50 protein-coding genes and 1 other annotated feature (1 of these 51 only partly in view) are annotated in these 57,171 nt (G+C 64.2%); of the genes, 24 read left to right on the forward strand and 26 right to left on the reverse strand.

Annotated features, from left to right (window positions below):
• Positions 1–3,290 (forward strand): calcium-binding protein (locus BN1121_RS20135; RefSeq protein ID WP_043597249.1); only part of this gene is annotated, 3,290 nt, incomplete at its 5' end.
• Positions 3,291–3,341: 51 nt separating this feature from the next.
• On the opposite strand, the gene hisIE is transcribed toward BN1121_RS20135, so the two are convergent.
• Genes hisIE through hisG form a run of 8 tightly spaced genes read right to left on the reverse strand, consistent with a single transcriptional unit; the run spans position 3,342 to position 10,478 of the window.
• Complete coding sequence (gene hisIE / locus BN1121_RS03445; RefSeq protein WP_005354653.1) at positions 3,342–3,959, reverse strand: bifunctional phosphoribosyl-AMP cyclohydrolase/phosphoribosyl-ATP diphosphatase HisIE; 618 nt, start codon at positions 3,957–3,959, stop codon at positions 3,342–3,344.
• Between the two features lie 12 nt (positions 3,960–3,971).
• The gene (hisF, locus tag BN1121_RS03450) at positions 3,972–4,769 is read right to left on the reverse strand and encodes an imidazole glycerol phosphate synthase subunit HisF (RefSeq protein WP_231552998.1); all 798 of its coding nucleotides are present in this window, start codon (positions 4,767–4,769) and stop codon (positions 3,972–3,974) included.
• Positions 4,745–5,491, reverse strand: coding sequence for a 1-(5-phosphoribosyl)-5-[(5-phosphoribosylamino)methylideneamino]imidazole-4-carboxamide isomerase (hisA, locus tag BN1121_RS03455; protein ID WP_005354645.1), 747 nt, complete (start codon positions 5,489–5,491; stop codon positions 4,745–4,747). The genes hisF and hisA overlap by 25 nt, the downstream gene beginning before the upstream one ends.
• A 5-nt stretch (positions 5,492–5,496) precedes the next feature.
• A complete protein-coding gene (gene hisH / locus BN1121_RS03460) occupies positions 5,497–6,099 on the reverse strand; it encodes an imidazole glycerol phosphate synthase subunit HisH (protein WP_005354642.1) in 603 nt (200 codons plus the stop codon).
• A complete protein-coding gene (gene hisB / locus BN1121_RS03465) occupies positions 6,100–7,209 on the reverse strand; it encodes a bifunctional histidinol-phosphatase/imidazoleglycerol-phosphate dehydratase HisB (RefSeq protein ID WP_005354640.1) in 1,110 nt (369 codons plus the stop codon).
• A 9-nt stretch (positions 7,210–7,218) separates the two neighbouring features.
• Positions 7,219–8,277: a histidinol-phosphate transaminase gene (gene hisC / locus BN1121_RS03470; protein ID WP_005354637.1), complete on the reverse strand. Its 1,059-nt coding sequence runs from the start codon at positions 8,275–8,277 to the stop codon at positions 7,219–7,221.
• A gap of 13 nt (positions 8,278–8,290) precedes the next feature.
• Entirely contained in the window at positions 8,291–9,577 is a 1,287-nt protein-coding gene (gene hisD, locus BN1121_RS03475) for a histidinol dehydrogenase (RefSeq protein ID WP_005354635.1), read from the reverse strand.
• A 4-nt stretch (positions 9,578–9,581) separates the two neighbouring features.
• The gene (gene hisG / locus BN1121_RS03480; RefSeq protein WP_005354631.1) at positions 9,582–10,478 is read right to left on the reverse strand and encodes an ATP phosphoribosyltransferase; all 897 of its coding nucleotides are present in this window, start codon (positions 10,476–10,478) and stop codon (positions 9,582–9,584) included.
• Between the two features lie 27 nt (positions 10,479–10,505).
• Positions 10,506–10,626 (reverse strand) — a sequence feature (His leader region).
• 212 nt (positions 10,627–10,838) lie between these two features.
• Here hisG and BN1121_RS03485 point away from each other — a divergent pair.
• The 7 genes from BN1121_RS03485 to rnd all read left to right on the forward strand — a co-directional run bounded on the left by BN1121_RS03485 (position 10,839) and on the right by rnd (position 18,238).
• Positions 10,839–11,087, forward strand: coding sequence for a hypothetical protein (locus tag BN1121_RS03485; protein ID WP_043597254.1), 249 nt, complete (start codon positions 10,839–10,841; stop codon positions 11,085–11,087).
• Positions 11,088–11,131: 44 nt separating this feature from the next.
• Positions 11,132–13,066: a DNA repair helicase YoaA gene (yoaA, locus tag BN1121_RS03490; RefSeq protein WP_496196450.1), complete on the forward strand. Its 1,935-nt coding sequence runs from the start codon at positions 11,132–11,134 to the stop codon at positions 13,064–13,066.
• A 12-nt stretch (positions 13,067–13,078) separates the two neighbouring features.
• A complete protein-coding gene (gene tsaB / locus BN1121_RS03495; RefSeq protein ID WP_005354623.1) occupies positions 13,079–13,768 on the forward strand; it encodes a tRNA (adenosine(37)-N6)-threonylcarbamoyltransferase complex dimerization subunit type 1 TsaB in 690 nt (229 codons plus the stop codon).
• Between the two features lie 35 nt (positions 13,769–13,803).
• A complete protein-coding gene (locus BN1121_RS03500; RefSeq protein WP_005354621.1) occupies positions 13,804–14,346 on the forward strand; it encodes a Slp family lipoprotein in 543 nt (180 codons plus the stop codon).
• The gene (locus tag BN1121_RS03505; protein ID WP_005354619.1) at positions 14,330–15,181 is read left to right on the forward strand and encodes an alpha/beta fold hydrolase; all 852 of its coding nucleotides are present in this window, start codon (positions 14,330–14,332) and stop codon (positions 15,179–15,181) included. The genes BN1121_RS03500 and BN1121_RS03505 overlap by 17 nt, the downstream gene beginning before the upstream one ends.
• 188 nt (positions 15,182–15,369) lie before the next feature.
• A complete protein-coding gene (gene fadD, locus BN1121_RS03510) occupies positions 15,370–17,049 on the forward strand; it encodes a long-chain-fatty-acid--CoA ligase FadD (RefSeq protein ID WP_005354618.1) in 1,680 nt (559 codons plus the stop codon).
• A gap of 76 nt (positions 17,050–17,125) precedes the next feature.
• Positions 17,126–18,238, forward strand: a complete 1,113-nt coding sequence (gene rnd, locus BN1121_RS03515; protein WP_005354616.1) for a ribonuclease D — start codon at positions 17,126–17,128, stop codon at positions 18,236–18,238.
• Here the strand turns inward: rnd and BN1121_RS03520 are convergent.
• From BN1121_RS03520 to dusC, 3 genes are all read right to left on the reverse strand, one after another.
• A complete protein-coding gene (locus tag BN1121_RS03520) occupies positions 18,192–19,019 on the reverse strand; it encodes a substrate-binding periplasmic protein (protein ID WP_005354614.1) in 828 nt (275 codons plus the stop codon). The genes rnd and BN1121_RS03520 overlap by 47 nt on opposite strands.
• Positions 19,020–19,094: 75 nt before the next feature.
• Positions 19,095–19,472 (reverse strand): hypothetical protein, encoded by a 378-nt coding sequence (locus tag BN1121_RS03525; protein ID WP_005354612.1) that lies wholly within the window; start codon positions 19,470–19,472, stop codon positions 19,095–19,097.
• Between the two features lie 85 nt (positions 19,473–19,557).
• On the reverse strand, positions 19,558–20,502 hold the full coding sequence (dusC, locus tag BN1121_RS03530; RefSeq protein WP_005354610.1) for a tRNA dihydrouridine(16) synthase DusC: 945 nt from the start codon (positions 20,500–20,502) through the stop codon (positions 19,558–19,560).
• A 105-nt stretch (positions 20,503–20,607) separates the two neighbouring features.
• On the opposite strand from dusC, the gene BN1121_RS03535 reads away from it, so the two are divergent.
• From BN1121_RS03535 to BN1121_RS03610, 16 genes are all read left to right on the forward strand, one after another.
• Positions 20,608–20,982 carry a YbaN family protein gene (locus BN1121_RS03535; protein ID WP_005354608.1) on the forward strand — a complete coding sequence of 125 codons (375 nt, stop codon included), beginning with the start codon at positions 20,608–20,610 and terminating at the stop codon, positions 20,980–20,982.
• Positions 20,983–21,087: 105 nt separating this feature from the next.
• Positions 21,088–21,633: an adenine phosphoribosyltransferase gene (apt, locus tag BN1121_RS03540; RefSeq protein ID WP_005354605.1), complete on the forward strand. Its 546-nt coding sequence runs from the start codon at positions 21,088–21,090 to the stop codon at positions 21,631–21,633.
• Positions 21,634–21,794: 161 nt separating this feature from the next.
• Positions 21,795–24,089 carry a DNA polymerase III subunit gamma/tau gene (dnaX, locus tag BN1121_RS03545; RefSeq protein ID WP_005354603.1) on the forward strand — a complete coding sequence of 765 codons (2,295 nt, stop codon included), beginning with the start codon at positions 21,795–21,797 and terminating at the stop codon, positions 24,087–24,089.
• A 120-nt stretch (positions 24,090–24,209) separates the two neighbouring features.
• Positions 24,210–24,539: a YbaB/EbfC family nucleoid-associated protein gene (locus BN1121_RS03550; protein WP_005354602.1), complete on the forward strand. Its 330-nt coding sequence runs from the start codon at positions 24,210–24,212 to the stop codon at positions 24,537–24,539.
• An 87-nt stretch (positions 24,540–24,626) separates the two neighbouring features.
• On the forward strand, positions 24,627–25,085 hold the full coding sequence (locus tag BN1121_RS03555) for a putative pterin-binding protein (protein ID WP_005354600.1): 459 nt from the start codon (positions 24,627–24,629) through the stop codon (positions 25,083–25,085).
• 108 nt (positions 25,086–25,193) lie between these two features.
• Positions 25,194–25,796 carry a recombination mediator RecR gene (gene recR / locus BN1121_RS03560; RefSeq protein ID WP_005354598.1) on the forward strand — a complete coding sequence of 201 codons (603 nt, stop codon included), beginning with the start codon at positions 25,194–25,196 and terminating at the stop codon, positions 25,794–25,796.
• A 179-nt stretch (positions 25,797–25,975) separates the two neighbouring features.
• Complete coding sequence (htpG, locus tag BN1121_RS03565; RefSeq protein WP_005354596.1) at positions 25,976–27,886, forward strand: molecular chaperone HtpG; 1,911 nt, start codon at positions 25,976–25,978, stop codon at positions 27,884–27,886.
• Between the two features lie 209 nt (positions 27,887–28,095).
• Complete coding sequence (gene adk, locus BN1121_RS03570; RefSeq protein WP_005354594.1) at positions 28,096–28,740, forward strand: adenylate kinase; 645 nt, start codon at positions 28,096–28,098, stop codon at positions 28,738–28,740.
• Positions 28,741–28,803: 63 nt separating this feature from the next.
• Entirely contained in the window at positions 28,804–29,778 is a 975-nt protein-coding gene (hemH, locus tag BN1121_RS03575; RefSeq protein ID WP_005354593.1) for a ferrochelatase, read from the forward strand.
• Between the two features lie 14 nt (positions 29,779–29,792).
• Complete coding sequence (locus tag BN1121_RS03580; RefSeq protein ID WP_005354590.1) at positions 29,793–30,176, forward strand: MAPEG family protein; 384 nt, start codon at positions 29,793–29,795, stop codon at positions 30,174–30,176.
• 137 nt (positions 30,177–30,313) lie between these two features.
• On the forward strand, positions 30,314–31,618 hold the full coding sequence (locus BN1121_RS03585) for an inosine/guanosine kinase (protein WP_005354588.1): 1,305 nt from the start codon (positions 30,314–30,316) through the stop codon (positions 31,616–31,618).
• A 141-nt stretch (positions 31,619–31,759) separates the two neighbouring features.
• A complete protein-coding gene (locus BN1121_RS03590) occupies positions 31,760–33,391 on the forward strand; it encodes a methyl-accepting chemotaxis protein (RefSeq protein WP_005354586.1) in 1,632 nt (543 codons plus the stop codon).
• Positions 33,392–33,499: 108 nt separating this feature from the next.
• Entirely contained in the window at positions 33,500–33,865 is a 366-nt protein-coding gene (locus BN1121_RS03595) for a DUF2750 domain-containing protein (protein ID WP_005354584.1), read from the forward strand.
• A gap of 242 nt (positions 33,866–34,107) precedes the next feature.
• Positions 34,108–35,535, forward strand: a complete 1,428-nt coding sequence (locus tag BN1121_RS18965; protein ID WP_005354582.1) for an HD-GYP domain-containing protein — start codon at positions 34,108–34,110, stop codon at positions 35,533–35,535.
• Positions 35,516–37,078, forward strand: a complete 1,563-nt coding sequence (locus tag BN1121_RS03605) for an HD domain-containing phosphohydrolase (protein ID WP_005354580.1) — start codon at positions 35,516–35,518, stop codon at positions 37,076–37,078. The genes BN1121_RS18965 and BN1121_RS03605 overlap by 20 nt, the downstream gene beginning before the upstream one ends.
• A 37-nt stretch (positions 37,079–37,115) precedes the next feature.
• Positions 37,116–39,491: a DNA polymerase II gene (locus BN1121_RS03610; protein WP_005354577.1), complete on the forward strand. Its 2,376-nt coding sequence runs from the start codon at positions 37,116–37,118 to the stop codon at positions 39,489–39,491.
• Between the two features lie 51 nt (positions 39,492–39,542).
• Here the strand turns inward: BN1121_RS03610 and BN1121_RS03615 are convergent, their stop codons facing one another.
• The 15 genes from BN1121_RS03615 to BN1121_RS03685 all read right to left on the reverse strand — a co-directional run.
• Positions 39,543–40,715 (reverse strand): M28 family metallopeptidase, encoded by a 1,173-nt coding sequence (locus BN1121_RS03615; RefSeq protein ID WP_005354575.1) that lies wholly within the window; start codon positions 40,713–40,715, stop codon positions 39,543–39,545.
• Positions 40,716–40,982: 267 nt separating this feature from the next.
• The gene (gene pbpG / locus BN1121_RS03620) at positions 40,983–41,861 is read right to left on the reverse strand and encodes a D-alanyl-D-alanine endopeptidase (RefSeq protein WP_005354572.1); all 879 of its coding nucleotides are present in this window, start codon (positions 41,859–41,861) and stop codon (positions 40,983–40,985) included.
• Positions 41,862–42,047: 186 nt separating this feature from the next.
• A complete protein-coding gene (locus tag BN1121_RS03625) occupies positions 42,048–43,082 on the reverse strand; it encodes a cytochrome c-type biogenesis protein CcmH (protein ID WP_005354570.1) in 1,035 nt (344 codons plus the stop codon).
• Positions 43,079–43,588 carry a DsbE family thiol:disulfide interchange protein gene (locus BN1121_RS03630; protein WP_005354567.1) on the reverse strand — a complete coding sequence of 170 codons (510 nt, stop codon included), beginning with the start codon at positions 43,586–43,588 and terminating at the stop codon, positions 43,079–43,081. The genes BN1121_RS03625 and BN1121_RS03630 overlap by 4 nt, the downstream gene beginning before the upstream one ends.
• On the reverse strand, positions 43,576–45,441 hold the full coding sequence (locus BN1121_RS03635; RefSeq protein ID WP_005354564.1) for a heme lyase CcmF/NrfE family subunit: 1,866 nt from the start codon (positions 45,439–45,441) through the stop codon (positions 43,576–43,578). The genes BN1121_RS03630 and BN1121_RS03635 overlap by 13 nt, the downstream gene beginning before the upstream one ends.
• 68 nt (positions 45,442–45,509) lie before the next feature.
• Positions 45,510–46,466: a cytochrome c nitrite reductase subunit NrfD gene (nrfD, locus tag BN1121_RS03640; protein WP_043157693.1), complete on the reverse strand. Its 957-nt coding sequence runs from the start codon at positions 46,464–46,466 to the stop codon at positions 45,510–45,512.
• The gene (locus BN1121_RS03645) at positions 46,466–47,206 is read right to left on the reverse strand and encodes a 4Fe-4S dicluster domain-containing protein (protein WP_005354557.1); all 741 of its coding nucleotides are present in this window, start codon (positions 47,204–47,206) and stop codon (positions 46,466–46,468) included. Before BN1121_RS03645 ends, nrfD begins: the two co-directional genes overlap by 1 nt.
• Positions 47,203–47,751 (reverse strand): cytochrome c nitrite reductase pentaheme subunit, encoded by a 549-nt coding sequence (nrfB, locus tag BN1121_RS03650; RefSeq protein WP_005354554.1) that lies wholly within the window; start codon positions 47,749–47,751, stop codon positions 47,203–47,205. The genes BN1121_RS03645 and nrfB overlap by 4 nt, the downstream gene beginning before the upstream one ends.
• Before the next feature lie 55 nt (positions 47,752–47,806).
• Entirely contained in the window at positions 47,807–49,222 is a 1,416-nt protein-coding gene (gene nrfA, locus BN1121_RS03655; RefSeq protein WP_005354549.1) for an ammonia-forming nitrite reductase cytochrome c552 subunit, read from the reverse strand.
• Positions 49,223–49,537: 315 nt separating this feature from the next.
• Complete coding sequence (gene glpC, locus BN1121_RS03660) at positions 49,538–50,740, reverse strand: anaerobic glycerol-3-phosphate dehydrogenase subunit GlpC (protein WP_043597268.1); 1,203 nt, start codon at positions 50,738–50,740, stop codon at positions 49,538–49,540.
• A 51-nt stretch (positions 50,741–50,791) separates the two neighbouring features.
• Positions 50,792–52,054 (reverse strand): glycerol-3-phosphate dehydrogenase subunit GlpB, encoded by a 1,263-nt coding sequence (gene glpB / locus BN1121_RS03665; RefSeq protein ID WP_005360848.1) that lies wholly within the window; start codon positions 52,052–52,054, stop codon positions 50,792–50,794.
• Positions 52,051–53,682, reverse strand: a complete 1,632-nt coding sequence (gene glpA, locus BN1121_RS03670) for an anaerobic glycerol-3-phosphate dehydrogenase subunit A (protein WP_005360850.1) — start codon at positions 53,680–53,682, stop codon at positions 52,051–52,053. The genes glpB and glpA overlap by 4 nt, the downstream gene beginning before the upstream one ends.
• Before the next feature lie 147 nt (positions 53,683–53,829).
• On the reverse strand, positions 53,830–54,582 hold the full coding sequence (locus BN1121_RS03675; RefSeq protein WP_005360852.1) for a PilZ domain-containing protein: 753 nt from the start codon (positions 54,580–54,582) through the stop codon (positions 53,830–53,832).
• Between the two features lie 48 nt (positions 54,583–54,630).
• Complete coding sequence (locus tag BN1121_RS03680; RefSeq protein ID WP_005360855.1) at positions 54,631–55,083, reverse strand: YchJ family protein; 453 nt, start codon at positions 55,081–55,083, stop codon at positions 54,631–54,633.
• Positions 55,084–55,155: 72 nt separating this feature from the next.
• Positions 55,156–57,171, reverse strand: the 3' portion of a protein-coding gene (locus BN1121_RS03685) for an LTA synthase family protein (RefSeq protein WP_005360857.1). It continues 222 nt past the right edge of the window; 2,016 of the gene's 2,238 nt are visible here — the last part of the coding sequence; its start codon lies beyond the right edge, outside the window; it ends in the stop codon at positions 55,156–55,158.

The following is a 57,171-nucleotide window of genomic DNA, read 5'->3' on the forward strand; positions in this document are numbered from 1 at the left end:
CGCTCAGCGGCGGTGACGGTGACGACAGCCTGCTCGGTGGTGCCGACAACGATGTGCTCAGCGGCGGCAACGGCAACGACCTGCTGGAAGGGGGTCATGGCTTTGATGTGCTCAACGGTGAAGCCGGTAACGACACTCTGCGCGGTGGGGAAGGCAACGACACCCTTAACGGCGGCAACGGTACAGACCTGCTGGAAGGTGGGGATGGTGACGACGTCATTAAGGGAAATATCAAGGTTGCCAGCTCTACCCAGGAGTGCGACACGCTGCGAGGGGGAGCGGGTAATGACCAACTCGAGGCAGGTTACCTCAGTTGGGACAATACGTTCGAGGGCGGTACTGGCAACGACACCCTGACCGGCAGCCATGCGCGTGATACCTACCTGTTTGGACTGGGTGATGGCGCTGATGTGATTAGCGATACCTCGAATGGCTCAGGTGCCACGTCCGACGATGAGCTGCGCTTCGGTGCGGATATCGCGCAGAGCGATATCGAGGTGGTGCACGTGGGCAATGACCTGGTGTTCCGTCATATCAACGGCACGGACAGCGTGACGGTGCAGAACTGGTTTACCGCAGACTTCAGCAAGACCTATCAGTTGGAGAAGGTGACCTTTACCAGCAGTGGTGCATCGTGGAGCCAGGCCGACCTGGAGCAGATGGTGCTGACGCGCTCGGGTAGCGCAGAGAACGATACGCTGTATGGCTGGAGCGGTCAGGACCAGTTGCTTGGCGGGGAGGGTGACGACCAGCTGAACGGGGGTGATGGCAACGACACCCTGCTTGGTGGCGCCGGCAACGACAGCCTCAATGGTGGTAACGGTAACGACCTGCTGGAAGGTGAAGCCGGTACCGATTCGCTCAGCGGCGGTGACGGTAACGACACCCTGCTCGGTGGTGCCGACAACGACACCCTGGGCGGCGGCAACGGCAACGACCTGCTGGAAGGGGGTCATGGCTTTGACCTGCTCAACGGTGAAGCCGGCAACGACACTCTGCGCGGTGGGGAAGGCAACGACACCCTTAACGGTGGCGATGGTGCCGACCTGCTGGAAGGTGGGGATGGTGACGACTTTATTAGGGGAACTAACGCCGGTGCGACAGTCGTTGTGGCCGAGAACGACACCCTGCGAGGGGGGGCGGGTAATGACTGGCTTGAAGCGAGTTACACCCGTTGGGGCAATATCTTCGAGGGTGGTACCGGTAATGACACTATGACCGGCAGCCATGCACGGGATACCTATCTGTTCAATCTGGGCGACGGTGCCGACCTTATCATCGACAAGGCGAATGCTACGGGCAACGACTACAACGATGAGCTGCGCTTCGGTGCGGATATCGCGCAGAGCGATATCGAGGTGGTGCACGTGGGCAATGACCTGGTGTTCCGCCATATCAACGGCACGGATAGTGTCACGGTGCAGGGTTGGTTTAATGACAAGTTCGATAAAGCCAACCAGCTGGAGAAGGTGACCTTTACCAGCAGCGGTGCATCGTGGAGCCAGGCCGACCTGGAGCAAATGGTGATGACGCTCTCGGGGAGTGCCGGGAATGACACTCTGTACGGCTGGAGTGGTAGTGACCATCTGCTGGGCGGTGAAGGTGACGACCAGTTGAACGGGGGCGATGGCAACGACACCCTGCTTGGTGGCGCCGGCAACGACAGCCTCAATGGTGGTAACGGTAACGACCTGCTGGAAGGTGAAGCCGGTACCGATTCGCTCAGCGGCGGTGACGGTAACGACACCCTGCTCGGTGGTGCCGACAACGACACCCTGGGCGGCGGCAACGGCAACGACCTGCTGGAGGGGGGCCATGGCTTTGACCTGCTCAACGGCGATGCCGGCAACGACACTCTGCGCGGTGGGGAAGGCAACGACACCCTTAACGGTGGCGATGGTGCCGACCTGCTGGACGGTGGGGATGGTGACGACTTTATTAGGGGAACTAACGCCGGTGCGACAGTCGTTGTGGCCGAGAACGACACCCTGCGAGGGGGGGCGGGTAATGACTGGCTTGAAGCGAGTTACACCCGTTGGGGCAATATCTTCGAGGGTGGTACCGGTAATGACACTATGACCGGCAGCCATGCACGGGATACCTATCTGTTCAATCTGGGCGATGGTGCCGACCTTATCATCGACAAGGCGAATGCTACGGGCAACGACTACAACGACGAGCTGCGCTTTGGTGCAGATATCGCGCAGAGCGATATCGAGGTGGTGCGCGTGGGCAACGACCTGGTGTTCCGCCACATCAATGGCTCGGACAGTGTCACGGTGCAGGGTTGGTTTAATGACAAGTTCGATAAAGCCAACCAGCTGGAGAAGGTGACCTTTACCAGCAGCGGTGCATCGTGGAGCCAGGCCGACCTGGAGCAAATGGTGATGACGCTCTCGGGCAGTGACGGTAACGACACTTTGTATGGTGGGAATGGCCGTGACCACCTACTGGGTGGGGCGGGTAACGACCAGCTCCATGGCGGTAACGGCAATGACCAACTGGATGGGGATGAGGGCAACGACCTGCTCAGTGGTTGGGATGGCGACGACAGCCTGTTTGGTGGCGCTGGCAACGATTCTTTAGGCGGTGGCAACGGCAACGACCTGCTAGAAGGGGGTCAGGGATTCGACGCACTTTATGGTTACTCAGGCAACGACACTCTGCGCGGAGGTGAAGGCAACGACACTCTCACCGGGGGACACGAGGTCGACCTGCTGGAAGGTGGGGAGGGGGATGATGTCCTGATCGGTGGAGAACCGACCGCTGTCAACTTCCGTGGCGTGGAGGGGGATACTTTGCGTGGTGGAGCGGGCAATGATTTGTTGCAAGCAGGCAACCAGTGGAGCTCTGGCCGCACTTACGAGGGTGGCACGGGTAATGACACGCTGATGGGAAGTTATGTACGAGATACCTACTTGTTCAATCTGGGTGATGGTGCCGACGTGATCATCGACGAGTCGAAGGGCTCGGGTGATGATTACAACGACGAGCTGCGCTTTGGTGCTGGTATTGCTTCCGACAAGCTCTGGTTCCAGCGCAGTGACAAGGATCTCCGGATCTCTGTGCAGGGCGGTGCCGATTCCATCACGGTGAGCAACTGGTTTGCCGGCGCGGCTAACCAGATTGAGACCCTGGTGGCGGGCGATGGCAAGCGCCTGCTCTCGTCCCAGGTGCAGGCGCTGGTCGATGCCATGGCGGCGTTTAACCCGCCTGCTTCTGGTGCGACCTCGGGTCAGCCTGGCGATCAGGGGGAGTTGGCCACATTGGTGAGCTCCAGCTGGCAGTAACGCTCAGCGCTGTGTTGTAAATCGTTAAGGGAGGCATGATGCCTCCCTTTTTTATTGTTGATGTCGTTCGAAGAGGCGCTGCACCACGTCTTGCAAGGCCAGCCCCTCGTTTTGCAACAGCACCGTCAGGTGGTAGAGCAGATCCGCCGACTCGTTGATGAGCTCTTCTCTGTCCTTGGCCATGGCCGCCAGGGCCACCTCGACCCCCTCTTCCCCCACCTTCTGGGCGATGCGCTTGGTGCCCTTGCCGTAGAGGCGGGCGGTGTAGCTGCTCTCGGGATCGACCCCCTTGCGTGCGGCCAGCAGCTGCTCGAGCTCGGCGAGAAAGCCCAGCGGCGGCAGCGGGTGGCCATCGAAGCAGGAGACGTTGCCCAGATGGCAGGTGGGGCCGACCGGCTCGGCGGCGATCAGCAGGCTGTCGCGATCGCAGTCGGTGGTGATGGCCTTGAGGGTGAGCACGTTGCCCGAGCTCTCCCCCTTGGTCCACAGGCGCTGCTTGCTGCGGCTAAAGAAGGTGACCTGGCCGCTGGCCAGGGTTTTTTCCAGGGCTTCCTGGTTCATGAAGCCCTGCATCAGCACCTGGCCGCTGTGGGCGTGCTGCACGATGGCGGGGATCAGGTTGTCACACTTGGCCCAGTCCAGGCTCTGGCTATCGAAAGAGATGGTCATTGCACGCCCTCCTTAACTGCGAATGGCGATACCCTGGCCCTTGAGCCAGGACTTGAGTTCGGGAATGGGGATGATCCCCTTGTGAAAGACGGAGGCGGCCAGCGCCCCGTCCACGTCGGCCAGGGTGAAGGCGTCGCGAAAGTGCTCCATGGCGCCGGCGCCGCCCGAGGCGATCAGTGGCACCTTGCACAGGGCACGCACCGCCTTGAGCTGCTCGATGTCGTAGCCCTGGCGCATGCCATCCTGGTTCATCACGTTGAGGACGATCTCGCCGGCCCCCCGCCGTTGCACCTCCTGCACCCACTCCTGAGTGGTCCAGGCCGTGGTGCGGGTGCGGCTCTCGTCGCCGGTGAACTGCTTGACCTGATATTGGCCGCTCTGGGCGTCGAAGTAGGAGTCGATGCCCACCACCACGCACTGCACCCCGAAGCGCTCGGCCAGCCGGGTGATGAGGGTGGGATCGGCCAGGGCCGGTGAGTTGATGGAGATCTTGTCGGCGCCAAACTCGAGCACCTGGCGGGCATCCTCCACGCATCGGATGCCGCCGGCGACGCAGAAGGGGATGTCGATCACCTCCGCCACCCGGCTCACCCAGCTCTTGTCGACCACTCGGGCGTCGCTCGAGGCGGTGATGTCGTAAAAGACCAGCTCGTCCGCCCCCTCGGCCGCATAGCGGCGGGCCAGGGCGACGATATCGCCCATTACCTCGTGATTACGAAACTGCACCCCTTTGACCACCACGCCATCTTTGACGTCGAGGCAGGGGATGATGCGACGTGCCAACATCAGCGCACCTCCTGGTTGGCCCAGCAGGCGATCGCCTCGGCCACGGTGAATTTGCCCTCGAGCAGGGCACGCCCGAGGATGATGCCGGCGACCCCCGATCCCTTGAGCGCCTCGATGTCGGCGAGGGTGCCGATGCCGCCGGAGGCCTGAAAGGCAACTTGCGGGAAGCGGGCGCAGAGATCCCGGTAGAGATCGACGTTGGTGCCGGCCAGGGTGCCGTCGCGGCTGATGTCGGTGCACAGCACATGTTTAAGCCCGGCGGGCAGGAAGGCCTCGATGAGCGACTCTATGGTGGTGTCGCTCTGCTCCTGCCAGCCGGCCACGGCGATGCGGCGCACCCCATCGCTCCCTATGTTCACATCCAGCGCCAACACGATGCGCTCGGGGCCGTATTGCGCCATCCAGCCCATCACCAGTGCCTGGCTCTTGACGGCGGTGGAGCCCACCACCACCCGGTTGGCGCCGGCGGCGAGCAGATCGGCCACATCCTGCTCGGCGCGCACGCCACCGCCGACCTGCACCGGGGCGGCAGTGCTGGCCAGCAGCTCGCGCAGCAGGGGAAGCTGGCGGGCGGCGGCGTTCTTGGCGCCGTCGAGATCGACCAGGTGAAGCTGCTGCGCCCCCTGGCCCACGTAGTCGTCGAAGCGCCCCTGGGGATCGCTCGAGTATTCGGTCTTCTGGCCGTAGTCCCCCTGGTAGAGGCGCACCACCTGGCCGTTTATCAAGTCAATGGCGGGAATGATCATGCCGGTCACAGCTCCAGAAAGTTTTGCAAAAGGCGGGCCCCCACGGCGCCGGAGCGCTCCGGGTGAAACTGCGCGCCGAAGAAGTTGTCACGCCCGGCGATGGCGGTGAACGGCTGGCCGTAGTCGCAGGTGGCCAGGGTCGCCTCGGTCACCTCCAGCGCGTAGGAGTGGACGAAGTAGAAGTGGCTGCCGCTCGGGATCCCCTTGAGCAGGGGGTGGGTCTCGTCGTGCCACACCTGGTTCCAGCCCATATGTGGCAGACGCAGATCGCCGACCTGCATCAGGCGGATCTTGCCCGGAATGATGCCCAGGCACTCGATGTCGGTCTCGCCCCCCATGCGCTCTTCGGAAGAGGCGGCCAGCATCTGCATGCCGAGGCAAAAGCCGAGCAGGGGTTGGGTGGCGGCGCGAATGAGCGGCACTAGTGCGCGATCGCTTAAGTTCTGCATGGCCGCCACCGCCGTGCCTACCCCGGGCAGGATCAACTTGTCGGCGGCGGCGATGATGTTTGCCTCGCGGCTCACCACCGGGTTGACCCCGAGCCGCTCGAAGGCCATGCGCACCGAGGCGAGATTCGCACAGCCCGTGTCGATGATTACCAGCTTCATTCAGAGCACCCCCTTGCTGGAGGGGAGATCGCTGCCCTCGACCCGCACCGCCTGGCGCAGGGCGCGGCCGAAGCCCTTGAACAGGGCCTCCACCTGGTGGTGGGTGTTGCCGCTGCCCACCTTCATCTGCAAGGTGATGGCCATGGCGTCGGAGAGGGAGCGAAAGAAATGGGGCACCATCTCGGTGGCCAGATCCCCCACCCGGTCGCGGCCAAAGCCGGCCGGGCAGTCGAAGACGAAGTAGGGGCGGCCGCTCAAGTCCATGGCCGTGGCCACCTCCTGCTCGGTCAAGGGGCGGGCGTCGATGACCGCCTGCACCTCGTCCATGGCGAGCACGAAGCCAAAGCGCCCGATGCCGCGCTTGGTGCCGAGCGCCGCCTTGAGGGCCTGACCCAGGGCGATGCCGGTGTCTTCCACCGTGTGGTGATCGTCGATATGCAGATCGCCGCTCACCTCGACTTCCATGTGGATCCCGGCGTGGGTGGCAATCTGATCGAGCATGTGATCGAAGAAACCCAGCCCCGTGCTGATGCGGTTGCCGCCGGCCTGGTCGAGATCCACCGCGATGCGGATCCGGGTCTCTCGGGTGTTGCGCTCCACCTCGGCCTTGCGGCCGCGCCCGAGCAACTGGTCGCGAATGGCGAGCCAGCCGTTCTCAGTCGGGTGGTAGCGAATGCCGGCGATCCCCATGTTCTCGGCGAGTTGCAGATCGGTCTGGCGATCGCCGATGACAAACGAGTTGCCACGGTCGATGCGGCCCGCGGCCAGGTACTCCCTGACCAGACCCAGGTTGGGTTTGCGGCAGGCGCAGCCGTCACCCGGGAAGTGGGGGCAGATGAGCACCTGCTCCCAGTGCACCCCCTGGGATTCGAAGAGGTGCATCATCAGGTCGTGGGGTGGCTGGAAGTGCTCCAGGGGCAGGCTGGCGGTGCCGAGGCCATCCTGGTTGGTGACCATCACCAGGGTGTAGCCGGCGGCCTGCAGCTCGCGCAGCACCGGGATCACCATGGGCTCGAAGCGCAGCTTGTCGAGGCGGTCCACCTGCTTGTCGCTGACCGGCTCCTCGATGAGGGTGCCGTCGCGGTCGATGAAGAGGATTGGGGCAGTCATGGGATCTCCTTATCGTATGTCGCGCAGCACGTTGACCACGGCGTCCATCTCGCCGCGATAACCCACCGTAATGCGCACCGAATCGTTTAAACCGGGCTTGCTCGAGAAGTCGCGCAGTATGATGCCGGCCTCCTTCATGGCGGCGAACACCCGGGCACCATCGTCAAAGCGCACCAGCACGAAGTTGCCCTTGTCCTCGAAGATCTCGGTGACGCAGGGCAGTGCCGCGAGCTCGGCCTTGAGCCGCGCCTTCTGGGCGTTGAGTTCACGCACTCGCTCCTGCATCAGGGTCAGCCCCTTGGCCGAGAGGGCCTCGGCCGCAATCTGGGCCACCGGATCCGGGATGGGGTAGGGGGCGATCACCTTGGAGAGCAGGGCGATCACCTCGCCGGCGGCCAGGGTGAAACCGCAGCGGATCCCGGCCAGGGCAAACGCCTTGGAGAGGGTCCGGGTCACCACCAGGTTGGGGAAGCGCGCCAGCAGGTCGACCACGCTTGCCTCGGGGCAGAACTCGATGTAGGCCTCGTCCACGACGATGAGGGCGCGATCGCTGGCGGCCTCGAGCAGCTCATTGAGTCCCTCGCGCCCCACCAGATCCCCGGTCGGGTTGTTGGGGGAGCAGAGAAACACCAGCTTCACGTCCGACAGGCGGCTCTTGATCTCGGGCCAGTCAGGCTGGCGGGCGGCGGTGAGGGGTACCTCGACAATGCCGACGCCGCAGGTCTCGGCGCTGATGGCGTACATGCCGTAGGTGGGGGGACAGATGAGGATCTGATCCTGCCCCGCCTCGCAGAAGGTGCGGATGAGCAGCTCGATCGCCTCGTCGGCGCCGCGACTGACCAGCACCTGCTCGTCCGCTACTCCGGCGTAGGCGGCATAGGCGGCGATCACCGCGGGGGGTTGGCACTCGGGGTAGCGGTTGAGTCGCGCCGGGTCGATGATGAAGGGGTAGGCCAGGGGGGCCTCGTTGGCGTTGAGCCAGACGTTGCCCTGGCCGCCGATGCGACGGGCCGATTGGTAGGGGGTGAGTGCGCGCACCGCGCGCCGTGCCAGGTCCTTGATACTCATGCTCTGTTCCTTGTTATTTCAGCGCGGCCAGACGCAGGGTCACGGCATTCTCGTGGGCGCCCAGCCCCTCGGCGCGGGCGATGCACTCGACCACGAGGCCGAGCCTCTTGAGTCCCTCGGCGCTCAGCTCCTGCACCGTGTAGCGGCGCTGGTAGTCGGCGAGCCCCAGGCTCGAGCAGGTGCGCGCGTAGCCGTAGGTGGGCAGGGTGTGGTTGGTGCCGCTGGCGTAGTCACCCACCGATTCCGGGGTCCAGGGGCCGAGGAAGATGGAGCCGGCATTCTCGAGCCTGTCGAGCAAATCGCGCGGCGCCCGGGTCTGCACGATGAGATGCTCGGGGGCGTAGGCGTTGGAGATGGCGCACGCCTCGTCAAGATCGTGGCACAGCAGGATCAGGCTGCTGCGAAGGGCCTCGGCGGCGATGTCGCGGCGTGTCAGCCCGGCGAGCTGGCGGGAGAGCGCCGCCTGCACCTGGTCGGCCAAGGCCGGGGCATCGGTCACCAGCACCACCTGACTGTCCGGACCGTGCTCGGCCTGGGAGAGCAGATCGGCGGCCACGAACTCGGGGTTGGCCGATTCATCGGCGATCACCAGCACCTCGGAGGGACCGGCCGGCATGTCGATGGCGGCGCCACGCACGTCCTGGCTTACCTGGCGCTTGGCCTCAGTCACGTAGCTGTTGCCGGGGCCGAAGATCTTGTCGACCTTGGGGATGCTCTCGGTGCCGTAGGCCATGGCGGCGATGGCCTGGGCGCCGCCGATGGCGAACACCTTCTCGACCCCGCAGGCGCGGGCGGCAAACAGGATCTCGTCGCTGGCCGGCGAGGGGGTGCAGAGCACCACCTCACGGCAGCCGGCGAGGGCCGCCGGCACGGCCAGCATCATGACGGTAGAGGGGAGCGGGGCGCTGCCCCCCGGTACGTAGAGGCCGACCCGTCCGATGGGCTGGGTGCGCAGCTCACACACCACGCCGGGTTGGGTCTCGATGCGCAGCACCGGCTGGGCCTGGGCGGCGTGGAAGGTGCGGATGTTGCCGATGGCCTGGCGGATGGCGGCTTTAATCTCCTCCCCCAGGCGCGCCTCGGCGGCGTCGAACTCGGCTCGGCTGACGCGCAGGGTCTCGCGCGGGGCGCGCTCGAAGCGGGCGGAGAGCTCGCGCAGTGCCGCGTCACCGCGGCGTTGCACCTCGCTAATGATGCCGCGCACCGTGCTCTCGAGGGTGTCGGCGTTGGCCAGGGCCGGGCGGGCCAGCAAGCTGCGCTGTTGGTCCGGGGCCAGGGTGTTCCAGATCAGGGTCTGCATGGCGTTACTCCATCATCTTCTCGATGGGCAGCACCAGAATGGAGCTGGCACCCAGGGCCTTGAGACGCTCCATGGTCTCCCAGAACAGGGTCTCGCTCGAGACGACATGCAGGGCAACCTGATTGGTGTCACCGGCCAGCTGCATGATGGTGGGGCGCTCGGCCCCCGGCAGCAAGGAGGTGATGGCCTCGAGCTTCTCCTTGGGGGCGTGCAGCATGATGTACTTGCTCTCGCGCGCCTGTAGCATGCCCTGGATACGTGGCATCAGCTTGTCGATGAGCTGCTGCTTGCCGGTCTCAAGGGGCTGGGCGGCCTGCACCAGCACAGCCTTGGAGCGGTAGATCACCTCGACCTCCTTGAGACCGTTGGCCTCCAGGGTCGCTCCGGTGGAGACCAGATCGCAGATGGCGTCGGCGAGCCCGGCGCGCGGGGCCACTTCGACCGAGCCGCCCAGCATCACGCTCTTGAAGGGGAGGCCGCGCTCGGCGAAGAAGCGACCGAGCAGCCCGGGGTAGGAGGTGGCGATACGCTTGCCGGCCAGACACTCGGCACCTGTGTACTCCATCTCGCGCGGCACGGCGAGCGACAGGCGGCAGCCACCGAAATCGAGTTGTCTGAGCACCTTGACGTCGGCGGCCTGGCCCAGGGCGCGGCGGCGCAGCTGCTCCTCTTCGAGCACGTTCTCGCCGATGATGCCGAGATCGACCACGCCGTCCATCACCAACCCGGGGATGTCATCGTCACGCACCCGCAGGATGTCGATGGGCATGTTCTCCACGTGGGCGATGAGACGCTGCTCCAGAAGGTTTATCTTGAGGCCGCAGCTTTTCAGCAGGGCCTGGGAGTCCTGACTCAGGCGACCGGACTTTTGCATGGCGATACGCAGACGTTGTGTTTCCATTGCTCGATTTTCCTTCGTATTAAAAACAAAAAACCCTCGGAAGCTGTGCTTCCGAGGGTCTGGGGATCGAGGGCCTGCGGAAGTCACCGGTATCGGTCTTCCAGCAGCCAACCTCCTGAAAGACTAGTCGGGATGGTGGTGGTGATGGTGACGGGTCTTCAGCAGGTTGAACATGATGTAAATCTCTCTTTACGAATAAGGTTTCCAGTACGGAATGAGTTTTAACTTACCGGTCTGGTCAGAAATTGCAACCCCGTGACTGAAAAATAGTCGCGCTTATCAAGCTGGCCGCTTTGCGGCCGATAAGTGATCAGTCCATCTTTAAGGGAGTCCGGTCGTCTACCGGACAGGGAGCGCACCATGGCCAATCAGGATCTGATCTTCTCCATCCTGCCCCGTGCGCCGGCAACGCCGGGCAGCGAGCCCATCTCCCGCGAAGTGAGGGCGATCGGCAAGAAACCCAGGGTCTCCGAGAGCACGGCCGATCCCAAGGATCGCCGCAATGAGCATCACTCGTCAGGTAAGCCTGTGAAGCAAGAAGAGGTGCAGGATCAGGAGCCGGAATCCTTCCCGGACGATCCCCCCCACCAGATCGATCTCTTCGTCTGAGCGACGCTTTTGGTATACTCGGCTTTTTCGCCGGAATGCCTGCCTTGACCACTGTCTCGACCCTGTTTGCCCCCGATGGCTCCCTCTCCCGTCACATCGACGGCTTTGTCGCTCGCGCCCCCCAGTTGGAGATGGCCGAGGCGGTGGAGCGCGCCATCGACAGCCACGGGCGTCTGTTAGTGGAGGCGGGGACTGGCACCGGCAAGACCTACGCCTATCTGGTGCCGGCCCTTCATTCGGGCAAGCGCGTGGTGATCAGCACCGGCTCCAAGAACCTGCAAGAGCAGCTCTACCACCGGGACTTGCCGACCATCATAGGCGCGCTCGACTACGCCCGTCCGGTGGCCCTGCTCAAGGGGCGCAGCAACTATCTGTGCCTCGAGCGCCTCAACAACCTGATGAGCGAGTCCCACCTGCAGAAGGCCGAGGTGCTGGCCGATCTGGTCAAGGTCAAGTCCTGGTCTGGTACCACCAGCACGGGGGACGTGGGGGATATCCCGGGTCTGCAAGAGAACGCCGAGATCCTGCCCCATATCACCAGTACCAACGACAACTGCCTCGGGCGCGACTGCCCCTACTACGAGGATTGCCATCTGGTGATCGCCCGTCGCCGCGCCATGGAGGCTCAGGTGGTGGTGATCAACCATCACCTCTTCTTCGCCGATCTGGCGGTGAAAGACACGGGATTTGGCGAGTTGGTGCCCGAAGCCCAGGTGTATGTGTTCGATGAGGCGCACCAGCTGCCCGAGATTGCCACCAACTATTTTGGCAAGTCGCTCTCGAGTCGTACCCTGCAAGACCTTGCCCAGGACATCCAGCTGGCCTATCGCAGCGAGGCGCAGGACATGAACCAGCTTGGCAAGGGGGCGGACAGGCTGCAGATCGCCAGCCAGGATCTGCGCCTGGCCTTTGGCATGGAGAGCGGACGCGGCAACACCCGCGACATGATGAAAAGCAGCCACTGGGGCCAGGCGCTGGCGCGCCTCACCGATGCCCTCTCGCTCTGTTACGACGTGCTCAAGATAGCGCTCGGGCGTGGCGAGCGGCTCGATCAGTGTTTCGAGCGGGTGAGCGAGGTGAAAAGCCGCCTGAGCGAGGTGCTCTCGTTCGGGGAAACCGGCTGCTCCTACTGGTACGAGTGCACCCGACTGCACTTCTCATTGAATCTGACCCCCCTCTCGGTGGCCGAGCGCTTCAATGCCGAGGTGCAGCGCCCCGAGGTGAGCTGGGTCTTCACCTCGGCCACCCTGACGGTGGATGGCCACTTTGCCCACTTCGCCGGCGAGATGGGGCTCGGCGGCAGCGCCGAGCTGACCCTGGACAGCCCGTTCGATTACGCCGAGCAGGCGCGCCTGTGCGTGCCGCGTTTCTTGCCCGAGCCAAACGCCTTCGGGCGCGGTGAGCGGCTCGCCAGCACCATGATTCCGCTTATCAACCGTACCCCGGGCGGCTGTTTCTTCCTCTGCACCAGCCACCAGGCGATGCGCCAGGTCACTGAGGTGCTGCGCCGCGAAATTGGCCGCACCGTGCTGATGCAGGGGGAGGAGAACAAGTCGCAGCTGCTCAAGCGCTTCGTCGAGAACGGTCGCGCCGTACTGGTCGCCACCGCCAGCTTCTGGGAGGGGATCGACGTGCGGGGGGCGGCCCTCTCGTGTGTTATCATCGACAAGTTGCCCTTCGCCTCCCCCGACGATCCCCTGCTCAAGGCGCGTATCGAGGATTGTCGTCTGCGCGGCGGCGATCCCTTCTTCGATGTGCAGCTGCCCAAGGCGGTGATTGCCCTCAAGCAGGGGGTGGGTCGCCTTATCCGCGATCGGGGCGATCATGGGGTGCTGGTCATCTGCGACCCCCGCATGGTCAACCGCGCCTATGGCGCCACCTTTATCAAGAGCCTGCCGGCCATTCCCCGCACCCGGGAGTTGGAGCGGCTGGGCGAGTTTTTCCGCGAGGGCACTGCGCCTTCGCCAAGCAATGTGTAAGGAAATAGCGTGTTGAAGATCCTGGCCGTCGATACTGCCACCGAAGCCTGCTCCGCCGCCCTGCTGATGGGCGAGCAGGTGTTTGCCCGTTATGAAGAGGCGCCCCGCGACCACACCCGCAAGATCCTGCCCATGGTGCAGTCCCTGCTCGACGAGGCGGGTATCACGCTGGCGGATCTCGACGCCATCGCCTTTGGCCGCGGCCCCGGCTCTTTCACCGGCGTGCGCATCGGCATCGGCGTGGCGCAGGGGCTGGCGCTCGGCGCCGAGAAACCCCTCATCGGTGTCTCCACCCTGGCAGCCATGGCTCAAGGCGCCTGGCGCCGCGACGGTGCGCGTCAGGTGCTCGCCGCCATCGATGCGCGCATGAACGAGGTCTACTTCGGCCGCTTTGAGATCCGTGAGGGCTTGATGGCTCCGGTTCAGGAAGAGTGTGTTATTGATCCTCAGGTGCTGGCCGCCGAGCCGACCCTGGCGGGCCGTTGGCACACCATAGGTACCGGCTTTGCCACCTACGGTGATGTGCTGCAGTTGGCCACCGAGCAGGTGCCGGCCAGTGTGCCTGCGCTGCCGATGGCCGAGGACATGCTGCCGCTCGCCCGCGCCGCCTGGCTGGCCGGTGAGGCGGTAGCGGTTGAGGCCGCGACCCCCGTATACTTGCGGGACAAAGTGACCTGGAAGAAACTGCCGGGTCGGGAATAATCGGAGAGGAGACCCCTCTCCTTGGAGGGTTGAGTATGGCGGGTTCATCGAAGCACTCACGGCTGACTACCTTGCTGCTGGGGGCGGCGACGCTGCTCCTTTCGGCCTGCGGCACAGTGCCGCGCGAGCTCGCCTACGAGCCCGAGTCGGCGCTGGTGCCGTTCAAGCCGGCGCTGGAGCAGCCCGGCGCCATGGCGCGCTGGAGCGGGGTCATCGCCGAGGTGCGCAACGAGCCGAGCCGCAGCGTGGTCGAAGTGGTGGAGCTGCCGCTCAAATCCAACGGGGTGCCGCAGCAGACCGAGCAGAGTGCGGGACGCTTTCTCGCCATCATGCCGGGCTTTGTGGATCCCACCCTCTATGCCAAGGGGCGCTCCCTGAGCGTGCTCGGTAAGGTGGCGGCGCCGGTCGAGGGCAAGATAGGGGAGCATCCCTACCGTTTTGCCGTGCTTGAGGTGGACAAGAGCAAGCTTTGGCCACCGGTCAAAGAGGTCGAGGTGCGTTACGCCGATCCCTTCTTTGACGACCCCTTCTACGATCCCTTCTGGCCGCGGCGCTCCTTCTATGGCCTGCCGCGCTGAAGCCGGTGAGATCCGGCTCGATGACGGGCGGCGGGTCGCCTTTCAACGCTGGGGGGAGCCCGAGGCTCCCCTGATCCTCGCCCTCCATGGCTGGCTCGATAACAGCGAGAGCTTCCAGCCCCTGGCCGCTCATCTCGACCGATTCAATCTGGTCGCTATCGACCTGCCCGGCCACGGCCATTCGGACCATAAGTCGACCCCTTATGTCTTCGTCGACTGGCTGGACGATCTCCATCGCATCATCCGGGCGGCGGGTTGGGATCGCTTCATCCTGCTCGGCCACTCCCTCGGGGCACTGATCGCCTCGGCCTATGCCGGGGTCTTTCCCGAACAGGTCTCTCACCTCATCCTGCTCGAGGGGCTTGGTCCCCTGACGCAGCCCGACCGTGAGGTGCCGGGGCAGATCCGCCGGGTGCTGGAGAGCCGCACTCGCACCGCCCGGCGTCAGCACCCAGGTTTTGTCACGCTGGAGCAGGCGGTTGAGGCCCGTTGTCAGGTCGGCGATCTGTCGCCACAGACGGCCCGTCTCATCGTGGCTCGCGCCTTGGACGAGCGGGAGGGGCGCTGGCATTGGCGCAGCGATCCCGCCTTGCGTGAGCGCACGCCGCTGCGGATGAGCGAGGGGCAGGCGAGGGCGCTGCTCGGGGCTATTACGGCGCCCGTGCTGCTGCTACAAGGAACCCGCGGCTACCCCGAGCTGAGCCGTCAGCTGGCCGAGCGACGAGAGGTCATCGGGCACCTGGAATCGGGTCAGGTCGACGGGGGGCATCACTTCCATATGGAAGATCCTGCATTTACCGCCACTTGTATCGAAAAATTCTGCCTTATCCGGTAGAATCCACGCCCTACGTCACTATTCGTTCAATTCAATCCAGTCTCACTCTGTTAAATCGCTGTTAATTCAATGTTCCTTGTGTCACCATGTGACTACCTTAGAGCTCTAGCTCAAAACAGCCGATTGAATGATCCAGGGATGGAGGAAACAGGGTGAGCGCACAGGTGCTTTATATGCAGGAGAATCACGTGGAGAAGGTCTGGCTCAAGCGTTACCCAGAAGGGGTTCCGGCCGAGATCGATCCGGATAAATACGGCTCTCTGGTGGAGATGTTCGAAGAGTCGGTGAGCAAGTTTGCCGACCTGCCCGCCTTCGTCAACATGGGGCAGACCATCACCTATCGCCGCCTCGAGGAGCAGTCCCGCGCCTTTGCTGCCTACCTGCAAGGCGAGCTCAAGCTGGAGCGAGGCGATCGGGTTGCGGTCATGATGCCCAACCTGCTGCAGTACCCCATCGCCGTATTCGGCATCCTGCGCGCCGGCATGACGGTGGTGAACGTCAACCCGCTCTATACCCCGCGCGAGCTGGAGCACCAGCTCAAGGATTCGGGTGCCAAGGCGATCGTCATCGTCTCCAACTTCGCTCACACCCTGGAGAAGGTGGTCTACGACACCCCGGTCAAGCACGTCATCCTGACCCGCATGGGCGACAACCTGGGGCTGGCCAAGGGAACCCTGGTCAACTTCGTGGTCAAGTACGTCAAGAAACTGGTGCCCAAATACAATCTGCCGGGGGCCAGCACCATGCGCCATGCCCTCGCCAAGGGACGTTTCCTGCAGTACGTCAAACCCGAGATCAAGAATTCGGATATCGCCTTCTTGCAGTACACAGGCGGCACCACGGGCCTCTCCAAGGGGGCCATGCTGACCCATCGCAACATGATCGCCAACGTCGAGCAGTGCCTGGGTGTCTACGGGCCGCGCCTGCAAGCGGGCAAGGAGTTCGTGGTCACCGCGCTGCCGCTCTACCACGTGTTTGCCCTGACCGTGAACTGCCTGCTGTTCATGCGCCTCGGCGGTAACAACCTGCTCATCAGCAACCCGCGCGATATTCCTGGGTTTATCAAGGAGATCAGGAAGTACCCCTTCACCTGTATCACAGGGGTTAACACCCTGTTCAACGCCCTGGTGAACAACCCTGATTTTTCCTCGATGAGCTTCGAGCGCCTCAAGCTCACCATAGGTGGCGGCATGGCAGTACAGCGCGCTGTGGCCGAGAAGTGGCAGCAGACGACGGGTGTGCCCCTGCTCGAGGGCTATGGCCTGACCGAGTGCGCCCCCCTGGTGAGCGTCTGCCCCTACGATCTGATCACCTACAACGGCTCCATCGGTCTGCCGGTCTGCTCCACCGAGATCCGCCTTGTCGATGACGAGGGTCAGGTGGTGACCGAGCTCGGCAAGCCGGGCGAGATGCAGGTGCGCGGCCCGCAGGTGATGACCGGCTACTGGCAGCGCCCCGAGGCGACTGCCGAGGTGATCCAGGATGGTTGGCTCTGCACCGGCGACATCGCCACCTGTGACGAGCAGGGCTTCTTCAAGATCGTCGATCGCAAGAAAGACATGATCCTGGTCTCCGGTTTCAACGTCTATCCCAACGAGATCGAAGACGTGGTGGCCATGCATCCCAAGGTGCTGGAAGTGGCGGCCGTGGGCATGCCGCACAAGGTGTCCGGCGAGGTGGTGAAGATCTTCGTGGTGCGCAAGGAGCAGAGCCTGAGCGAAGACGAGATGATCGCTCACTGTCGCACACATCTGACTGCCTATAAGGTGCCGAAGCTGGTAGAATTCCGCGACGAACTACCCAAGACCAATGTGGGCAAGATCCTGCGCCGCGTGCTGCGTGACGAGGAGCTTGCCAAGCAGCAATAAGGTCCCTGCCTTCCCCGGCGCCGTGGTTCCCCCACGGCGCTGTTGTTTTCGGGGCAGGTCAGTACAAGGCGAGGCCATGCAATACCAACTGATTTCCGAGCAGACCCGACTCGAGGCCTATCTGGCCCAGCTTGCGGACGGTCCGCTCGCCATCGATACCGAATTTGTACGCACCCGCACCTATTACCCCCAGCTCGGTCTGTTCCAGATCTACGACGGCCACCAGCTGGCCCTGATCGACCCGCTGGCCGTCGACATGTCGCCCCTGTGGAAAGTCCTGGGTGAGCCGGGTCGTCTCAGCGTGCTGCACGCCTCGGGCGAAGATCTCGAGCTCATTCAGCACGAGGCGGGCCACCTGCCGGCCCTGATGCACGACACTCAGCTCGCCGCCGCCTTCCTCGGTTACGGCGTTTCGGTGGGCTTTGGTGCCCTGGTCAAGGATTTTATCGGGGTGGAGCTGACCAAGGATCAGGCCCGCACCGACTGGCTGGCTCGCCCCTTGAGTGCACGCCAGCTCGACTATGCGGCGGCCGATGTCTTCTATCTGGTGCCTCTCTACCAGAAGGTGATGGCGCGGCTCGCCGAGAGCGGCAAGCAGGCCTGGTTTGAGGAGGAGTGCCGCAGCCACTGCGCCCGCAAGGTGGCCATCAGCGATCCCTATCAGGCGTATCTGGACATCGGCAACGCCTGGCAGCTGGGGCGCCGTGAGCTCGCCATCCTGCGCGAACTGGCGGCCTGGCGTCAGCAGGAGGCGGTGCGCCGCGATCTGGCGGTGAACTTCGTGGTCAAGGAGCTGCATCTCTACAAGGTGGCCGAGCGCCGCCCGGCCTCTTTGCGCGATCTTAACGAGCTCGGCCTGCTGCCTATCGAGATCAAGATCCATGGCAAGCGACTGCTCGATATCGTCGCCAAGGTGCAAGGGAGCGATCCCGAGAGCTGGCCAGAGCGGATCCGCCGTCTGGTGGACTTCCCCCAGTACAAGGGGGAGCTCAAGCGCATCAAGGCGCTGGTGGAAGAGAAGTCCAAGGAGTGCGGCGTGCCGCCCGAGCTCATCGCCAGCAAGAAGACCATTCACCAGTATTTCACCTGGAGCTGGCGCATGACCGCAGACGAGCGCGCCGCGGTCGAGCCGCCGGCCCTGCTTACCGGTTGGCGGCGTGAGCTGGTGGGGCATCTCCTATCGACATAGCGTGTAAGGGGAGGTCGGCCCCGAAGCGTTTCAGTATGGCCTGATAGCGTGGCTTGTCGGCCAATAAGGCCCGGATCGAGGCATCGATCCGGGCCTTTTGTATCTCATCGGTCTTCTTGAGACTCATGATGAGGTGAACCGGGGTGATTTGGGGCGTCATCAGCGGGTAGAGCTCATCGAGGGGCAGCGCCGTGTGCCTCAGTCTGATGAGGGTGCCCGGATCCATGATGGCGCCCTGGATCCTATCTGACAGCAGCAGACGGACCAACTGCTCGAGGCGCATGCGAACCTGCAGCTGGCTCTGGACGCGGGGATCAGACAGCAGGGGACGAAAGGTCTCGCCGTAGTCAAACCCCTTGAGCACCCCAATCAGGAAATCGTCCCGCCCGATGAGATCATCCAGCCGCTTGAGATGCCGCCATTGGGGCAACTGGGGGCGATGGATCATCAAGACGGTCAGCTCGGAGCGATACGGCAAGGAGAAACGGGCGTAGCGGGCGCGCTGCTCGGTCTGATTGGCCGACATTCCCAGGTCAATCGAGCCAAATTCCACCTCGCGCAGCACCCTGGCCCAGGGCATCTCGATAAATTGGGGGGTGAAGCCAGCCTCTTCCAGGATGAGACGGGTCAGCTCCACATCCAGGCCGGTCAGGCTCTCGCCACTGCGATAGGCATAGGGGTACCAATTGGTCCAGCCGACGCGCAGGAGCGGATGTGGCTGGGCAGACTCATGGGCCTGCAGGGGAAGCAACAAAGAGAGGAGTAGGAGTAGACGAAACACAAGAGGCCCCCTGCTGGAATCACTCCCCAGAGTATTGAGCAGGGGAGTGCGGCTCACCAGCCAGAGGCGGGATAATTACAACTCGTGGGCGTGATTACCCTTAAGGTAGCGTCGCTCGCAGCTCGGGCAACGCTGCAGGGCCGGATCCTGGTCCAACGCCGCGCCGGAGAGCGGCTCCTCGCAATCGGAGCAGAGCCCGTAGAGCCCCAGCTCCATCTGACAGAGCGCGGCTTCGATATGGAGCAGCCGTGCAATCAGGGACGAGCTCTGATTGGGCAGGAGTCGTTGCCCCAGGCCGATCAGCTGCTCGGTATCACACAGGGCCAGATCGGGCCCAGCTTCTCCTGCTCGTGCCGCCACCATCAGGGCGACCAGCTCGGCGCGTGCGTCGGCCAACAGGGATTCGAGACGGCGATGCCATTCGTCCAGCCGAGCCTCACTCAGTTCACACACAATGCCCCCAACAGGCTAACAACAGTGCGCTCAGTATAGGGAGGCCGAGTGGGGCTCAGAATGACATGAGTCAAGTTAGCCATGGTTAGCCAAGCTTTTCTGCCGCCTGAAGCAGGGCATGGCGGATCGGATCTGTCTCTTTATAGGTACGAAGAGAGAGAAACAGCTCATCGGCTTCGACGTACTCTCGTTTCAGATAGCTAAACCACTGCTTGATGCGGCTCGGGTAGTAGTCGGCCTTGTCACCGGCCAGATCCTGTTCGCTATAGCGCACCATGAGCCTCAATACCTCGGCCCAGCTCATGTGACCGCACCCTTGCTTCATCACGTCGGCAAGGTTGGGCAGTGACAGGGCGCCGCGGCCGACCATCAGGCGATCGCACCCTGACACCTCGCGGCAGCGCAGGGCATCGGCGTGGTTCCAGATCTCGCCGTTGGCGGTGACCGGGATGGGCAGGGCGCGGCGGATGGCGTCCACGTATTCCCAGTGGGCCGGAGGGCGGTAGGCCTCGACCTTGGTGCGGGCATGCACTGCCAGCTCGTTGGCACCGCCCTGATAGACGGCGTCGGCGTTTTCCATGTGCAGGGACTTGTCCTCGAAGCCGAGGCGGATCTTGGCGCTCACCGGCAGGTGCGCCGGCACCACATCGCGCACCGCCCGCACGATGGCGTGCACCGTCTCGGGGGTCTTGAGCAGCACGGCGCCGCCCTGGCTCTTGTTGACCGTGGGGGCGGGGCAGCCGAAGTTGAGATCGACCCCGGGCGAGCCGAGCTCCACGGCGCGCAGGGCGTTTTCGGCCATCCACTCTGGGTGTTGCCCCAGCAGCTGTACCCGCACCGGGGTGCCGGCTCGGGTCTTGCCTCCCTGCTTGAGTTCGGGACAGAGCCGGTAATAGACCTTGGCAGGCAGCAGCTGATCGACCACCCGCACGAACTCGCTGATACAGAGGTCGTAGTCGTTGACGGCGGTGAGGGTCTCGCGCATGAGATGATCGAGTACCCCCTGCATGGGGGCCAGAGTGACGTGCATGAAGATGGCTGCCTGCGTGAAAAAGGAGGCGAGATTGTAGTGGCAAGGGGGGCGCCTGTCAGCCACCATCTCTGCTAGGATGGCGGCACTCTGAGGAGGAGCGAGATGAAGACACTCTTGATGTTGCTTGGTTGGCTCAGTCTCATCACGGGGGTGATTGGGATTGTGCTTCCCCTGCTGCCCACCACCCCTTTCGTACTGCTGGCCGCCGCCCTCTTCGCCCGCTCGTCGCCGCGGTTTCACGCCTGGTTACTGGACCACCGCTACTTCGGTCCCCTGATCCTTGACTGGCAGCAGCACAGGGGCATACGGCGCTCGGCCCGGCGGCGTGCCAACGTCTTTATAGTGATGACCTTCTCACTCTCGCTGATCCTGATACCCGATATCCGGGGGCGTGTCCTGCTCGTGGCGATAATGGTGATCCTGCTCACTTGGATCAATCGTTTGCCCCTGGTCGAGCCAGTTGCATTGAAGGAGTGAAGTGCCTAAGCTATGGCGGCAAAATGCAATGGAGTTGGCCTGTCATTTTTGCGATGACGGGCTTTTTTGTTTTTCGCCGAGGCGAATCGAATCAACGGTTACAACATGAACCCGGATACCCTGAAGTTTCTCGAAAACAGCATCAAAACCATTCCCGACTATCCCAAGCCGGGCATCATGTTTCGCGACATCACCAGTCTGGTGGAAGATGCCAAGGCATTTCGTACCACCATCGATCTGCTGGTGAATCACTATCAGGATCAGGGCATCACCAAGGTAGTGGGTACCGAGGCGCGCGGTTTTATCTTCGGTGCGCCGGTCGCCTGTGCCCTCGGCGTTGGCTTCGTACCGGTGCGCAAGCCGGGCAAGCTGCCGCGCGAGGTGATCGAGGAGTCCTACGAGCTGGAGTACGGCCAGGACACCCTGCAGATGCACACCGATGCCATCGTGCCCGGTGACAAGGTGCTGGTGGTCGATGACCTGTTGGCGACCGGCGGCACCGTCGACGCTGCGGTCAAGCTTATCCGTCGCGCCGGTGGTGACGTTGTCGATGCGGCCTTCGTCATCTCCCTGCCCGAGCTGGGTGGCCATGCGCGCCTGACCTCTGCCGGCGTCAAGGTGTTGAGCCTGGTCGAGTTCGAGGGGGAGTAAGCCCGCTCGTCCCGCCAAGGGCCACCTCAGGGTGGCCCTTGGCGTTTCTGGATGTCGTAAATCCGCTCACTCGGGCCCGGTTCGCCCCCCGGACGGTATTGCCGTCGCCCCCTTTGTGTTAGCATCGCCGCCAATACCCTCCCAGCCCCAGATGGAGTGCAATGAGCTATCAGGTCCTGGCCCGCAAGTGGCGCCCCCGTACATTCGACCAGGTGGTGGGTCAGCAGCATGTGCTGACCGCCCTCACCAATGCCCTGGAGCAGGGACGACTGCACCATGCCTATCTGCTGAGTGGCACCCGAGGGGTCGGCAAGACCACCATTGCCCGTATCCTGGCCAAGAGCCTCAACTGTGAGCAGGGGGTGAGCAGTCATCCGTGCGGCGTCTGTGACACCTGCCGCGAGATCGATCAAGGCAACTTCGTCGATCTGCTGGAGATCGATGCGGCGTCGCGTACCAAGGTGGAAGACACCCGGGAACTGCTCGACAACGTCCAGTATCGCCCGGCACGCGGTCGCTTCAAGGTCTATCTCATCGACGAAGTGCACATGCTCTCGCGCCATAGCTTCAATGCGCTGCTCAAGACGCTGGAAGAGCCGCCTCCCTATGTGAAGTTTCTGTTGGCGACCACGGATCCCCAGAAACTGCCCATCACCATCCTCTCTCGCTGTTTGCAGTTCCACTTGAAGAGCCTGGATCAGACCCTGATCGCCAAACAGCTCGAATGGGTGCTGGACAGGGAGGCGCAGCCGTTCGAGCCGCGCGCCCTGCTGGCCCTGGCCAAGGCGGCCGACGGCAGCATGCGTGATGCCCTGAGCCTGACCGACCAGGCCCTGGCCCACGGTAACGGCAGCGTTCGCCTCGAGAGCGTGCTGGCCATGCTTGGCACCCTGGATCATCGCCACCTCTATCAGCTGGTGGAGGCGGTGCTGCGCCAGGATGCGCCGGCCGCCATAGCCAAGGTGGCCGAGATGGCGACCCTGGGACCCGATTTTGATCAGCTGCACGCCGAGCTGGAGGCCCTGCTGCACCGCACCGCGCTGGCCCAGCTGCTCCCCTCGAGCGTGCAGGAAGAGGGAGGCGATGCCGACGCCCTGCGTCTGTTGGCCCAGACCATGAGCCCCGAAGAGGTGCAGCTCTGTTACCAGATCGCCCTCAACGGTCGCAAGGAGCTGCCCTGGGCCCCGGATGGTCGCTCCGGCCTCGAGATGACGGTGCTGCGCATGCTCGCCTTCTCGCCCCGCCGGGTCGCGCTACCGCCGGCGAGCTTCAGCCCGGCCGCCCAGGCCATGGCCCCGCTGGGTGGCATGATGGCAACCCCGACACAGGCGATGGCCCCTGCTGGCGAGTTGCTACCTGCCGAGCCCCGGACGGCGGCGGACGAGGTTACCCCTGCGCCGGTGGTCGCTGCCGAAACGGGAAAGCCCATGGTGGCGGGAGCGCCTGAGCCCGCCGAGCACGCCCTCTTTGCCGAGCAGGCCGAGCTGATGCAACAGGCCGAGCAGATGGGCTATGGCCTGCCTGCGCCGCAGGAGACCGAGGATCCTGCGCCTCCCGAGGCGTCTGAGGAGCCTGCCCCCCCGGCACCCGAGCCCCAGGTGTCGAGCGCCCTGGCGCTGCTTGGCAAGAAAAATATGCTGCGCAGCCGGGTGCGCGGGGAGCCGGCTCAGGCACGTACCCCGTCGGCCGCGCCGACGCGCCAGCCACAGGCTCCAGTGATGGCGCCGGTGCCAAGGCCCGAGCCCTCGCGTCCTGCCCCGGTGGATCCCGCCTTCGCGCCGTTGGAGGAAGAGGAGGATGACGGCCAGCTCTGGAGCGACTATGAGGCGGCCATGGCCGGTGGCGGGGCCCCCGCATCCGCCCCTCTGGTCGATGATCTGCCCCCTTGGCCGTTGGAGGATGCCCCGGCGCCAGTGATCGCCCCCGAGCCGCTCGCGCAGCCCGAGCCCGCGTTCGAGGCGCGTGAACCCGTGTCCCCCGAGCGACTCCCCATCGACTGGGATGAGCTCGAAGGCGAGGAGGAGCAGGGGGATTTTGGTGAACGCCTCATTCCCTCCACGCTGCTGGCTCACTGCGGTGACCCCTGGGCCGAGCTCATCTCCCACACTCAGGTTGGGGGGCGACTGCGTCAGCTCGCTATTAACTCCATCCTGCGTCAGGAGCCCGGCCTGCTGCACCTGACCCTCAAGCCCGAGCAGCGCCATCTGGTCAGCGACAAGGCGTGCCAGGCCCTGGCCGAGCACCTGATGCCGGCGCTCGGCGAAGCGGTGCGGGTCGAGGTGGAGCTCGGGGTCGTCGAGGGGCAGGAGACGCCGCTCGAGATCGAGCATCGCCTCTATATGCAGGCGCTCGAGCAGGCCAGGGGAGATATGCAGGGAGACCCCCATATCCAGTTTCTGCGTCAGCGCTTCGGGGCCGAGCTCCATATCGATTCTATCGAGCCACTGACTGACTGATGTCAGCCGTGCTGACGCATCCTCCGGGCTCGCCCGGCTTGAAAAAATGCTTGCCGCCCCCATATTGTTCGGTAAGCCCCGCGGCCTGGCCGCATCCGTTCACGATGAGAGACGAGAGATATGTTTGGTAAAGGTGGAATGGGTAACCTGATGAAGCAGGCGCAGCAGATGCAAGAGCGCATGCAGAAGATGCAAGAGCAGCTGGCCGAGATGGAAGTGACCGGCGAATCTGGCGCTGGCATGGTCAAGGTCACCATGACCGGTAACCACAGCGTGCGCCGTGTCGATATTGACGCCAGCCTGATGGAAGATGACAAGGAGATGCTCGAGGATCTCATCGCAGCCGCCTTCAACGATGCGGTGCGCCGTGTCGAGGAGCAGAACAAGACCAAGATGGCCGAGTTGACTGGCGGCATGCAGCTGCCCCCCGGCTTCAAGATGCCGTTTTAATGACGAAGGCCCCGTTTTAACGGGGCCTTTTTGTTTCTGATTCAGAGCCATAGGCTATGATTGTGGTGGTTTTAACGGGAGATCATCATGCGCACGCTACACGCTTTCTGGATTGGACTTCTGCTGCTGGCCCCCTCGCTCTGGGCCGAGCCCTTGTTGACGATCAACGGGGGCGGCGAGCCACTTAGCCTCACTCGCGAGCAGTTCAGTGCCCTGCCACAGCACAGTGTCAAGACCAAGACCCCTTGGACCGAGGGAGTACACTCCTATAAGGGGGTGCTGCTGCGGGACTTGCTGAATCAGGCCGGCGTCAAGACCCCCGAGGTGTGGGTCGTGGCACTCAACGACTATGCGGCGTCTATTCCCAAGGAAGATGCTGACCGCTATCCCGTACTGGTGGCGGCCGAGCAGGACGGCGCTGCGCTCACGGTTCGCAGCAAGGGGCCGCTCTGGATCATCTATCCCCTGAGCGACTTCCCCGAGCTCGACAAGGAGCGTTATCACAGTCGCATGGTGTGGCAGGTCAAACGTCTGGAAGTGCGCTGACCCCAGGCTGCGCTCACCTGGCGCATGACTCTTGGCCCGGGACCATGGCAAGGGGGCCCGGGTTTGGGTATAGTCCTGCCCCAAAACCGTGAGCAAAACGAGAGCGCGATGAAATTCAGCCCCCTCCTTGACGAAATGATCAAGGCCCTGCAAGTGCTGCCCGGTGTGGGCCCCAAGTCTGCCCAGCGGATGGCGTTCCAGCTGCTCGAGCGCGAGCGCAGCCGCGGCCTGCGGCTGGCCCAGACCCTGACCCGGGCGTTGACCGAGATTGGTCACTGCAGCCATTGCCGCACCTTCACCGAGAACGAGCAGTGCGATCTGTGCGCCAGCCCCAAACGTGCCGAGAACGGCCTGCTCTGCGTGGTGGAGAGCCCGGCCGACGTGGCCGCCATCGAGCAGACCGGACACTACAGCGGGCGCTACTTCGTGCTGATGGGCCACCTCTCGCCGCTGGATGGCATTGGCCCCGAGGAGCTCGGGCTCGAGATCCTCGAGCGCCGCTTGCAAGACGAGGCGATTGAGGAGTTGATCCTTGCCACCAACCCCACCATAGAGGGGGATGCCACCGCCTACTACATCGCCGAGATGGCCCGGGCCGCCGGGGTCAAGGTGAGCCGTATTGCCCACGGGGTGCCGGTCGGCGGCGAGCTGGAGCTGGTGGATGGCACCACGCTCTCCCATTCATTGATGGGGCGTCAGCCCCTCAACTGAGACTCTTGAGTCTGGTTCCTCAAGGCCCCGCCCATGCGGGGCCTTGGTCTTGGTGACGACCATTGGCCAAATGTGCGGCAGTCGTTTCGGTATTTTAGTGATCGCCCCTTGAAAGTCGTTTGAGTGCCCCCATCTTCCTTGTCGAATCCGTTCAACCTGAAATCGTCAAGGAATTGCCGATGACCCAAGCCGTTCATGCAGAAACCCACGGGTTTCAGACCGAAGTCAAACAGCTGCTGAGCCTGATGGCCCACAGCCTCTACTCCAACAAAGAAGTGTTCCTGCGCGAGCTCATCTCCAACGCCTCCGATGCCGCGGACAAGCTGCGCTTCAAGGCGCTCTCCGAGGCTTCCTTGTATGAGAACGACGGTCAGCTGCGCGTTCGTCTCATCGTCGATAAAGACGCGCGCACCCTGACCATCTCCGACAACGGGATCGGGATGAGCCGTGACCAGGTGATCGAGCACCTGGGGACCATCGCCCGCTCCGGCACCGCCGAGTTCTTCAAGAACCTCTCCGGCGACCAGAGCAAAGATTCCCAGCTGATCGGTCAGTTCGGGGTCGGTTTCTACTCCGCCTTCATCGTCGCCGACAAGGTGACCGTGGTTTCCCGCGCCGCCGGCGAGCCGGTTGATCGCGCCGTGCAGTGGGAATCCGAAGGGGAGGGCTCCTTCACCGTGGCGGATGTCACCAAGGAGAGCCGCGGTACCGACGTGATCCTGCATCTGCGTGCCGAGGAAGAAGAGTTTCTCGACGACTGGCGGCTGCGCTCCGTGGTGGGCAAGTACTCCGATCACATCTCGATTCCGGTGGAGATGTACAAGGAGGGCACCCCGGATCGGGAAGAGGATGGCGAGACCATCGTCGGCACCCCGGGTGAGTGGGAGCAGGTCAACCGCGCCACCGCCCTGTGGACTCGCAACCCGAAAGAGATCAAGGACGAAGAGTACCAGGAGTTCTACAAGCACATCGCCCACGACTTCGAGGATCCGCTCTTGTGGGCCCACAACCGGGTCGAGGGTGCCCAGGAGTACACCAGCCTGCTCTACGTGCCGGCCCGCGCCCCGTTTGATCTCTACAACCGCGAGCAGAAGCACGGCCTCAAACTCTACGTGCAGCGCGTCTTCATCATGGACGACGCCGAGCAGTTCATGCCCACCTACCTGCGCTTCGTGAAGGGGGTGCTGGACTCCAATGATCTGCCGCTCAACGTGAGCCGCGAGATCCTGCAAGACAACAAGACCACGGCAGCCCTGCGCAAGGCGTGCTCCAAGCGGGTGCTCTCCATGCTCTCCAAGCTCGCCAAGGACGATGCCGAGAAGTACGCCACCTTCTGGAAAGAGTTCGGCAACGTGCTCAAAGAGGGTCCGGCCGAGGACTATGCCAACCGCGAAGAGATCGCCAAGCTGTTGCGCTTTGCCAGCACCGCCGGTGACGGCGAGGCCCAGACTGTGTCGCTGGAAGATTACGTCGGCCGTATGAAGGAAGGTCAGCAGAAGATCTACTACATCACCGCTGACTCTTACGCCGCCGCCAAGAACAGCCCGCATCTGGAGATCTTCCGCAAGAAGGGCATCGAGGTGCTGCTGATGTGGGATCGCGTCGACGAGTGGCTGATGAGCCACTTGAGCGAGTTCGACGGCAAGCAGATGATCTCGGTCACCCGTGGCGAGCTGGATCTCGGCGAGCTGGAAGACGCCGCCGACAAGGAGGCCCAGGAGGCGTCCGAGAAGGCCAACGCCGGCCTCATCGAGCGGGTGAAGCAGAGCCTGGGCGATGCGGTCAAAGAGGTGCGCGTCACCCATCGCCTGACCGACTCGCCGTCGTGCATCGTCACCGACGCCTACGGCATGAGCACCCAGATGCTCAAGCTGATGCGCGCCGCCGGTCAGCCGGTGCCGGAGCAAAAGTACATCCTCGAGCTCAACCCGGAGCACGCCCTGGTCAAGAAGCTGGGCGACATCGAGGATGAGGCCCTGTTCGGTGACTGGGTCACCCTGCTGCACGAACAGGCCCAGCTGGCGGAGCAGGGTGGGCTGACCGATCCGGCCAGCTTCGTGGCCCGGGTCAACCGGCTGCTGCTCGGCTGATACCCCAAGGCCCGCTTCGGCGGGCCTTGTCATGTCTGCTGCATTTTCACTCAACCAAAGGGACTCACCCCTCTGACGGGGTGGGCACAAACGGGCCGGCAAACTGGCGTCAAAATGGCCGTTCGCCCCGCTTTGTCTTGTGGAAGTGGGGGAAAGCGTGTAATTTTTCCCCCGCGAAAGATTTGAATAACCAATCAATAGGAGCGTGTATGCGCATTGTTCTGCTCGGGGCACCGGGTGCCGGCAAGGGTACCCAGGCTCAGTTCATCATGGAAAAACACGGTATTCCGCAGATCTCCACCGGCGACATGCTGCGTGCCGCGATCAAGGCGGGCACCGAGCTCGGCCTCAAGGCGAAGGCGGTGATGGACGCAGGTCAACTGGTCTCCGACGACATCATCATCGGTCTGGTTAAAGAGCGTATCGCCCAGGCCGATTGCGCCAACGGCTTCCTGCTGGACGGTTTCCCGCGCACCATTCCCCAGGCCGAGGCCATGAAGGAAGCGGGTGTGAACGTGGACTTCGTGCTCGAGTTCGACGTGCCGGACGAAGAGATCGTCAAGCGCATGAGCGGCCGCCGCGTGCACCCGGGCTCGGGCCGCACCTACCACGTCGTCTTCAACCCGCCCAAGGTGGAAGGCAAGGATGACGTGACCGGCGAGGATCTGGTGATCCGTGCCGACGACGAAGAGACCACAGTGCGCAAGCGCCTCGACGTCTACCACACCCAGACCGCTCCGCTGGTCGGGTTCTACAAGACAGAGGCCGATGCCGGCCGCACCCAGTACCACAAGATCGACGGCACCCAGAGCGTCGATGCAGTGAGCCAGCAACTGGCTACCCTGCTGGGCTAAAGTTTGGTATTAAAAGAGGGCCCGTCAGGGCCCTTTTTTATAACAATGATTCAGAGAAGCAAAGTGACAACCAAAACCGGGATCCTGCTCGTCAATCTGGGCACGCCGTCTGCCCCGACCACAGCGGCCGTCAAGGCCTTCCTCCGTCAGTTTTTGCACGACCAGCGGGTGGTGGATCTGCCGCGCGCCCTCTGGTGTCCACTGCTCCATTTCATCATACTGCCGACCCGCTCCCCCAAGGTGGCCAAGCTCTACCAATCTATCTGGAGCGCCGATGGCTCACCCCTGATGGCCATCAGCCAGCGCCAGCGTACGGCCCTGGAGCAGGAGCTCAAGCGTGAGGGCGTCGAGGTGCCGGTGGCTCTGGCCATGACCTATGGCTCTCCCTCCATGAGCGACGCATGGGCGAGCCTCAAGGCGCAGGGCGTGAACCGGGTCATCATATTGCCCCTCTATCCCCAGTATTCGGTGAGCACCACGGCCAGCGTGTTCGACGCCTGGGCCAAGGCGATGAAAAAAGAGCGCAACCTGCCGGTGATGCGCCTCATCCACGACTATCATGCCCACCCGGACTACATCCGTGCCCTGGCCCAGAGCGTGCGCCGCTACTGGGAGCAACAGGGGCAGGGGGATCACCTGCTGATGTCGTTTCACGGCATTCCCGAGCGTTATCAGGAAGAGGGTGACCCCTATGGTTATCAGTGCCACGAGACGGGCCAACTGCTGGCCACCGAACTCGGTCTGGCCGAGGGAAGCTGGAGCGTTACCTTCCAGTCGCGCTTTGGCAAGGAGGAGTGGCTCAAGCCCTATACGGACGAGACGGTCGCTGCCCTGCCGGCCAAGGGGATAAAACGGCTCGACGTCGTCTGCCCCGCCTTCTCGGCCGATTGCCTCGAGACCCTGGAGGAGATCGACGGCCAGAACCGTGAGCTGTTCCTCGAACACGGCGGCGAGGCGTTTCACTATATTCCGTCCCTTAACGACGACCCGGCCCATATCCGCATGATGGTGTCGCTCATCTGCCGCGAACTGGCCTGAAAGGAGATGCAAGGATGCTACACGTTACTCTGATCTACGCGGGCCTGCTCGGCCTGCTCTTCCTGGGCCTGTCGGCCTGGGTCATTCGCTGCCGTTTTCGCTATCGCGTCTCGCTTGGGGACGGCAATGAGCCCGTGCTGCGTGCCGCCATGCGGGCGCATGGCAACTTCGCCGAGTATGTGCCCCTGGTGCTGCTGTTGATGGGCGGCGGTGAGCTGACCGGGGCTGCGATGCCCATGCTCCATGGCATCGGGTTGTTGCTGCTCGGTGGACGCTTGCTGCATGCGGTTGGCGTACAGCAGAAGCGCGCCCCCAATCCGGCGCGACAAGTGGGGATGGTGGCCACCTTCACCGCCCTGTTGCTGGCGAGTGGGCAGGCCCTCTATCTCGGATTCTGAGCCATTTTTATGGCAAACGTTTTCGGTCTCGCGCTAGGCTCATCTTGGTGAGGAAAGTGAAAAGGGCGACTTTTCGCACCGCTGCTATGTGGTAGAATCGCGCCCCACTTTTTCCCCTTCAGCCGAAGATCAGAGCCATGAAATTTCCCGGTCAGCGCAAGTCCAAACACTACTTTCCGGTGGATCGCCGCGATCCCCTCATCTCCCAAAGCGCCACCCTCGGCGCACGGGGCAAAGCATATGTGGTAGGGATTGATCAGACGCTGGTCGACATTGAAGCCCACGTGGACCTCGACTTTCTCGAGCGTTATGGCCTGAGCCGTGGCCACTCCATGCTCATCTCCGACGAGGTGGCCGAGCAGATCTACGACGAGCTCAAGAGCAACAACATGGTGGTGAGCGAGTTTGCCGGTGGCACCATAGGCAACACCATGCACAACTATTCTGTGCTGGCGGACTCCCACTCCATCCTGCTTGGGGTCATGAGCCAGGACATCCGCATCGGCAGCTATGCCTACCGTTACCTGTGCAACACCTCGTCGCGGGTCAACCTCGACTACCTGCAACCGGTCGACGGCCCCATCGGGCGCTGCTTCACCTTCATCACCGACGGGGGCGAGCGCAGCTTTGGCATCAACCCCGGCAAGATGGACCATCTGGATGTGGCTCACATCCCCGAGAGCATCATCAAGGAGGCCTCGGCCCTGGTCATCACCGCCTATCTGGTGCGCGGTGAAGATGGCACTCCCATGAAGGAGGCGGCCATGAGCGCGGTGCGCTACGCCCGCGAGGCCGGCGTGCCCGTGGTGCTGACCCTGGGTACCCGCTTCGTCATCGAGTCCGATCCCCAGTGGTGGCGCGACTTCATCAGCGAGAACGTCACCGTGCTCGCCATGAACGAAGAAGAGGGCGAGGCCCTGACCGGTTTCTCCGATCCCCTGGCCGCCGCCGACAAGGCGCTGGACTGGGCCGACATGGTGCTCTGCACAGCTGGTCCGGTCGGCCTCTACATGGCTGCCTATACCGAGGATGACTTCAAGCGCGAGACGACCCTGTCGCTGCTGCCGGGTGTCATCCCCGAGTTCAACATGTACGAGTTCAGCCGCCCCATGACCCGCAGCGGCTGCCGCGTGCCCAAGCGCATCTACTCCCACATCGCCCCCTACATGGGTGGTCCGGAGAAGATCAAGAACACCAACGGCGCCGGCGACGGGGCCCTGTCTGCCGTGCTGCACGACATGGTGGCCAACGCCTACCACCGCAGTGCCGTGCCCAATTCCGCCAAGCACGTGGCCGACTTCCTGACCTACTCCTCCCTCTCTCAGGTGTGCAAATACGCCAACCGGGTGAGCTACGAGGTGTTGGCCCAGAGCAGCCCGCGCCTGTCGCGCGGCCTGCCGGAGAAGGAAGACAGCCTGGAAGAGGTGTACTGGGAGCGTTGATCCCGGCATGTGTGAGAAGGGGCCCTTGGGCCCCTTTTTCGTGTCCGCTATCAAACTCCTGATGCATGAGCGCGGAGTCAAATGGACTATTTGATCCTAATGCCATAGCGTAGCTAGACCTGTTCAACGGAGGAACTCGGTGTGCTAAGAACGCTCTCCATTCGCCAGCGTCTGTTGCTGGTGTCGCTACTCATTGTCCTCTCCCTCGTCCTGTTGACCCTGCTTGCTGCCACCCTGGACTATCGCAGTCTGATGGCGGAGAAGGGCAAGCAGACCCGTCATCAGGTCGAGACGGCCTGGAGCCTGGTGGCCAGCTACGCCAAGCGGGTCGAGGCCGGGGAGCTTGATGAGGCGCAGGCCAAGCAGGCGGCGCTCCAGACACTCAAGGCGCTGCGTTATGGCCATGATGACTACTTCTGGATCAACGACAGCCGCCCCTTCATGGTGATGCACCCGATGAAGCCGGCGCTCGATGGCCAGGATCTCTCCACCATCAAAGATCCCAGTGGCAAGCGTCTCTTCGTCGAGTTTGTGACCGCCACCCAGACCCAGCGCGAAGGGGGGCATGTGGCCTATCAATGGCCCAAGCCGGGGGCGGATGAGCCCGTGGCCAAGATCTCCTTTGTGAAGCGTTTCGAGCCCTGGGACTGGATCATCGGAACCGGCATCTATGTGGATGACGTGCAGCAGCAGTACTGGCAGGTCTTGGTGCGGCTGTTGGCGCTCAGCGGCGTGATCCTGGCCGTCCTCTGCGGCGCGCTCTGGTGGCTGACGCGCTCTATCGTGACGCCGCTGGCGGCGACGACCGGGGCGCTCGACGAGCTGGCACGCGGGGAGGGGGATTTACGGGCCAGGTTACAGGCCGAGGGGCGTGACGAGCTATCGGCGCTGGCTCGCAACTTCAACCGCTTCACCGAACAGATGGGCTCTTTGGTGCAGCAGGTGCAGGGTATTGCGGCGGAAAACGACAAGGCGGCCACCCAGCTGGCGTCGGTCGCACGTAGCCACCATCGGCTCGCCAATGAACAGGTGGGGGATACGAAGAAGGCGGCCGAGGCGATCGCGCTGGTGACGACCGGCTGCACCCAGATTGGCGACCATACCCGTGAGGCGGCGGCGTCGGCCGAGCAGGCCATGATGATGATCCGGGAGGGGCAGAGCCTGATGCAGGAGACGGCCGATGCGGTCGGTCGTCTTGCCGCCCAGCTGATGACCTCGGTCACCGCCGTGTCACAGCTGGACTCCAACAGTCAGAGCATCGAGAAAGTTCTTGAGGTGATCCGCGGGGTCGCCGAGCAGACCAACTTACTGGCCCTCAATGCCGCCATCGAGGCGGCCCGGGCCGGGGAGCAGGGACGCGGCTTTGCGGTGGTGGCCGATGAGGTACGCACCCTGGCCAATCGCACCCACGCCTCGACCGATGAGATCCGCGACATGATAGCCAGGGTGCAAGAAGGGACGGCCCAGGTGACGGGCCAGATCGGTCAGTTGCAGTCTCTTTCGGACGTCACCGCCAGCTCGGCGGCTCGCATGGGCGAGGTGATCGGCCATATCTCGACCGTCATCGATACCATCAGCCGAATGAACGGGCATATTGCCGAGGCGGCGAATCAGCAGGCCGACTCTGTGCTGGGGATCCACAGCCACATGGACACGATAGCTCAGGCTGCCCACCGGGCCCTCGAGCATAACGAGCAGACGGAGCGGGCCGTGGTTCAGCTTGAATCGCGCAGCAGGCAGCTCTCCACCCTGGTCGGCAGCTATCGAATATGAGGAAAGGGCGGGCTTTTTTCCCCGAATCCCTTGAGTCCACAGGGGTTTTGGGCGACCATTTGCCCCAGATGGCCACGCTGGCCCGCGCACAGTGCAAGAGAGACTCCAATGAGCAAGTTAACAGAAAACCTTGACGCCAATTTCCAGCTGTTTGTCGAAGAGGTCCGTGAGTCGGGCCAGTTGTGGGGGCTGCGTTACGGTGAGGACTGGGTCGTCTGCCAATCGGCCGAATTTGAAGACGCCGATGTGATGCCGCTCTGGTCCAACGAGGCCGATGCTCGACTGCACTGTGCCGAGGAGTGGGCCGACTACGAGCCGGATGCCATCGATCTGGAAGAGTTCCTCGACGTCTGGGTCAACGATCTGGACGAGGATGAGGTGCTGATTGGCCCGAACTGGAACAGCGATCTGGAAGGGGCCGAAGTGGAGCCCATCGAGCTGGCCAAGGTGCTGGTCGAGCTCGACGAGGCCTGATCCCTCCTTCAGCCTCATCGCCGATTGAACACCCTGCGGGCGCAGCTCGCAGGGTGTTTTTATTGGTCGTGACCGACCCCGGAGAACGGCTTATTGATAAGAGACGCTTCTAGCGGTGGCGTCAATGGCGTATTCTTTTGGAGCTCAATAGAGGCATTCGCTCTCGAGAGCCTCCGAGAGGGGGTCATGCCTCGCTTGCTTCGCTTATGGGATGCTGAGGCTAATGTCGCAGGGAGGTGGGGGTGAATCAGGTGCAGCCGTGGGATGAGGTGAAGTGGCAGGTCCTGTGGGATCTGGCACTCATCATCGGCCAGGAGGAGCGATTATCCTCCTTGCTTGATGCCGTCATGGCGCGGGTCAGCCATCACACCGGCGCGCTGGCCGCCGTGGTGTTGGGGCGCGAGGGCGATGCGCTTCACCTGCTGGGTGCCACCTCGCCGCCTCCGGATGGCGCCGCCTTTCGATGCGACGCCCATGCGCTCGCGCAGCCGGCGCAGCTGGTGGCAACGCTCTGGCCCGAGCGGGGCGCGCACGCGGCGTTTTTCACCCTCGCCCCCGAAGAGGGTACGCTCTTGCTGTTTCTGCTGGCGGAGGGGGAGCATCCCGACTGGTCGTCGCGCCTATCCCCGCTGTTACCCAATCTGGCTCGGGCACTGGGCGCCAGTCGTGAGCACGAGCGGTTGGCCTTGATGCTGGCTCAGAGTGCCGAGTTTCAGCTGCCCTCTCTCCTGCTGGAGGCACTTCCCTTACCCCTCTTTATTCAAGACGCCCGTGGCCATCTGGTGTGGGGAAACGCCCCTTTCAACGCACTGCTTGGCATCGAGCAAGCCACTCAGCTGGGCTTGCCGGTCGAGTCATGGTGGCCCGGGCTCGGGGGAAGGCGGATGAGCCAGCTCGATCATGGGTTGATCCTCTTTGGGGGGACGTATCGTGAAACGCTATCTCTGCCCTCACAGGGGGATCTGCTCTGCTGCAAAGGGGCCCTGCGCAATGGGGGCGGGCCGAGTGCGGGCCTGGTGGGGGCGCTCTTGGGTGAGGGCGATCTCTGGTCTCAGGACGTCGTCTTGGAGCCCGTGATGAGGGTGCTTTCGCTCGGGATGACGCACAGGGACAGCAACACCCGTGAGCATGAGCTGAGGGTCATGGATCTCGCCGCGCACATCGCCGATCGCCTGGTGCTCTCCCCCCGGCAGAGCAAGGCGCTGGCATTGGCCGCCATGGTCCACGATGTGGGGCTGATCCGGGTGCCGGCCGAGATCCTGGTGCGCCCACGCCGCCTCACTCCCCTCGAGTTTGAATTTGTGAAGGCCCATGCCCGGGACGGCTATGAGCAGATAAGAGAGCTTCCGCTGTCACTCCCTATCGCCGACATCATCTTGCAGCACCACGAGAACCTCGATGGTAGCGGTTACCCTCAGGGGCTCAAGGGGGAAGAGATCCTCCTGGAGGCTCGCATCTTAAGGGTGGCCGACACCATAGAGGCGATGCTCTCGCACCGTCCGTTTCGCCATCAGTTTGACCAGGAGGCGGTGCTGGCCGAGCTGCGTCATTACAGCGGCCTCTGGTTCGATGCCCGGGTGGTCGAGGTCGCAATAGGGCTACTCGAGTCGGGCTATCATCTGCCCCAGATCCCGCTTTCAGGAGGTGACCATGGCTCGGGAAGCGTTTAGCCAGGAGGCGGTCCCCTCCCTGGTGGGGTTGCCACCCACCCAGCTGCGGATGCTGGTGGAGCAGTTGCCCACGCGCCTTCTGGTCCGGGACCGGGCAATGGTTATCCAGGGTTGTAGTGCCCCGCTGGCGGCAGATCTGGCCCTGCCGGTGGGCACCCTGGTGGGGAGACGCCTCGACGAGGTGCTACCCGCCAGTTGGTTGGAGGGGGATGAAAGGGTCATCGAGCAGGGAGAGATAGTGACCCTGAGCCGCACCTACCCGTATGGTGATGGCGAACCCCAGGTGCAGCTGACCAAGTTTCCGCTCTATGACGGGGCGGGCGCCGTGGTGGGGTGTGGGCTCAGCGTCGCGACGCCCTGGAGCGGCAGGGCCGATCGGGATCTGAGGCGAAAGGTCTGGGCCATGGAGGCCAGCAGCCGTTGTAACCGGGCCCTGGTGACGGCCCAGAGCGTGGAGGGGCTGCAGCAAGGGGTATGTGAGGCGCTGGTGCTGGAGGATCGTTATCGCCTGGCGCTGGTCGCCTGGCTCGAGCCGGGGGAGGAGCATGCCGTGGTGTTGGCGGCCCAGGCAGGCGAGGCGAGCGGTTACCTCGAAGGGATTGCCCTGACCTGGGATGATGTGCCCGTGGGGCAGGGGCCTGTGGGTCGTTGTCTGCGGGAGGGGCGCAACATCTACGAAGCGGACCTCATCCGCAGCCAGCATGCGACCTTTTGGCGGCGGCGTGCCGAGCATTTTGGCCTCGGCTCCGCGTTGGCGCTGCCCCTGCTTTGTAGCGATGGGCGCAGGGGGGCGCTGGCCCTCTATGCCGATATCCCTCATGCCTTTGGTGAGGAGGAGATCACCCTCTTTGGCGAGCTGGCCGACAACCTGGTCTATGGTCTCGAATCCCTCTGGACCCGTGAGGCCTATCACTCCACGCTGCGCGCCCACGCAGCCCAAGCCCTGGTTCAGGAGAAGGCACTGGCGGATGCGCTCGAGGCGATCGCCGCCACCCTGGAGCAGCGCGATCCCTACACGGCCGGTCACCAGCAGCAGGTGGCCGAGCTGGCCCTGCGCATTGGCATGGAGCTCGGGCTCACGGCACATCGGCTGCGTGGCCTCTATCTGGCGGGCATCGTCCACGATCTGGGCAAGATCCAGATCCCCATCGAGATATTGAACAAGCCGGGGCGTCTGACCGCGCTGGAGTATGAGCTGGTCAAGCAGCATCCCACCACCGCTTACGAGATCCTCAAGGGGATCGCCTTTCCCTGGCCCATCGCCGAGATCATCTATCAGCATCATGAGTTTCTCGATGGCTCGGGGTACCCCCGTGGCATAGGGGGAGAGTCGCTGCTGCTGGAGGCGCGGATCCTGACGGTGGCCGACATCGTCGAGTCCATGTCGTCCGATCGTCCCTATCGCGCCGCCCTGGGGGTTGCGCAGGCCCGAGACGAGATCCTGAGGATGAAGGGGTCTCGTCTCGATCCCGACGTGGTGGATGCCTGCATCAGGATCCTTGAGCGGGGCGAGTTCGAGCCCAGGCCCTTGAGTCTGGGGTAGCTTGTCGCAGGGTACTGTACAAACGTACAATGCCCCCATGAGCGAATCCCTCTCTTCACCTGTCGCCCCGAGCGAAGGCTTCATCCTCACCCGCCACGCCCGCGACCACGGGGGCCGGACCGAGATCATCCTCTGGCTGTGGAGCCCACAGGGGCCGGTGCGGCTGGTGGTGCCGGATCAGGAGCCCCTCTTCTTCGTGCCTGCCGATCAGATGAGCGAGGCCATGACCCTGTTTCGCGCCCACGGGTTGCGCGGACGGGCCCGCCGTCTGCCGATGCAGACCTTCGATGGCCGCCCCGTCGCCGGCCTCTACTTTCCCACCCTGGCGGCCTTTCACAAGGCGGTGGAGCTGCTGCTCATCAAGGGCACCGAGCACTTCGAGGCGGACATCCGCCTGCCCGAGCGCTACCTGATGGAGCGCTTCATCACCGCCGGGGTCAAGTTTCAGGGGCACGCGAGCCGACGCGGCGGCCACTGGCAGGTCAGTGACGGGCGCTGCGCCCCGGCCGAGGTGGCGCCGACCCTCTCCTGGGTGTCGCTCGACGTGGAGTGCGCCATGGACGGAGCCCTCTTCTCGGTGGGGCTGTCGAGCCCCATGGACGAGCGGGTCATCATGATTGGCGAGCCCGAGGAGATGGCGACCCCGGTGGAGTGGGTGGCCGACGAGCCGGCCCTGTTGTCGGCCCTGGAGCGCTGGTTCCAGCGCTTCGATCCGGATCTGGTGATGGGTTGGAACGTGGTCAACTTCGACTTTCGCCTGCTGCTGCGCCGCGCCGATCTCCACAAGCGGCGGCTGCGCCTCGGGCGCGGCCGCGAGCTCGCCTTCTGGCGTGCCTCGCGCCAGGATCCCCAGAGCGGCAACGTGACCCTGCCTGGGCGCATGGTGCTGGATGGGGTCGACACCCTCAAGAGCGCGACCTGGCAGTTTCCCAGTTTTAGTCTGGACGCGGTGGCAAGCGAGCTGCTAGGCCGCGGCAAGGACATCGAGGACGTGGCCAACCGGGGCCAGAAGATCACCGAGCTGTTCCATTCCGACAAGGGGGCGCTGGCCCGCTACAACCTGGAAGACTGCCGCCTGGTGCACGAGATCTTCGCGCACTGCGATCTCATCGCCTTCGCGGTGGAGCGGGCGTCGCTCACCGGCCTCGAGCTCGATCGCATCGGCGGCTCGGTGGCGGCCTTCACCAACCTCTACCTGCCGCGTTTGCACCGGGGCGGCTTTGTGGCGCCGAACCTGCCTCGCGATGGCGGATTGGCGAGTCCGGGCGGCTATGTCATGGACTCGGCCCCCGGCCTCTATCGCCATGTGCTGGTGCTCGACTTCAAGAGCCTCTACCCGAGCATCATCCGCACCTTCTGCATCGACCCCATGGGGCTGGTGGAGGGGCTGCGCAATCCCGATCACGCCATTCCCGGCTTTCGCGGCGCACTCTTCTCCCGCGAGCGTCACTTCCTGCCCGGCCTCATCGAGGGGCTGTGGCAGGCGCGTGACCGGGCCAAGGGGGCGGGCAACAAGCCCCTCTCCCAGGCCATCAAGATCATCATGAACTCCTTCTACGGGGTGCTCGGCTCGGGGGGCTGCCGCTTCTATGATCCGCGCCTGGCGAGCTCCATTACCCTGCGCGGTCACGGCATCATGCAGACCACCCGTGAGTGGATCGAGGCAAAGGGGTATCAGGTCATCTACGGCGACACCGACTCGACCTTCGTGCACCTGGGCAAGGCGGTGAGCGGCGCAGAGGCCGACGCCATCGGCCAGGGGCTGGCGGAGCACATCAACCGCCGCTGGCGAGAGAAGATCCGCGCCGAGTTTGATCTCGAGAGTGCCCTCGAGATCCAGTATGAGACCCACTACCGGCGCTTCCTGATGCCAACCATTCGCGGCCTCGAGAAGGGGAGCAAGAAGCGCTACGCGGGTCTGGTGGGCGAAGGGGAGGGGGAGCACCTGGTGTTCAAGGGGCTCGAGACGGTACGCACCGACTGGACGGCCCTGGCCAAGGGGTTTCAGTCCGAGCTCTTCAATCTGGTGTTTCACGACCAGGATCCGAGCGATTTTGTGCGCCAGACGGTGGATGCCACCCGCAAGGGGGAGCGCGACGACCAGCTGGTCTATCGCAAGCGGCTGCGCCAGCAGCTCGAGGAGTATCAGAAGAACGTGCCGCCTCACGTGCGCGCCGCGCGTCTGGCCGACGACGAGAACCGCCGCCGCGGCTTGCCCCTGCGCTACCAGCATCGCGGCACCATCGCCTACGTCATGACGGTGAGCGGCCCCGAGCCGCTCGAATACCGGCGCAGCGCCATCGACTACGAGCATTACGTGGACAAGCAGCTGCGCCCCATCGCCGACGCCATCCTTCCCTTCGTCGGGGCCTCGTTTGATCGCATCTGCGGTCAGCAGCTCGACCTGTTCTGATCCGCACAGCAAAGAGGGCCCTCACGGGCCCTCTTGCGTTTGTCTGGCGGGTCAGTCGATGCGCCCCATCTCGACGGCGAAACTTGCCGCCAGCTGGGCGAACTTCAGGGCGTGGCCGGCCTGGCTGTCGGAGTTTTGCAGGGTGTCGTTGCGGGTGTGAATGTTGGGGTTGTAGTCATTAAAGCGCGACTCGAATGGCATGGCCGCCGGGTAGCCCTGATTGTGCCAGGAGGCGTGATCCGAGCAGCCGTAGCCGCAACTGTCGTAGCCATAGGTGATGGCCGGCAGGTAGGTGTCGATGAGGCGGGCCAGGTAGGCGTTGAGCTGGCTATCGGTGTAGTCGGTCATGAAGACGATGTCCTCGGCCGACCCCTGATAGTTGGTCATGTCGAGCTGTAGCGCCGCCAATACTCGAGTGCCGGCGCTCTTGTAGCGGCCGGCGATGTCTTTGGAGCCGCGCAGCCCCACCTCTTCCGCCGCGTAGCCGATGAATTGCAGGGTACGCTCGGGCTGGCGCCCCTGATCGGCCAGTACTCGCAGCACCTCGGTCAGGGTGGCGATGCCGGAGGCATCGTCGTCGGCGCCCGGTGCCAGGGTCTGGCTGTTGGGGGCATAGCCGGCGGTGGAGTCGAGGTGGCCGCCGAGCACCACCACCTCGTTTGGATACTTGCTCCCCGTCAGGGTGAGCACCACGGATTGTTGCGGGTAACCGCTGTGCTTGACACGGCTGACGCTGGCCCAGGGCAGGGTTCCGGTGAGCCCGCGCCACTGCTGGGCGACCCAATCGGCGGATTGCACCCCTGTGGTGGTGGTGTAGTAACGGTTGCGCCAGCTTGAGAGCTTGCCGATGGTGCCGGCGATCTGCCCCTGATCCAGATTGGGCAGCATCCGGCGCACGCTATCGCCACGCTCGAGCGGGGGAGCGGTGAAGCTTGTCAGGGTCTGAGGCTGGGCCATGGCCTGCAGGGCGTCGGCCAGGCTGGCGTGTACCATGTAGCCGCCGCAGCGTGCGTGCTCCTCGTGCATCAGGGTTGAGAGGGCGGCCAGCTGGCCGGGCTCGACCTGGGCCAGCTGGATGGCGCTCCCCTTGGCGCTGAACAGGGGCGCGACCTCGGCCCCCACTCGTTTGAGTTCGGGGCCGGCATCCGAGCCGACCGTGATCCAGACCGGCTCGGCGGCCTGAACGGCCAGGGGCAACAGCAACAGGGGAAGTATCCGTTTCATAACAGCTCCTTGATGGGTGAGGGTCGCAGCCAGTCTAGACCTGCCCGGCCATGAATGAGAGCCATGTGACAATCATCGCCGCGCCGCAGATGTGTCGGCATGAGAGGGCATCGAGAGAGGCGCAGAGGCGGCGAGCTGGCAGAGTGGCACGACAATCCCCTCAGAGGGGCAAGGGGGAGTGGGGTAATCTTCCGCATCCCCCGGATGGGGGGGGCTGCGCAAACGGGGGAAAGAGTGAAGCCCCGGTTGGGGCTTCATCGAGGCAACTTACTGACCGGCGGTGCGAAATGGGTTGGCGGCGAGGGTGGTGCGCCCCGAGCCCTCCAGCCAGGTCTTGATGCGCTTGGCATCGGCGACCCGCTGATTGGTGGTGTCGGCATTGAGCAGCACCATGATGACGGGCTCACGCTCTACCCGGGTTTCCATGACCAGGCAGCGGCCCGCCTCGCGGATATAGCCGGTTTTGGAGACCTTGACGTCCCAGATCCCTTCACGCACCAGGCGGTTGGAGTTGCGATAGTGAAGCTGGGTCTTGTTGGTGCGAACCAGGCTCTGATCGTCGGTGGAGTATTGGCGGATCAGCGGATAGCTGGCGGCCGCGGCCACCATCTTGGCCAGGTCGTGGGCGGTGGAGACGTTACGCGGGGTCAGCCCCGTGCTGTCGTGAAAGCGGGTATCCCACATGCCGAGCATACGAGCCTTGGCGTTCATCGCCTCGACGAAGGCACGCTGACCGCCGGGATAGTGGCGGGCCAGGGCCGAGGCGGCACGGTTTTCCGAGGCCATCAGGGCAATGTGCAACATCTGGGCACGGCTCAGGCGCGAGCCGACGGCCAGACGTGAGCCGGTGCCCTTGATGCGGTCGATATCGGCCTGGGTGACGGTGAGGGTCTCGTTGAGGCGAAGCCCTGAGTCCAGCACCACCATGGCGGTCATCAGCTTGGTGATGGAGGCAATCGGCATGACCCGGTTGGCATTGCGCTCGCTTAACACCTCACCGGTTCTGTGGTTGGCGATGACAAAGGCATCCGAATGCAGGCCCGTGATGGAGCCGGGATGACCATGGCCGCCAGAGAAAGGATTGGCCAAGGCTGGCTGCAACAGGGTGAGGCCCAGCAGCAGTGAGGTGAGGTAGCGCTTCATCATGATCTGGTTTACCGCACGAATCGAAAGGAGTCTGGATTAGTTATATGTCGGCCTTTGACGCAGCACAATCCTTTGCCCCTTGTCATCGAAGGGAATCATGAAATTTGTGTCATCCACGGCGTTTATGCCCCTATGGGGCGTCGCATTTTGCCACGACACCGGGGCGGACGCATGCCCTATTTACGCTCAACCGGCTCCGCCCAGCGCGCTGGCCATTTGCAGGGCACGGGTCACCGCCTCCCGATCCAGACGAGGGCGCCCCTCGTCGAGCAGTTGCTGCCAAAGGCGTGCCGCCTCCCGGTAGCGACCATTCAAGAAGTGATCCGACGCCTTGAGCATCAGGGCGGTCACCTCACCCGGGTCCTGGCTCAGGGCCTGATTGAGTTCCTGCTCGGCCTGGGGCGTCATGCGCTGGCCGGCCCGGTAGTAGAGCACTGTGGCCCGGGCGGCCCGGGTGGCGGCGCTCTGCTCTCCCTCCAGCTGGGCCAGTCGGTCATAGGCCCACAGGGCATCGTCGAAGCGATTCTGATAGAGCAGCCACTGGGCCAGCTCGGCCCAGGCATCCTTGTCGCGCGGCTGTTGGCGCAGGCGCTCCTGCAGCCGGGCACCGGCGGCCTCCTTGAGGGCGCCGGCCTCGAGCCCCAGCAGGGGATCGGGGTTGGCCTGCCAGTGACGCCACTGCTCGAACTGACCCAGGGTCTGATAGCCGAGCGCGGCGAGCCCCAGGCTGGAGACGAGGATAGCCGGGCCAAGCCAGGGGGTGAGCGGGTGGGGGGCCGCCTCTTCGGGGGCGCTCGCCTGCCACTGTGCATGCAAAATGGCCTGCTCCTCGCTCAGGGTCGAAGGCAGGCGGGGACGCCGCCCGGTGGCGAGCCAGAGGCCGCACAGGGCCAGCAGCAGGGGCGGCAGGCCCCACAGCAGCAGGGTCGAGAGGCGCAAGGGGGGGCGGTAGGTGACAAACTCTCCGTAGCGCTCGACCAGCGCGTCGCGCACCGCCTCGTCGCTCTGTCCGGCGGCGACCCGCTGGTAGACCTCGAGGCGCAGATCTCGCGCCAGGGGGGAGTTGGACTCCACCAGGTTCTGGTTCTGGCAGGACGGGCAGCGCAGGCTCCTGGCCAGGGCCTCGGCCCGCTCGGCCTGGGTGGCATCGGCAAAAGAAAACTCGTCGGCGGCCCACAGCAGGGACGGGATCAGACAGAGGGCAAGCAGCAGGCTTCTCATGGTTTCTCCAGCAGCGGGAGGAAGCGGCGCTGCCACGCTTCTTTGGTCAAGACGCCCCGGTGGCGGGCCAGCAGGCGCCCGTCAGCGCTCACCAGCCAGCTCTCCGGCGTACCGACCACCCCGAGGGCCAGCCCGAGGGCGCCGTCGCCATCGTCCAGCACCAGCTGATAGGGATTGCCGGCGCTCTCGAGCCAGGCGCGCGCGGCGGCCGGCTTGTCCCGGTAACTGATCCCAAGGATGGGCAGGCTCTGGCCTATCTCCAACAGCAGGGGGTGTTCGCTGCGGCAGTTGGCGCACCAGCTGGCCCAGACGTTGAGCAGAAAGGGGCGGCCACGCAGCTGTGCAGTGGAGAGGCGTTGCCCCTCCAGGGTGGTCAGGGTGAGCTCGGGCAGGGGGCGGTTTAGTCCGGCCTCATCGTCCACCTGGGCGGGGGTGAGGGCGTGCCAGAGCAGCAGCAGCAGACCGAGGCCGAGCAGCAGGGGGAGCCAGCGGATCAGGCGGGACATGATGCCTCCTGGTTGCGTTTGCGCTGAAAACGACGGCCGAGGGGCAGCAGGCCCGCCAAGGCGAGCAGGACGCCTCCCAGCCAGAGCCAGCTGGCGCCGGGTTTATAGGCCAGGCGCAGGGCGATGCGGTTCCCCTGCTTGTCGCCTGGCACGGCGTAGAGATCCCCCGAGGGGAGGCGCAGCAGTCCCACCTCGTTCATCTGCATGGTCCGCACGCTGTAGTGGCGCCGCTCCGGGAAGAGTCGGCCCAGGGCCTTGCCCTCCTTGAAGGCGGTCAGATGATAGCGCTCGGCGCTGTAGTTGGGGCCGAGCTCAGGGGTGATGGCATCGAGACGCACCCGATATTGACCCAACGTGGCGCTCTGCCCCGGCGCCAGCAACAGGCCCCGCTCCCGGGTGTGGCCGGCCAGCTGGCTTGCGGCCAACACCACCAGGGCCAGCGCCAGGTGGGCCAGGTGGGCGCTGCGCAGCCCGTCGCGCCAGAGGGCGTGCAGGCAGGTGAGCGAGAGCCAGAGGGCGAGCAGGGTTGCCATTCCGGGCAGCAGAGCGCTGCCCTGATTGAGCCAGAGGGTCGGCGGCAGAGCCAGCAGCAGCCACAGCCAGGGGGCCCGGGGCAGCCGGCTTTGCTGCCAGCCGAGCCAGGGCAACAGGATGAGACCGAGCAGGGCCAGCAGCACCAGGGGCACGAAGAGAGCGTTGAAGTAGGGGGGGCCCACCGAAATGGCCCCGTGGGCGATGAGGGGATGAATGAGCGGATAGAAGGTGCCAATCAAGACCACCGCCGCCCCCAGCAGGGGCAGTGCCAGGGCGCAGGCGAGGGCGCTTTCGCGAGAGAGCAGGCTGAAGTGAGCCCGACGGACGCTGAGCTGACCGCGCCAGCCATAGAGCAGCAGGGCGCACAAGGCCACGGCCCCGAGCAGGAGCAGCAGGCGCTCACCACGGTTGGTGTCGATGGCGAAGGCGTGAACCGAGCTCATCACCCCGGCCCGCACCATGAAGGTGCCGAGCAGGCTCATCACGAAGGTGAGCAGGGCCAGCAGCAAGACCCCCTGGCCAAACAGGCCGCGCCGCTCGAAGGCGGCCAGGGCATGGAGCAGGGCGGTGCCAAACAGCCAGGGGAGCAGAGAGGCGTTCTCTACCGGGTCCCAGAACCACCAGCCTCCCCAGCCGAGCTCGTGATAGGCCCACCAGGCCCCCAGTACGATACCGGCGGTGAGCCAACCCCAGGCCGCGCGGGCGAGCGGTCGCCAGGCGCGCACCAGGGCCCCGTCGAGGCGCCGCTCCCACAGGGCCGTGATCCCCAGGGCGAAGCTGGCGGCAAAGCCCACATAGCCCAGATAGAGCAAGGGGGGGTGAAGGATGAGGGCGACGTCTTGCAGCATGGGGTTGAGATCGCGCCCCTCGAAGGGGGGCGGGAAGAGGCGCACGAAGGGGTTGCTCTCGGTCAATAGATAGAGGGAGAGCAGGGCGATAAGCCAGCCCATCACGCTCTGGGCCCGGGCGCGGGTGGCAAGCGGTTGGGCCAGGTGGCCGAGGCGCGCGTTCCACAGGCTCAGGGCAAACAGGAAGAAGAGCAGGGATCCCTCGTGGCCGCCCCACACCGCGGCGAGCTTGAAGGGGAGCGGTAGCCGGCTGTTGCTGTGCTGGGCCACATAGAGGAGGGTGAAGTCATCGCTCTGGAAGGCATGGGCAAGCAGCAGCAGAGCGAGGCCCACCAGCACGACCTGACCCCAGGCCAGGGAGCGGGCCAGACGCCGGGCCCCCAGCCCGTGCGGCAGCCAGGGAAGCGCCCCCTGCCAGCAGGCGAGCAGAGGGGTGAGCAAGAGGGCCATCAGAGCCAGTTCGGGCAGCATCTAGCCCCTCCCATGAAACGAACGCGGGGAGTGGTCGACACTCCCCGGAGTTATTGCCGGCAGTACCATCAGGCGACGGTCATCTGGCCGGCATAGAGGATGAAGTAGCGCAGCAGCAGGATCCCGGTCAGGCTGCAGCCGCAGATGAGCAGCAGCTTACCACGGCCGTGACCCGGAAGCAGGCGGCCGAGCAGCAGGGGCGCGGCCAGGCCCAGCCCCACTACGCCAAACCAGAACACCTGGGACCAGAAGCCACCACCGATGGCGCTGATCAGGGCCACCAGCTTCTGCCCGTCACCGAACCAGAGGCCGGTGAAGAAGCACAGCAGCAGCAGCGCCTCGATGAGTACCAGAGGTGTCTCGAAGCGGTGCAGGAACTGGACCTCGTCACTGTGCGCCCGGGTCTTGAACAGGGTGGTCGAGACCAGGATGCAGCTGGCGACGCCGGAGCTCAGGCCCGAGACCAGGAACAGCACCGGTAGCACAGGGTTGTTGAGCATGGGGTAGCTCTTGAGGGCCGAGAGCAGGAAGCCGGTGTAGGCCCCCAGCAGCACGGCGAGCAGCAGCAGCAGGGGCTCGACCATCTTGTCAACGCTCGGGATCCTGGCCAGCAGGCCATCGACCCAGCCAAAGCGGCCCGGCAGCAGGCGCTCGCGCAGCCACGCCAGCTCACTGGCGAAGACGCCGCCGAGCCAGACGAAGAGCACCGCCATATAGACCTGGAACAGCATCACCCCCATCGACATGACCGAATCGAACTGGTAGTGGAACATCAGCTTCCAGAAGGTCCAGGGGCGGCTCAGGTGGAAGATGAGGATTAGCAGCCCCAGGACGACGGAGGCCGGCCCCAGGATGGCGGTCGCCTTGAGCACGCCGCTTTGGGAGGCCTTATCCCCCAGCACCTTCTGCTTCAGCAGCACGGCAAAGGTGACGCTGCCGGCCGAGATCCCGAGCAGGAACAGGTAGATGGCGATGGGCCAGTCCCACACCAGAGAGGGGAAGTGGAATGGATCTGCGGGCAGCATCATGACTTCACCTCCCCATTGACGGCACCGTTCACATAGCCGGTAGGCACGCCGTCGCGACCAATCTCCAGCTCCTCACCGCTGCCCAGGGCCGGCACCCGGTACATCTTGGGCTCTGTGCCCAGATGACTCTTTGCCCGGTAGGTGGGCAGGCGGCGCAGCGCGCGGTTGAGCTCGCTCGCCGGATCGTCGAGATCTCCGAAGGTGAGCGCCTTGGTCGGGCACGCCTCGACGCAGGCGGGCAACTTGCCGTGGGCCAGGTTGGTGTGACGGCAAAAATCACACTTGTCGGCCACCCGGGTTTGGGGGTTGATGAAGCGCACCCGGTAGGGGCAGGAGGCGATGCAATATTGGCAGCCGACACAGAGATCGGCATCCACATCGACGATGCCGGTGTCCGGATCCACGTGGGAGGCCCCGGTCGGGCAGACGTGGACGCAGGGGGCGTTGTCACAGTGCTGGCAGGAGTGGCGATAGAAGTGGTAACGCGCCTCGGGGAAGGTACCGATGGGGCCGCTGCGCACTATCTGCAGGCGCGACACCCCCTCGGGCACCTTGTTCACCTCGCGGCAGGCGTCCATGCAGGCGGTGCAACCGATGCAGGCCGTCTCGTCATGGAGCATGCCAAGGCGCTTGCCATCTATGGTCATGCTGGCGGCAAGGGAGTTGACCGGGCCCGTCATCATGATGAGGGCACCGGCTCCCGCGCCGGCCAGAAAACCGCGACGGGAGCAGCTCATGGGGCCTCCTTGCCACTCGCCTCGGCCTCGTTGGCCAGCTTGGCGGCGTGTTGCTTGCCGTGACAGTCGACGCACAGGCCGATGCGGACCTTGCTGTCGATGCCGACCATGGGCTCCTTGGCCACATGCAGTTCGTGGCAGTTGGTACAGGCGAGCTTGGTGGCGTGCACATCGTGGGCCCAGAAGGCCTCGCGCAGGGGCTTGGGCTCGTGGCAGCTCAGGCAGACGCCGTTCTTCTGATCCAGGGGCATGCTCTTGTCCTGGAAGTCCATCACATCCTTGACCCCTTCCCGGTGACGGGGGGAGGGCTTGCCGTGGCAGTTGGTACAGGTGACGGGCCCCAGGTTGTTGGGGTTGGTGGCCTGGGCGTGCTTGCCGTGCATCGCCTCGTCCTCTTTCTTGTGACACTGGGTGCAGGCGTAGTCGGGGCTGCGCTGCAGCTCGACCTTGGCCTGGTCGCCCCGGGTCTCGCTCTCTTGGGCCTGGGTCAGGGGCGCACCCAGCATCAGGGTGAGCGCCAGCAGGCAGGGGGTTAACCGTTTCATCATGATCTCTTCATCCCTCTGGGGCCCCGCGCGGCGGGGCCCTGTGATACACGACTCACTTGGTGAGCAGGCCAGCTTCCTGCGCCTGTTTGTCCCAGGCGGGGACCGTGGTCTTGAGGAACTGCTGCTTGTCGCTGATGAACTGTTTCATGTCCATGCCGAGGGCGGCCTGGGCCTTCTCCTTGGTGCTGATGTCCGGCAGCGGGATCTCACCGGTGATCCCCTTGGTGGCGAGCAGACGGGCCAGCTTGGTGCGGGCGTCGGCGGCCTTGTCCAGGGCGGTGCCCAGGGTCCGCAGCGCGACATCCGGGGCATGCATATGGATGCCGTGGGAGGCGATGGAGTAGTCCCAGCGCCACTGGGCGTGACGAATGTCTTGCAGAATTGGCTTCATCTGTTCCTCGGTGGCGCCTGCGTCCCAGGCGGCCTTGGCCTCGAAGTGGGCGCGCACCAGCTGCTGCTCCACCTTCAGCTTCAGATCGTTGACCGCTACCTTGCGCTCCTTGACCACCCCTTCGAGCATGGCCTTGCTCTGGGTGTGACAGTTGGCGCAGGTCTGGTCGAAGCGATCGAAGGGGTTACCCACCTTGTGATCCGTGTAGAGCTTGCCATCCTCACCGCGCACCTTGGGCATGTGGCAGTCGACGCAGCCCACGTTGTTCTTGCCGTGGATGCCGGCGCGCCAGGTCTCGTACTCGGGGTGCTGGGCCTTGAGCATGGGGGTCTTGGAGAGACCGTGTACCCAGTCGGCGAAGCCGAGCTCGTCGTAATAGCGCTCCATGTCGTCGGCCGTGGTGCCCTGATCCCAGGGGAACTTGACGCTCTTGGTGGGGGCGACGAAGTAGTACTCCACGTGGCACTGACCGCACACCTGGGCCTGCTGATCGAAGCGGCCCTGCTTGGCAAACGGCATATGGATGGCATCCATGGCGCGGCTCGCGTAGGGGCGGGATTGGTGCAGGGCCGGTTTGCCCTCTTTGAATTCCTTGCTGTCGGTGGCGTGGCAGTCGGCGCAGCCGATGGTGTTGACGATCTCGGGGCCACCCTTGGCCCACATCCCCTTGAAATAGGCGTCTTCACCCTGGCTGTCGATCACCCGGGCCACGTCCGGGCTCTTGCAGCTCCAGCAGGCCATCGGCAGGGGGCCGTCCTCGGCACTCTTGGGGGCGCCGGTGCGCAGGGTCTCGCGCACGTCGGTCAGGGCGTAGTAGTGGCCGCGTGGCTTGTTGTAATCCTTGGCGAAGGCATAGCCGGCCCACAGCACCACCAGGTTGGGATCCTCGGCCAGGGCGTCGGCGCGCTCTTCGCTCTGCTTGGTCTGCTCCCAGGATTGGTACTGCTTGGCATGATCCTTGGAGAACAGGTCGTTGCGCCCCTCGATCTTGGCGTGTACTTGGCCGGTCCAGATGGCCCCGGCTATCAAGGCGCCCATTGCCAGCGCCCACTGCTTGGTTTGTGAACCCACGATCATCACTCCCAGATGATGGCCTCTCTCTTGGTGGAGAGCCTGTTGTTGTTATCCAATGGGTATTCTCTTTACCCATTTACTCACCAGGTCAGTCTATAGAAGAAATAAATCAGATGTTCTTTTGTTCGACGGGGATTTGTCTTGGATCAATTGCTGGCCCCGGGGAGGGGAAAAAATGAGAGGTAAATAACAATTCACTTTCTTCTCAATGAGATGAGAGCGGCGTTTTGCCGGCTTGGCGGCCGTGAGGAGGCAGGTTGTAGGGATTCAATGGGTGACAAAATGGTGAGGCCAGCAGGCTGGCCTCACCGGAGGGGGTTAGATCAGCGCGCTGGCCAACAGGTGGATCGGGTGCTCGCAGCGGTAGGGGGTGCTCATCTCGATCTGCCACTTGCAGGTCTCGCAGTCGGTGATCACCAGATCCGGTTTGAGGCGCCCAATCTGATCGAACAGTCCCTGGCCGATGCTCTGGCTGGTGGCGTAGTTCTCCGACTTGAAGCCATAGGTGCCGGCGATGCCGCAGCACTGGGAGTCGAGCACGGTGACACGCACGCCGGGGATGGCACGCAGGATCTCGAGGGTGTAGATGACGCCGCCCATCTTCTCCATGTGGCAGGGGGTGTGATAGGCGATGTGCAGATCGAGCGGCTTCATGGCCGGCAGGTTGCCCTTCTGGAACTCTTGCCACAGGAAGCGGGTGATGAGCGAGATGCGGCTGCGCACCTTGTGGTTGTCCTGCTCCAGCAGATGAGGGTATTCGTCGCGCAGGGTGAAGCCGCAGGTCGAGGAGGTGGTCAACAGGGGCATCTCGTTGCCGATCAGGGTGTTCTCCATCTGCTGAATGTTGAAGGCGGCCTGTTGCTTGGCCTTGTTCATGAAGCCGTTGGCGATGAGCGGCACGCCGCAGCACTTCTCCCGCTCGAGCAGCTGCACGCCTATGTTCATGGCGTTGAGCACCTGCACCAGCTCCTTGCCGAGCTGCGGGTGGTTGTAGTTCACGTAGCAGCCGTGGAAGTAAGCCACCTGACGGCCATAGCTGGCCTGGGTCGCCTTCTGTTTCTTGTACCAGCCACGGAAGGTGCCCTGGGAGTACTTGGGAAGATCCCGGTGGGAGGAAACCCCGAGCGCCTTGTCCAGCACCAGTTTGACCGGCTTGAGGCTGGTGGTGAGGTTGACCACTGGGGCCATCAGGGTGGACATGCCACCCAGCAGATCGGTGTGGGAGAGCACAAACTCCCGGATCCCGGGTCTCATCCCCCCGTACTGGTGCTTGGCCCGGGCTATGATGTCGCCGATACGCACGCCGCTCGGGCAGGCGACTTCGCAGCGTTTGCAGTTGGTGCAGTGCTTGAGCGCCTCGTCATAGAGGGCCGGACTCTTGATGCGCAGGCGCTCCCCGTCCGGACCCGCCTGTTTGGGGCCCGGGTAGGAGGGGTTGGCCTTGGCGACCGGGCAGTAGGCGGTACAGACGGTGCATTTGATGCATTGATCGAAGGTCTGGTTGGCGTGATCGAGCAGCATGTCAGTTCTCCTCCCGGCTGGATGGACGGCGCGGGATGTGGGGCAAGATTCTCATCGGGTCGACTCCAGAATGTGGCCGGCGGCCTGCCAGCCGGTGGCCACCGCCACCCCGGAGCCCGAGCCTTCCTGGATCGGATCGTAATGGGCCAGTATGCTGCCGGCACCAAAGAGGTTGGTGAGCGGTTTGCCGGCGCGCAGCACCCGCAGCCGCTCGTCGGTCTTGACCCCGAAGCCCATGAAGGGGTGATGGCTGAAGAGGCGGCGACCGGCCCAGGCATCGCGCTCGGGGGCGCTGAGCACGTCGGCGCCGAAGATGGGCTCGCGAATGCCGCGCAGGCGCGACTCCAGCCCGCGGCTAAAGAAGCTGCCGGTGGCGAGGATGAAGTGGTCTGCCTCAAACAGGACGTCTTCCCCGTTCTGGCTGTAGAGGCCGATCACCCGCTGGTCGTCGCAGTGTGCACCCTGTACCCGCTCGCTGGTAAGGAAGGTGCCGCCCAGCGCGATGAAGCGGCGCTTGAGGGTCTCTTGCAGGCGCATGCCGATGAGCGACGGCGGCATGGTGGCCACCTCGCGGATGGTGCAGCCGGTGCGCTTTTCCAGCTCGCTCAGGCGCTCGCTGACCAACCCCAGGGTGAGGCAGGCGGGCAGGACCAGATGGTGGCAGTGGCCGCCGGCTTCGTGCATCAGGCGCGAGATCTCCCGGGCCAGATCGGCCAGCAGATCGTGGCGATCGCACAGGCGGGCTATGTCGGCGGAGCGAAACTCGTGGGGGTTGCGGCTAAATTCGGCCAGCTGGGGCAGGCGCAGCTCGCCGGTGAGGATGCGGGTGTGGGCAAACCCCGGCTGACTTGCCAGATTGGCGGCGGCCAGGGCCGGATGGAAGTCGCGAAACCCCTCCAGGGTGGCGAGCATCAGCCGCTCGGGTTGGGGCGTTTCGCCGGCGATGGCGCAGGTATCGGGGGAGAGCCAGGTCTCCTTGAGGGTGCCGATGGGGGTGAGGCGTCTGTGATTGCGCTCGCCGCCCGTCAGGGTGAGCCCCTCGGCGGCGCAGTGACGCTGCAGATCCTCGAGACTTGCCAGCACGCCGGCTTGGCCCACCCGGGCATAGGGGTGATCCGGATGGCGGTCGATGAAATCGGGCAGGGCCGCGCGGGGGTCACCCTCGCCGCCCAGCAAGTCCACCGAGCCGGAAGAGAAATGCAGGGCGCTCTGGCCCGAGGCCATGATGAGGCACTTCTGTCCCGCCTCGGCCAGGCGCAGGCCGGCGCACAGGCCGGCGATGCCGCCGCCTATGATGATGCTGTCGAATCTCATGATGCGGCCCCCTCCTTGTCCTGCTGCTCGGTGGTCCAGGCACCCAGCCCGAACAACCCCTCATAAATCCAGTAGGTAAATTCCGCCTCGCGCAGGGCATCGCCCCACAGCACGGGACGGGTCCCCTTGAAACGCTCCTCGATAAACTGGCGCAGCATGATGCAGGCCTGGCGGCCATCGGCCTTGCCGTACTCGTGCATCAGGCCGGCGGCGCGGTAGGCGCACAGCTCACCCTGACAGGGGCCCATGCCGACCCGGGTGCGGCGGCGCAGATCGATGAGGTTATCCACGTCCAGCTCGCGCAGGGCGTACTCGATTTCCCCGGCCGTTACCATCTCGCACTCGCAGATGAGGGCGTTGGCCTTGGGATTGTCACGGAAGAAGGCGATGACCCGCTCCCCGTGGCGGTACTGGGCCGACCCCTCGGCCGGGGCGCTCAGACCCGGGGCCGAGACTTTCTCGGGGTCGCGCGACCCGGGTAGGCTTAGTTCGGCGGTGCGGCACGGCGTGCTGTTGCCGAGCTTCTTGGCCACCAGATCGGTGGCCCACTCGGCCATCAGGCGGTAGGTCATCAACTTGCCGCCCGTGATGGTGTTAAAGCCCTGCAAGCCGTCGCGTTCGCTGTGATCGAGCAGCACTATGCCGCGGCTGATGTTGCGGCCCGACTCGTCCCCATCCACGGCGACCAGGGGGCGCACCCCGGCGTAGGCGCGCAGCAATCGGGTGCGCGCCATGATGGGGGCGAGTTTTATCCCCTCGCGCAGCAGTACCTCGACCTCGTCCGGCGTCACCTGCAGGTTGTCGATGCTGTGGTAGTCCACCTTGCTCGAGGTCGTGCCGATGAGGGAGATGGTATCCCCCGGTACCAGGATGTCGGCGTCGGCCGGCTTGCGGCAGCGGTTGAGCACCAGCTGGTTGATGCGGTAATCCATGATGAGCAGGGAGCCCTTGGCCGGGAACATGCGGATGCCGAGATCGGCGTATTCGCAGATCTGCTGGCCCCAGATCCCCGCGGCGTTGATCACCTCCTGGCACTCCACCTCGAAGGCTTCGCCGGTACGGGTATTGATGGCCCTGACACCGTAGACGCGATCCTGGGCTCTCAAGAGCCCGAGTACCTTGCTGTGGGTGAAGATGCGCGCACCGTGCTCCTTGGCGTCGAGCACGTTGGCGGCGGCGAGACGGAAGGGGTCGACCGTACCGTCCGGCACCTGGACTGCGCCTATCATGGCCGGGTTGGCGTTGGGCTCGAGGCGCAGCGCCTCGCGCGGGTCGAGCTGACGGGTCTCGATACCGGCGCGGGCACAGGCCTCCATGAAGGTCTTCTGGAAGCCGATGTCATCTTCCGGCAGGGTCAGAAAGAGGCCGCCAGTGTCCTCGACACAGTGGCTGGCGATGCGCTTGAGGATGCGGTTCTCCTGGATGCACTCGCGGGCCGACTCCTGATCGGTGACGGCGTAGCGGGCGCCGGAGTGGAGCAGGCCGTGGTTGCGGCCCGTGGTGCCCGAGGCGATGTCATCGCGCTCGAGCAAAACGCAATCGATACCGCGCAGGGCGCAATCGCGCATGATCCCTGCGCCCGTTGCCCCGCCGCCTATGATAACGACCTGGGTGGTGATCCGTTTCATTGTGCTCATCTCACTGCTTCTTGTTAGGAGCAGTGTGACGGTTTCACACCCGAAAATGTTTGATTCAGACCAAATTAATGAGCGCAATCGCTCATTTTTGTGGGTGTTGGTGGTTTTTTGTGAGCAAGATCGCACTCATGACCGGACTCACTGTCTCGTCTCCTGCCGGCGAGGGCGGATCACCATATGGTGCCCGTCGAACTCCAGATGCTCGAACAGGCGCTCGCTCTGCTGTCGCCCGTGAGGATCGAAGCGCATGCCGTAACGGTGCTGCCCCCCCACGCTGCGGTGATTGCAGATGGAGCCGGTAAGGCGAAACTGGGTCGCGTCATTGGGGCTCAGCCGAAAGCGCAGCTCCAGCTGCCAGCCGGACGAGAAGGGGGGGGCCAGGTGGTTGGTGGCAAAGGAGCACCCCTCTTGCGAAAGATCGAGCAGGCTGACCTCGACCTGGCGTTGACCGAGCACGGCGATGCCCTCGCAGTGGACCGGATAGCGCGTCTCCTTGCGGATCTTGTTGATGATGAGGGTCTCGGGCGTGCGAACCGTAAACACCAGCGGTGTGCTACTGAACTGCTCTATGATGCCCTCGAGGTGAACCATGGCCCCCATGCCCCGCTCGCACACAAGCGAGATGGCGACCCGATAACCGGCCCGGCAGCAGAGGGCCGCCTCATTGGCCGAAACGGTGCTGAGGGTAAAGTAGAGAAAGCCGCGACGATCGGCGCCGATCAGGACGGCGGGCAGGGATCGGTTGATCCCGGTAGGGGAGATCACCTCGACACCGGCCTCGCTGGCGGGTTGCAGGTAGGAGAGCGCATCACTGCCGGTGATGCGAGTCCCCTTTTCCCGGTGTGCGAGCAATTTCTGTTTGATGGCGCTGGCGTGACTCTGCTCTGTCATGAGGCGCTCCTTGCATCGGGACAGTCAGTTTCATTTAAAACCACGCCTTTAATCGGCGCAACACTTCTTGAACTTCTTGCCGCTGCCACAGGGACAGGGATCGTTGCGTCCCACACGCGCGGCGGCGGGAGTCAGCTCACCATCGGTATAACGCCAGCGCCCCGCCTCTCGCAGGAAGCGGGAACGTTCGTGCAGGCAGACGAGTTTTTCACCCTCGTGAAACCAGGCCTTGAACTCCACCCAGCCCTGATCGCCCTGCTCACCGCTGCCGAGGATCTCCAGGTGGTCCCAGCGGGTATCCTGCTGTCCCAGCTCTTCGGCGTTGAGCCCCCCCAGATGGTCCGGATGCCAGGTCTTGACCAGATAGTCTCCCAGCCCCAATACGAAGGCGCAGTAGCGGGAGCGCATCAGGGTTTCCGGTGTGGTGGCGGCGGCGCCCAGATGCAGGGGCTGGCAGCAATCGGCATAGGGGCGGCCAGTGCCGCAAGAACAATCAGTCATGAGAAAGGACTCCGTGTGCGGTGAGGGGGGCCATACTAATCGCCCCCCGACCTCGGGCCAACGTCTTTATGCCTAGGGCAGAACCTCGCTTCGGAAGGTCGCGCGGATCTGGGGCAGCAATGGGGTGGGGTCAAAGCCCGGCTCTTCCCCCAGTACCGGGTGCAGCAGGGGCTCGGGCGTGGCGCCCTCAAGCTTGCCCGCCAGCAGGGAGCGGGTGATCTGGCCCAGTTGATAGAGCTGACGTACCTCGCCGAAGGTCGCCACGGGATCGAGCGCATCACCCTCGCGGGTGAAGACCATCAGGGGGATCTCATAGCGCGCCGCCCGACTCGGTTGGGAGCCGAGAATGCCATCGCCGGCACCCATCAGGAAGGGCTGGTGGTCGCCAAAGGCGATCACCAGGAAACGTTCGTCGCCGGCCGCCAGGGCCTCGAGTAGTTTCTGCAGCGAGGCCATGGCATCGACCACGCCGGTGTAATAGGTGTTGAGCGTCTGTCGCTCCCCGGCCGGGAGATCGGGACAGGCCCCATCGAGCTCGGCGCCCTGATAACGGGGGCCATCGAAGGGGCCGTGGCCCTGCATGGTGACCCCGTAAGCAAACTGGGGGGCGAGCTCGGCGCTGGGTGCCAGCAGGCGGGAGACCATGGCATCATCCGAGACGTAGAGTCCCTTGTGGGCCAGGGTGGTGAACTCACGGTCAAACCAGCGGGTTTGGTAGCCCAGTGCCGGGATCGCCTGATCCCGCCCCCAAAACTTCTCTACATAGGGGTGCACGAAGAGGGTCTGATAGCCACTGGCGCGCGCCGTGTTGGCCAGGCTCGGCACGCTGGGCTGCAAATAGTAGTAGGGGACTATGCCCTGCTTGAGCAGCCCCACCGGCAGACCGGTGTTCATCTCGAACTCGGCCAGTACCGTCATCCCCCCCGTGGTGGGGGAGTGAATGGTCTTGCGCCATTGTTGTAGCCCGGCGGGCAGGGTGAGATCCGGCGCCTTGGCACAGATCTTCCCCTGCCAGCCGAGCCAGAGGGATTCATATTGCAACACGATCACCCGATCCCAGAGAGGGGGGTGGATGTCCGGGGTGTGCACCCGTTTCGGCGCCAGGCCAGTACTGAGCAGCGGATAGCGGAAGATGGAGCCCTGGCTCACCATGTCATCCACCAGATTGAAGAGATAGAGGCCGGGGCCGGCGCGGATCAAATCCCTGTGGTAGGTGACGCTGTGCTGGAAATAGCGCACGTTGGGGCCGAGCAGGCGGTTGCCGGCCTGGGTGGCGAAGACGCAGAGGGCGAAGAAGGCCAGGGTGGCGGCAGCCCCGCGCAGCAGCCAGCGCGACAGGGCAAAGCGCCAGCAGGCAAACGCCAGCACCAGGGCCAGGGCCCAGGGCGCCCAGGGGTACTCTTCACGCAGGATCTGGAGCAGTCCCAGCAGGTTGCCCAGATCGTTACCGCCCAAGGGGACCCCATAGATAGCGATCTTGGTGAAGTTGGCAAGGAGCCCCAGCCCCATCAATAGGGTGAAAGCGAGCCCCATGTAGAGATGAAAACCGGCCAGGGCACACAGGCCCCAGCCGATCACCATGGTGCCCCAGGCCAGATAGTAGTGCTCGACGCGAAAGCCGGACCAGAGCGTGAACTCCCCGAAGCGAAAGAAGGCAAAGCCGTGCAGCAGCAAAAAGGTGAGGTTGCCCAGCAGCAGGCTGGCCGCCACCCGGGAGCGGCGACGCAGGCGAAACAGGGGGGCCAGCAGGTGGAGCAGCAGGGCGTTGATAAGCACTATGGCCCCCAGGGTGAGCAGCATCTGGGGCAGGGAGAAACCACGGGCCGGCAAGAGTTGCAGGAAGCGGGTGGGCAGTGGCGCCCCTTGGATCTGTGGCTTCACCCAAAGGGAGTACTCCCGGCTGGCGGCATCATCGGGGACGCGCATCGTGCTGTTGAGCTGCACACGGCACCCCTTGTCGCCGCAGCGTTGGTGCTTGCTGGCGTCAATCGCGAGCCGACCGGCCTCGCCGCCATCTTCCCGGCGCAGGATGAAGGTCAGACGGTCCGCATCCAGAAGGGGCTCGGCCAGGCGCCACTTGTGATGCAG

Origin of the sequence: Aeromonas diversa CDC 2478-85 (genome assembly GCF_000819805.1) — a bacterium.
GTDB lineage: Bacteria > Pseudomonadota > Gammaproteobacteria > Enterobacterales > Aeromonadaceae > Aeromonas > Aeromonas diversa.

Bases quoted from the DNA above. Each gene is read 5' to 3' on its own strand.
- rnd (WP_005354616.1), top strand. From the start codon at position 17,126: ATGCAATACCAACTGATTTCCGAGCAGACCCGACTCGAGGCCTATCTG.
- BN1121_RS03675 (WP_005360852.1), bottom strand. From the start codon at position 54,582: ATGACAGAGCAGAGTCACGCCAGCGCCATCAAACAGAAATTGCTCGCA.
- hisIE (WP_005354653.1), bottom strand. From the start codon at position 3,959: ATGACCATCTCTTTCGATAGCCAGAGCCTGGACTGGGCCAAGTGTGAC.
- BN1121_RS03500 (WP_005354621.1), top strand. From the start codon at position 13,804: ATGGCGGGTTCATCGAAGCACTCACGGCTGACTACCTTGCTGCTGGGG.
- dusC (WP_005354610.1), bottom strand. From the start codon at position 20,502: ATGCACGTCACTCTGGCCCCCATGCAGGGGGTACTCGATCATCTCATG.
- BN1121_RS03580 (WP_005354590.1), top strand. From the start codon at position 29,793: ATGCTACACGTTACTCTGATCTACGCGGGCCTGCTCGGCCTGCTCTTC.
- BN1121_RS03505 (WP_005354619.1), top strand. From the start codon at position 14,330: ATGGCCTGCCGCGCTGAAGCCGGTGAGATCCGGCTCGATGACGGGCGG.
- BN1121_RS03615 (WP_005354575.1), bottom strand. From the start codon at position 40,715: ATGAAACGGATACTTCCCCTGTTGCTGTTGCCCCTGGCCGTTCAGGCC.
- pbpG (WP_005354572.1), bottom strand. From the start codon at position 41,861: ATGATGAAGCGCTACCTCACCTCACTGCTGCTGGGCCTCACCCTGTTG.
- BN1121_RS03485 (WP_043597254.1), top strand. From the start codon at position 10,839: ATGGCCAATCAGGATCTGATCTTCTCCATCCTGCCCCGTGCGCCGGCA.
- nrfA (WP_005354549.1), bottom strand. From the start codon at position 49,222: ATGATCGTGGGTTCACAAACCAAGCAGTGGGCGCTGGCAATGGGCGCC.
- apt (WP_005354605.1), top strand. From the start codon at position 21,088: ATGAACCCGGATACCCTGAAGTTTCTCGAAAACAGCATCAAAACCATT.
- BN1121_RS03585 (WP_005354588.1), top strand. From the start codon at position 30,314: ATGAAATTTCCCGGTCAGCGCAAGTCCAAACACTACTTTCCGGTGGAT.
- BN1121_RS03555 (WP_005354600.1), top strand. From the start codon at position 24,627: ATGCGCACGCTACACGCTTTCTGGATTGGACTTCTGCTGCTGGCCCCC.
- BN1121_RS03610 (WP_005354577.1), top strand. From the start codon at position 37,116: ATGAGCGAATCCCTCTCTTCACCTGTCGCCCCGAGCGAAGGCTTCATC.
- BN1121_RS03645 (WP_005354557.1), bottom strand. From the start codon at position 47,206: ATGAGCTGCTCCCGTCGCGGTTTTCTGGCCGGCGCGGGAGCCGGTGCC.
- hisD (WP_005354635.1), bottom strand. From the start codon at position 9,577: ATGCAGACCCTGATCTGGAACACCCTGGCCCCGGACCAACAGCGCAGC.
- BN1121_RS03550 (WP_005354602.1), top strand. From the start codon at position 24,210: ATGTTTGGTAAAGGTGGAATGGGTAACCTGATGAAGCAGGCGCAGCAG.
- BN1121_RS03635 (WP_005354564.1), bottom strand. From the start codon at position 45,441: ATGCTGCCCGAACTGGCTCTGATGGCCCTCTTGCTCACCCCTCTGCTC.
- adk (WP_005354594.1), top strand. From the start codon at position 28,096: ATGCGCATTGTTCTGCTCGGGGCACCGGGTGCCGGCAAGGGTACCCAG.
- glpA (WP_005360850.1), bottom strand. From the start codon at position 53,682: ATGAAACGGATCACCACCCAGGTCGTTATCATAGGCGGCGGGGCAACG.
- glpB (WP_005360848.1), bottom strand. From the start codon at position 52,054: ATGAGATTCGACAGCATCATCATAGGCGGCGGCATCGCCGGCCTGTGC.
- hisA (WP_005354645.1), bottom strand. From the start codon at position 5,491: ATGATCATTCCCGCCATTGACTTGATAAACGGCCAGGTGGTGCGCCTC.
- hisB (WP_005354640.1), bottom strand. From the start codon at position 7,209: ATGACTGCCCCAATCCTCTTCATCGACCGCGACGGCACCCTCATCGAG.
- hisH (WP_005354642.1), bottom strand. From the start codon at position 6,099: ATGAAGCTGGTAATCATCGACACGGGCTGTGCGAATCTCGCCTCGGTG.
- dnaX (WP_005354603.1), top strand. From the start codon at position 21,795: ATGAGCTATCAGGTCCTGGCCCGCAAGTGGCGCCCCCGTACATTCGAC.
- glpC (WP_043597268.1), bottom strand. From the start codon at position 50,740: ATGCTGCTCGATCACGCCAACCAGACCTTCGATCAATGCATCAAATGC.
- hisG (WP_005354631.1), bottom strand. From the start codon at position 10,478: ATGGAAACACAACGTCTGCGTATCGCCATGCAAAAGTCCGGTCGCCTG.
- nrfB (WP_005354554.1), bottom strand. From the start codon at position 47,751: ATGAAACGGTTAACCCCCTGCCTGCTGGCGCTCACCCTGATGCTGGGT.
- BN1121_RS03535 (WP_005354608.1), top strand. From the start codon at position 20,608: ATGAAGACACTCTTGATGTTGCTTGGTTGGCTCAGTCTCATCACGGGG.
- BN1121_RS03605 (WP_005354580.1), top strand. From the start codon at position 35,516: ATGGCTCGGGAAGCGTTTAGCCAGGAGGCGGTCCCCTCCCTGGTGGGG.
- recR (WP_005354598.1), top strand. From the start codon at position 25,194: ATGAAATTCAGCCCCCTCCTTGACGAAATGATCAAGGCCCTGCAAGTG.
- hisC (WP_005354637.1), bottom strand. From the start codon at position 8,277: ATGAGTATCAAGGACCTGGCACGGCGCGCGGTGCGCGCACTCACCCCC.
- BN1121_RS03595 (WP_005354584.1), top strand. From the start codon at position 33,500: ATGAGCAAGTTAACAGAAAACCTTGACGCCAATTTCCAGCTGTTTGTC.
- BN1121_RS03630 (WP_005354567.1), bottom strand. From the start codon at position 43,588: ATGTCCCGCCTGATCCGCTGGCTCCCCCTGCTGCTCGGCCTCGGTCTG.
- BN1121_RS03680 (WP_005360855.1), bottom strand. From the start codon at position 55,083: ATGACTGATTGTTCTTGCGGCACTGGCCGCCCCTATGCCGATTGCTGC.
- nrfD (WP_043157693.1), bottom strand. From the start codon at position 46,466: ATGCTGCCCGCAGATCCATTCCACTTCCCCTCTCTGGTGTGGGACTGG.
- BN1121_RS03625 (WP_005354570.1), bottom strand. From the start codon at position 43,082: ATGAGAAGCCTGCTGCTTGCCCTCTGTCTGATCCCGTCCCTGCTGTGG.
- htpG (WP_005354596.1), top strand. From the start codon at position 25,976: ATGACCCAAGCCGTTCATGCAGAAACCCACGGGTTTCAGACCGAAGTC.